This is a genomic window from Bradyrhizobium hipponense (assembly GCF_008123965.1).
GTDB classification, from domain to species: Bacteria; Pseudomonadota; Alphaproteobacteria; order Rhizobiales; family Xanthobacteraceae; genus Bradyrhizobium; species Bradyrhizobium hipponense.
Window position 1 is genome coordinate 1 of the sequence record NZ_VSTH01000129.1, and the last position, 54,389, is coordinate 54,389.

47 protein-coding genes are annotated in these 54,389 nt (G+C 65.2%); 22 read left to right on the forward strand and 25 right to left on the reverse strand.

The window, feature by feature from the left end; all coding sequences use genetic code 11:
- Nucleotides 1–373: 373 nt before the first annotated feature.
- The 3 genes from FXV83_RS31880 to FXV83_RS31890 all read left to right on the forward strand — a co-directional run bounded on the left by FXV83_RS31880 (nt 374) and on the right by FXV83_RS31890 (nt 2,748).
- Nucleotides 374–898, forward strand: coding sequence for a hypothetical protein (locus tag FXV83_RS31880; protein ID WP_148743548.1), 525 nt, complete (start codon nt 374–376; stop codon nt 896–898).
- Between the two features lie 97 nt (nt 899–995).
- Nucleotides 996–1,688 (forward strand): response regulator transcription factor, encoded by a 693-nt coding sequence (locus FXV83_RS31885; RefSeq protein WP_148743549.1) that lies wholly within the window; start codon nt 996–998, stop codon nt 1,686–1,688.
- Nucleotides 1,675–2,748, forward strand: coding sequence for a sensor histidine kinase (locus FXV83_RS31890; RefSeq protein ID WP_148743550.1), 1,074 nt, complete (start codon nt 1,675–1,677; stop codon nt 2,746–2,748). Before FXV83_RS31885 ends, FXV83_RS31890 begins: the two co-directional genes overlap by 14 nt.
- On the opposite strand, the gene FXV83_RS31895 is transcribed toward FXV83_RS31890, so the two are convergent.
- Both FXV83_RS31895 and FXV83_RS31900 read right to left on the reverse strand, forming a co-directional pair.
- Nucleotides 2,745–3,116, reverse strand: a complete 372-nt coding sequence (locus FXV83_RS31895) for a response regulator transcription factor (RefSeq protein WP_148743551.1) — start codon at nt 3,114–3,116, stop codon at nt 2,745–2,747. The genes FXV83_RS31890 and FXV83_RS31895 overlap by 4 nt on opposite strands.
- The gene (locus FXV83_RS31900) at nt 3,113–3,979 is read right to left on the reverse strand and encodes a S1C family serine protease (RefSeq protein ID WP_148743552.1); all 867 of its coding nucleotides are present in this window, start codon (nt 3,977–3,979) and stop codon (nt 3,113–3,115) included. Before FXV83_RS31900 ends, FXV83_RS31895 begins: the two co-directional genes overlap by 4 nt.
- A gap of 186 nt (nt 3,980–4,165) precedes the next feature.
- Here FXV83_RS31900 and FXV83_RS31905 point away from each other — a divergent pair, with 186 nt between their 5' ends.
- The 4 genes from FXV83_RS31905 to FXV83_RS31920 all read left to right on the forward strand — a co-directional run bounded on the left by FXV83_RS31905 (nt 4,166) and on the right by FXV83_RS31920 (nt 9,788).
- Complete coding sequence (locus tag FXV83_RS31905) at nt 4,166–5,131, forward strand: VOC family protein (RefSeq protein WP_148743553.1); 966 nt, start codon at nt 4,166–4,168, stop codon at nt 5,129–5,131.
- Between the two features lie 62 nt (nt 5,132–5,193).
- Nucleotides 5,194–6,069, forward strand: a complete 876-nt coding sequence (locus tag FXV83_RS31910) for a dihydrodipicolinate synthase family protein (RefSeq protein ID WP_148743554.1) — start codon at nt 5,194–5,196, stop codon at nt 6,067–6,069.
- Between the two features lie 180 nt (nt 6,070–6,249).
- A complete protein-coding gene (locus FXV83_RS31915; RefSeq protein WP_148743555.1) occupies nt 6,250–7,335 on the forward strand; it encodes a S1C family serine protease in 1,086 nt (361 codons plus the stop codon).
- Between the two features lie 125 nt (nt 7,336–7,460).
- A complete protein-coding gene (locus FXV83_RS31920; RefSeq protein WP_148743556.1) occupies nt 7,461–9,788 on the forward strand; it encodes a xanthine dehydrogenase family protein molybdopterin-binding subunit in 2,328 nt (775 codons plus the stop codon).
- 264 nt (nt 9,789–10,052) lie between these two features.
- Here the strand turns inward: FXV83_RS31920 and FXV83_RS31930 are convergent, their stop codons facing one another.
- Genes FXV83_RS31930 through FXV83_RS31940 form a run of 3 tightly spaced genes read right to left on the reverse strand, consistent with a single transcriptional unit; the run spans nt 10,053 to nt 13,269 of the window.
- Nucleotides 10,053–11,249: an acyl-CoA dehydrogenase family protein gene (locus tag FXV83_RS31930; RefSeq protein ID WP_148743557.1), complete on the reverse strand. Its 1,197-nt coding sequence runs from the start codon at nt 11,247–11,249 to the stop codon at nt 10,053–10,055.
- A gap of 11 nt (nt 11,250–11,260) precedes the next feature.
- Nucleotides 11,261–12,409: an acyl-CoA dehydrogenase family protein gene (locus FXV83_RS31935; RefSeq protein ID WP_148743558.1), complete on the reverse strand. Its 1,149-nt coding sequence runs from the start codon at nt 12,407–12,409 to the stop codon at nt 11,261–11,263.
- 5 nt (nt 12,410–12,414) lie between these two features.
- On the reverse strand, nt 12,415–13,269 hold the full coding sequence (locus FXV83_RS31940) for an enoyl-CoA hydratase (RefSeq protein ID WP_148743559.1): 855 nt from the start codon (nt 13,267–13,269) through the stop codon (nt 12,415–12,417).
- Nucleotides 13,270–13,446: 177 nt separating this feature from the next.
- Between FXV83_RS31940 and FXV83_RS31945 the strand changes: the two genes are divergently transcribed.
- The 3 genes from FXV83_RS31945 to FXV83_RS31960 all read left to right on the forward strand — a co-directional run bounded on the left by FXV83_RS31945 (nt 13,447) and on the right by FXV83_RS31960 (nt 15,611).
- On the forward strand, nt 13,447–14,055 hold the full coding sequence (locus FXV83_RS31945; RefSeq protein ID WP_148743560.1) for a LemA family protein: 609 nt from the start codon (nt 13,447–13,449) through the stop codon (nt 14,053–14,055).
- A 137-nt stretch (nt 14,056–14,192) separates the two neighbouring features.
- On the forward strand, nt 14,193–15,110 hold the full coding sequence (locus FXV83_RS31955) for a TPM domain-containing protein (protein ID WP_187436302.1): 918 nt from the start codon (nt 14,193–14,195) through the stop codon (nt 15,108–15,110).
- 3 nt (nt 15,111–15,113) lie between these two features.
- On the forward strand, nt 15,114–15,611 hold the full coding sequence (locus FXV83_RS31960; protein ID WP_148743562.1) for a TPM domain-containing protein: 498 nt from the start codon (nt 15,114–15,116) through the stop codon (nt 15,609–15,611).
- A 191-nt stretch (nt 15,612–15,802) separates the two neighbouring features.
- Here FXV83_RS31960 and FXV83_RS31965 read toward each other — a convergent pair whose 3' ends face one another.
- Together FXV83_RS31965 and FXV83_RS31970 are read right to left on the reverse strand one after the other, a co-directional pair.
- Nucleotides 15,803–16,615, reverse strand: coding sequence for an MBL fold metallo-hydrolase (locus FXV83_RS31965; RefSeq protein WP_148743563.1), 813 nt, complete (start codon nt 16,613–16,615; stop codon nt 15,803–15,805).
- Nucleotides 16,612–16,983 (reverse strand): Crp/Fnr family transcriptional regulator, encoded by a 372-nt coding sequence (locus tag FXV83_RS31970; RefSeq protein WP_148743564.1) that lies wholly within the window; start codon nt 16,981–16,983, stop codon nt 16,612–16,614. Before FXV83_RS31970 ends, FXV83_RS31965 begins: the two co-directional genes overlap by 4 nt.
- 280 nt (nt 16,984–17,263) lie before the next feature.
- Here FXV83_RS31970 and FXV83_RS31975 point away from each other — a divergent pair, with 280 nt between their 5' ends.
- Both FXV83_RS31975 and FXV83_RS31980 read left to right on the forward strand, forming a co-directional pair.
- A complete protein-coding gene (locus FXV83_RS31975) occupies nt 17,264–18,232 on the forward strand; it encodes a hypothetical protein (protein ID WP_187436306.1) in 969 nt (322 codons plus the stop codon).
- A gap of 93 nt (nt 18,233–18,325) precedes the next feature.
- Nucleotides 18,326–19,870 carry a hypothetical protein gene (locus tag FXV83_RS31980; protein WP_148743566.1) on the forward strand — a complete coding sequence of 515 codons (1,545 nt, stop codon included), beginning with the start codon at nt 18,326–18,328 and terminating at the stop codon, nt 19,868–19,870.
- 118 nt (nt 19,871–19,988) lie between these two features.
- Here the strand turns inward: FXV83_RS31980 and FXV83_RS31985 are convergent, their stop codons facing one another.
- Nucleotides 19,989–21,194 carry a CaiB/BaiF CoA transferase family protein gene (locus tag FXV83_RS31985; protein ID WP_148743567.1) on the reverse strand — a complete coding sequence of 402 codons (1,206 nt, stop codon included), beginning with the start codon at nt 21,192–21,194 and terminating at the stop codon, nt 19,989–19,991.
- Between the two features lie 110 nt (nt 21,195–21,304).
- Nucleotides 21,305–24,304, reverse strand: coding sequence for a bifunctional proline dehydrogenase/L-glutamate gamma-semialdehyde dehydrogenase PutA (gene putA / locus FXV83_RS31990; protein WP_148743568.1), 3,000 nt, complete (start codon nt 24,302–24,304; stop codon nt 21,305–21,307).
- Nucleotides 24,305–24,393: 89 nt separating this feature from the next.
- Here putA and FXV83_RS31995 point away from each other — a divergent pair, with 89 nt between their 5' ends.
- The gene (locus FXV83_RS31995) at nt 24,394–24,882 is read left to right on the forward strand and encodes an Lrp/AsnC ligand binding domain-containing protein (RefSeq protein WP_148743569.1); all 489 of its coding nucleotides are present in this window, start codon (nt 24,394–24,396) and stop codon (nt 24,880–24,882) included.
- A gap of 172 nt (nt 24,883–25,054) precedes the next feature.
- Here FXV83_RS31995 and FXV83_RS32000 read toward each other — a convergent pair whose 3' ends face one another.
- The 4 genes from FXV83_RS32000 to FXV83_RS32015 all read right to left on the reverse strand — a co-directional run bounded on the left by FXV83_RS32000 (nt 25,055) and on the right by FXV83_RS32015 (nt 29,057).
- On the reverse strand, nt 25,055–25,255 hold the full coding sequence (locus FXV83_RS32000) for a cold-shock protein (protein ID WP_148743570.1): 201 nt from the start codon (nt 25,253–25,255) through the stop codon (nt 25,055–25,057).
- Between the two features lie 208 nt (nt 25,256–25,463).
- Nucleotides 25,464–25,778: a SorB family sulfite dehydrogenase c-type cytochrome subunit gene (sorB, locus tag FXV83_RS32005; protein ID WP_187436303.1), complete on the reverse strand. Its 315-nt coding sequence runs from the start codon at nt 25,776–25,778 to the stop codon at nt 25,464–25,466.
- Nucleotides 25,779–25,789: 11 nt separating this feature from the next.
- Nucleotides 25,790–26,989 carry a SorA family sulfite dehydrogenase catalytic subunit gene (sorA, locus tag FXV83_RS32010; protein ID WP_148743572.1) on the reverse strand — a complete coding sequence of 400 codons (1,200 nt, stop codon included), beginning with the start codon at nt 26,987–26,989 and terminating at the stop codon, nt 25,790–25,792.
- A gap of 331 nt (nt 26,990–27,320) precedes the next feature.
- On the reverse strand, nt 27,321–29,057 hold the full coding sequence (locus tag FXV83_RS32015; protein ID WP_148743573.1) for an adenylate/guanylate cyclase domain-containing protein: 1,737 nt from the start codon (nt 29,055–29,057) through the stop codon (nt 27,321–27,323).
- Nucleotides 29,058–29,464: 407 nt separating this feature from the next.
- Between FXV83_RS32015 and FXV83_RS32020 the strand changes: the two genes are divergently transcribed.
- A complete protein-coding gene (locus FXV83_RS32020) occupies nt 29,465–30,994 on the forward strand; it encodes a glycosyltransferase family 39 protein (protein WP_148743595.1) in 1,530 nt (509 codons plus the stop codon).
- A gap of 50 nt (nt 30,995–31,044) precedes the next feature.
- Here FXV83_RS32020 and FXV83_RS32025 read toward each other — a convergent pair whose 3' ends face one another.
- On the reverse strand, nt 31,045–32,070 hold the full coding sequence (locus FXV83_RS32025) for a YcjF family protein (protein WP_148743574.1): 1,026 nt from the start codon (nt 32,068–32,070) through the stop codon (nt 31,045–31,047).
- Entirely contained in the window at nt 32,067–33,536 is a 1,470-nt protein-coding gene (locus FXV83_RS32030) for a YcjX family GTP-binding protein (RefSeq protein ID WP_148743575.1), read from the reverse strand. The genes FXV83_RS32025 and FXV83_RS32030 overlap by 4 nt, the downstream gene beginning before the upstream one ends.
- A 178-nt stretch (nt 33,537–33,714) precedes the next feature.
- Here FXV83_RS32030 and trhA point away from each other — a divergent pair, with 178 nt between their 5' ends.
- Together trhA and FXV83_RS32040 are read left to right on the forward strand one after the other, a co-directional pair.
- The gene (gene trhA / locus FXV83_RS32035) at nt 33,715–34,410 is read left to right on the forward strand and encodes a PAQR family membrane homeostasis protein TrhA (RefSeq protein WP_148743576.1); all 696 of its coding nucleotides are present in this window, start codon (nt 33,715–33,717) and stop codon (nt 34,408–34,410) included.
- 28 nt (nt 34,411–34,438) lie between these two features.
- Complete coding sequence (locus tag FXV83_RS32040; protein ID WP_148743577.1) at nt 34,439–35,233, forward strand: SDR family oxidoreductase; 795 nt, start codon at nt 34,439–34,441, stop codon at nt 35,231–35,233.
- A 160-nt stretch (nt 35,234–35,393) separates the two neighbouring features.
- Here FXV83_RS32040 and FXV83_RS32045 read toward each other — a convergent pair whose 3' ends face one another.
- On the reverse strand, nt 35,394–35,894 hold the full coding sequence (locus tag FXV83_RS32045; RefSeq protein ID WP_187436304.1) for a MarR family winged helix-turn-helix transcriptional regulator: 501 nt from the start codon (nt 35,892–35,894) through the stop codon (nt 35,394–35,396).
- Between the two features lie 75 nt (nt 35,895–35,969).
- On the opposite strand from FXV83_RS32045, the gene FXV83_RS32050 reads away from it, so the two are divergent.
- Nucleotides 35,970–36,746 carry an SDR family NAD(P)-dependent oxidoreductase gene (locus FXV83_RS32050; protein WP_148743579.1) on the forward strand — a complete coding sequence of 259 codons (777 nt, stop codon included), beginning with the start codon at nt 35,970–35,972 and terminating at the stop codon, nt 36,744–36,746.
- 170 nt (nt 36,747–36,916) lie between these two features.
- Here FXV83_RS32050 and mdlC read toward each other — a convergent pair whose 3' ends face one another.
- The 4 genes from mdlC to FXV83_RS32070 form a co-directional block, all read right to left on the reverse strand.
- Nucleotides 36,917–38,539, reverse strand: a complete 1,623-nt coding sequence (mdlC, locus tag FXV83_RS32055; RefSeq protein WP_148743580.1) for a benzoylformate decarboxylase — start codon at nt 38,537–38,539, stop codon at nt 36,917–36,919.
- A 198-nt stretch (nt 38,540–38,737) separates the two neighbouring features.
- Nucleotides 38,738–39,583: an HTD2 family dehydratase gene (locus FXV83_RS32060; RefSeq protein ID WP_148743581.1), complete on the reverse strand. Its 846-nt coding sequence runs from the start codon at nt 39,581–39,583 to the stop codon at nt 38,738–38,740.
- Nucleotides 39,584–39,611: 28 nt separating this feature from the next.
- Nucleotides 39,612–40,715 (reverse strand): CaiB/BaiF CoA transferase family protein, encoded by a 1,104-nt coding sequence (locus FXV83_RS32065; RefSeq protein ID WP_148743582.1) that lies wholly within the window; start codon nt 40,713–40,715, stop codon nt 39,612–39,614.
- 9 nt (nt 40,716–40,724) lie between these two features.
- Nucleotides 40,725–41,906, reverse strand: a complete 1,182-nt coding sequence (locus FXV83_RS32070; protein ID WP_148743583.1) for an acyl-CoA dehydrogenase family protein — start codon at nt 41,904–41,906, stop codon at nt 40,725–40,727.
- Nucleotides 41,907–42,031: 125 nt separating this feature from the next.
- On the opposite strand from FXV83_RS32070, the gene FXV83_RS32075 reads away from it, so the two are divergent.
- Nucleotides 42,032–42,952 (forward strand): LysR family transcriptional regulator, encoded by a 921-nt coding sequence (locus FXV83_RS32075; RefSeq protein WP_148743584.1) that lies wholly within the window; start codon nt 42,032–42,034, stop codon nt 42,950–42,952.
- Nucleotides 42,953–43,251: 299 nt separating this feature from the next.
- Here the strand turns inward: FXV83_RS32075 and FXV83_RS32085 are convergent, their stop codons facing one another.
- The gene (locus FXV83_RS32085) at nt 43,252–44,526 is read right to left on the reverse strand and encodes a cytochrome P450 (RefSeq protein ID WP_148743586.1); all 1,275 of its coding nucleotides are present in this window, start codon (nt 44,524–44,526) and stop codon (nt 43,252–43,254) included.
- 179 nt (nt 44,527–44,705) lie between these two features.
- Nucleotides 44,706–45,971 carry a cytochrome P450 gene (locus tag FXV83_RS32090; RefSeq protein WP_148743587.1) on the reverse strand — a complete coding sequence of 422 codons (1,266 nt, stop codon included), beginning with the start codon at nt 45,969–45,971 and terminating at the stop codon, nt 44,706–44,708.
- Nucleotides 45,972–46,326: 355 nt separating this feature from the next.
- Between FXV83_RS32090 and FXV83_RS32095 the strand changes: the two genes are divergently transcribed.
- Together FXV83_RS32095 and FXV83_RS32100 are read left to right on the forward strand one after the other, a co-directional pair.
- The gene (locus tag FXV83_RS32095) at nt 46,327–47,484 is read left to right on the forward strand and encodes a YjgN family protein (protein ID WP_148743588.1); all 1,158 of its coding nucleotides are present in this window, start codon (nt 46,327–46,329) and stop codon (nt 47,482–47,484) included.
- Nucleotides 47,485–47,487: 3 nt separating this feature from the next.
- The gene (locus FXV83_RS32100; protein ID WP_148743589.1) at nt 47,488–48,612 is read left to right on the forward strand and encodes a M48 family metallopeptidase; all 1,125 of its coding nucleotides are present in this window, start codon (nt 47,488–47,490) and stop codon (nt 48,610–48,612) included.
- Between the two features lie 14 nt (nt 48,613–48,626).
- On the opposite strand, the gene upp is transcribed toward FXV83_RS32100, so the two are convergent.
- The 3 genes from upp to FXV83_RS32115 all read right to left on the reverse strand — a co-directional run bounded on the left by upp (nt 48,627) and on the right by FXV83_RS32115 (nt 51,922).
- Nucleotides 48,627–49,256 carry a uracil phosphoribosyltransferase gene (upp, locus tag FXV83_RS32105; RefSeq protein ID WP_148743590.1) on the reverse strand — a complete coding sequence of 210 codons (630 nt, stop codon included), beginning with the start codon at nt 49,254–49,256 and terminating at the stop codon, nt 48,627–48,629.
- Between the two features lie 165 nt (nt 49,257–49,421).
- Nucleotides 49,422–50,660, reverse strand: coding sequence for a URC4/urg3 family protein (locus FXV83_RS32110; protein ID WP_148743591.1), 1,239 nt, complete (start codon nt 50,658–50,660; stop codon nt 49,422–49,424).
- 5 nt (nt 50,661–50,665) lie between these two features.
- A complete protein-coding gene (locus tag FXV83_RS32115) occupies nt 50,666–51,922 on the reverse strand; it encodes a GTP cyclohydrolase II (RefSeq protein WP_148743592.1) in 1,257 nt (418 codons plus the stop codon).
- A gap of 383 nt (nt 51,923–52,305) precedes the next feature.
- Here FXV83_RS32115 and FXV83_RS32120 point away from each other — a divergent pair, with 383 nt between their 5' ends.
- Together FXV83_RS32120 and FXV83_RS32125 are read left to right on the forward strand one after the other, a co-directional pair.
- Nucleotides 52,306–53,433, forward strand: coding sequence for a threonine synthase (locus FXV83_RS32120; RefSeq protein WP_148743593.1), 1,128 nt, complete (start codon nt 52,306–52,308; stop codon nt 53,431–53,433).
- Nucleotides 53,434–53,525: 92 nt separating this feature from the next.
- On the forward strand, nt 53,526–54,332 hold the full coding sequence (locus tag FXV83_RS32125; protein ID WP_187436305.1) for a class I SAM-dependent methyltransferase: 807 nt from the start codon (nt 53,526–53,528) through the stop codon (nt 54,330–54,332).
- Nucleotides 54,333–54,389 lie beyond the last annotated feature (57 nt).

Genomic DNA, 54,389 nt, shown 5'->3' on the forward strand with positions numbered 1-54,389 from the left:
GCCCGGCCGCAAAGCGCCCGCCATCGCAACACAAGAGCGCCTCGCACGAGGCCAAGCCCACACCGAAGCGCGTGGGCAAGCCGGTGGATCAGGGCAGTTTGTTTTAGAGGCGGTGGCATCGCGTGTGTGGGGCGCGCCTGCAGCCCCAATCTCGTCATTAGCGCAGCGAAGCAATCCAGAATCTTTCCGCGGAGGGATTCTGGATTGCTTCGTCGCAAGGGCTCCTCGCAATGACGAGGAGAGAGCGGGTCCGCGTCCCTAACTTCCACGTCAGAATCTGGCGCATTTGTAAGTTGAAGGCGGCTGTCCATTCTTCTCATCTGATCCTTCTCGCGCGGCAGAACTGTCGCTGCGCAGCACGGAGGAGGTTTCGATGAACAGCAGGTTTCTCAAAGGCCTCACCGCGGTGACGATCGCCGCGACGCTGGCTGTCGCTTCGCCCGTTGTCGCTCAACGTGGAGGCGGCGGCGGTGGTCATGGCGGCTTTGGTGGCGGCGGGCACTTCGGTGGCGGCATGCACGCGGGCGGCTTCGGTGGAGGAATGCGCGGAGGCGGTATGCATGTCGGTGGCATGGGCGGTGCCCATTTCGCCGGTGCCCGCTTTGGCGGACCGGCCTTCGGCGGCGCCCGTTTTGCCCATGCCGGCGGACCGGCCTTTGGCGGGCCACGTTTCGCGCATGCCGCGATCGGGCCACGCTTCGCCGGCGCCGGCCCCGGCTGGCATGGCAGGCCCTTCATCGGCCGCCACGCCTTCTTCTTCCGTCATCATCGCTTCCACCGCTTTGCCGTCTTCGGCGCGCCGTTTGTCTACGCCAGCTATTATGACGGCTGCTGGCGCAGGAGCTGGACGCCCTACGGGTGGCAATGGGTCAATGTGTGCGGGGACACCTGGTACTAGCATCGCCGTACCGCACCATTGTCGCGATCGCCACCGGGCGGTTCCGCTCAGCCCCGGAACGGGATAGTCTGGTGGCGATCGTCGCGTGGAGTTTGTCATGACCGGAGGTCACCGCCGCATCCTGGTCGTCGAGGACGATCCTGAGACCGCTGGACAACTCGTCGAGGAGCTGACCATCTCGGGCTACGACGTCGATCTCGCCGCGACCGGCCGGGAAGCCCTGAGCCACGGCGCGGCGCGCGATTATGCCGTGATCACCATCGACCGCATGCTGCCGGACATCGACGGTATTACCGTGATGCGGCAATTGCGTGACGACGGCATCGCCGCCCCCTTCCTGATCATCTCCGCGCTCGGCGAGGTTGACGACCGCGTCCGGGGCCTGCGCGCCGGCGGCGACGATTATCTCGTCAAGCCGTTCTCCTTCGTCGAGCTTCTCGCTCGCCTCGAAGCGTTAGGCCGCCGCAGCGAAACCATCGCCAAGGAGACGATCCTGCGGATCGGCGATCTCGCCGTCGATCTGATCGCGCGCAGCGCCAGCCGGCGCGGCCGGAAGATTCCGCTGCTGCCGCGCGAGTTTCAGCTGCTCGAATATCTCGTCCGCAATGAGGGCCGCGTCGTCTCTCGCGCGATGCTGCTCCAGCATGTCTGGGACCTGCACTTCGATCCCTCAACCAACATCATTGACGTCTATGTCGGACGCGTCCGCCGCAAGGTCGACGATGCCCAGGCCTATCCGCTGATCCACACCATCCGCGGCATCGGATATTGTCTCCGTGCTCCTGGTTAAGACCCTCCGGTCCTCGACGTTCAGGTTGGCGCTGATCGCGATCGCGGCGTTCGGACTGATCGTCGCGGCGATCATGGCTTACATCTATTTCGGCACGCTCGCCTATGTGCAGAGCCAGGTCGGCGATACCGGTGACCACGCCGGCTTCAAACACATGATCGGGCTCGCGATGGCCGCGGTCGCCGTGCTGCTCCTGGTGCTGGCAGGCCTTGCCGCCGTGCTGGTGACGCGGCGCACGGTCGGACGGATCGAACAGATCAATGCCACCAGCCGCGCCATCATGCTTTCTGGCCTGGACAAGCGTATTCCGCTGCGCGGCAGCCACGACGAATGGGACCGCGTTGCCGAAAACCTCAACCAGATGCTCGATCGCATCGAGACGCTGATGGGCGAGGTCAAGCAGGCCAGCGACAACGTCGCCCACGATCTGCGCACGCCGCTGACGCGGATGCGCGGCAGGCTGGAAAAGGCCTACCACAACCAGCGCAACGGCGAGGCGGATGCGGCGCTGATCGGCGACACCATCGCCGATCTCGACGCCGTGCTCGGCATGTTCGCCTCCATCACCCGCATCTCGGAGATCGAGAGCCGCGCCCGCAAAAGCGCCTTTCGCACGCTCAACCTCGCCGAGGTCGCCGGTGAGGTTGTCGAGCTCTATGATGCCGCCGCCGAGCAGGTTGCTACCCGGCTCAGTCTCGGCGATGACCACGAGGTACCCGTGACCGGCGACCGCGACCTGCTATTCGATGCCATCGCCAATCTCGTCGACAACGCGATCAAGCACGGCCGCGCGGGCGGACGGGTGAACGTGACCTGTCGCAGCAGCAATGAGGGGGCGGTGATCGCGGTCGCCGACGACGGCCCCGGCATTCCGGCGGATCAGCGCGATCACGTGTTCAAGCGGTTCTACCGGCTCGAACAGAGCCGCTACACCCCGGGCAACGGCCTGGGCTTGAGCCTCGTCGCGGCCGTTGCGCGCCTCCATGGCGCTGCGATCGCACTGCATGACAATGTGCCGGGCCTGACGGTCCAGCTCAGCTTCCCGTCGCACCTGCCCTAGAGATCGATCACGCCGCGGCGTGCCGCATGCGCCACCGCGTCGGTGCGGCCGGTGGCGTCGAGCTTGTCGAGCAGCGAGCCGACATGGAATTTCACGGTATGCACGGAGATGCCGAGCTGGCGCGCGATCATCTTGTTGGAGGCGCCCTCGGCCATCAGCGCCAGCACGTCGAGCTCGCGCTGGGTCAGCGCAATGTCGTCGGGCATGCTGCGCGGGTCGCGGGCAACGACCGTCGCCGCCGCTCGCTCGCCGGGCGCGGCGAGGCGAAGCCCCGCGACGCTGCCGAGCAGGGTGGCCAGGCGGTCGGCGAGGGCGGGATCGTCGATCTCCAGGGCGAGCACGATCTCCGGCGCGTTGTCCTCGCTCACGCCTCGGGCCTCTCGCCGATCGTGACCTTGAAACTGACCGGCTCGCCGCCGCGGCGCGCCGCGATGTCGACCTCCGTGCCGACGCTTGCGGGCCCAAGCGTCCGCGACAGCGCGCGCACGCCGGACAATTTTTGGTCGTTGACTGCCACGATCACGTCGCCCTGGCGGATGCCGGCGGCGGCCGAGGGGCCGGCCTTGTCGACGTTCATCACCATGGCGCCGACGCCGTCGTCGAGCCGGACCGGCTGGAGCCCGAGGCCGAGATATCCGCGCGCGATGCGGCCGCGTGTATCGAGCTGGGCGGCGACGCGCTCGATCGTCGCGGTCGGGATCACCAGCACGTGCCGCGGGCCGAGCACGGCCATGCCGAAGGCATCGCCCGCTGCATCGAGCGCGAGGCCGCCCTCCTGGCTGGGACGCAGGAGGACGTCGAGCTCGATCCGCGCATCGATGTCGCCGCCGCGCAGGCTGCGCCAGCCCTTGCCGGATAGTGATACCATTCCCAGCGCCGCACTCGGCGTATCGCGGTTGGTGGCGACCACGACCGACAGCGCGCCGAGGGCAGGGACCGTCGTCGTCAATTTGATCGGAGCGATGCCGGCATCGGCGCGCAACAAGGCGATGTCGGTCGTATGGTCGCGGCCGGCGATGGTTGCGGAAAACCGGCTGCCGTCCGAGAGGCCGATCTCGACCTCTCCCTCCTCGGCCAGCGCCTCGTCGGCGGTGACGATGAGGCCGGACTTCCAGACGAAGCCGGTTGCGCGAGAGCGGTGCGAATGCACCGAGACGATAGACGGCGCCGTGCGCGCCACAACGTCCGCAAGCGCGGACGATAGCGAGGACAGAGGGCTGAAATCGGTCATGGAAGGCTCCTGTAAGCTACCCTCAATCTGGGACGTCGCAGGTGGTTCGGGAACTGGCCGGATGGCCAGGACATTGCTCCGTAGCACCACGGCCGACGAATATGTGATTGGGAGCTACTCACGGGAACGTGTAGCAATCGCCAAATTCGGCCGCACGGCCTCAACGATTTTCAGCGAGCCTGATACATGTCCGCCGACCTCACCCGCCGCACTCTGCTTCATCTCGCCGGCGCCGCCTCGCTCGCGGCGGCCGCCGCGGCCGCGGCGCGCGCCGAGGGAGATCCCCAAGGCGGCGGGCCGACCTATGCCAGCCGCACGCCGATGCGGGTCGGCATGGTGACACTCCGGGTCAAGAAGCTCGATACGGTTGCCGACTACTACCGCGACGTGATCGGGCTCACCGTGATGGAGCGCTCAGGCACCGCCGCGAAGCTCGGCACCGCTGGAATCGCGCTGCTCGTGCTCGAGGCGCGTCCCGAAGCCGTGATAGAGCCGCGCAATGCAGCCGGTCTCTACCACACCGCCTTCCTGATGCCGACGCGCAAGGACCTCGCGCGCTGGCTGGTGCATGCGGCCTCGCATCGCGTGCAGCTGTCGGGCTTTGCCGATCATCTCGTCAGCGAATCCGTCTATCTCGACGATCCCGAAGGCAACGGCATCGAGGTCTATGCCGACCGCGATCCCTCGCAATGGCAGTGGAGCGAGGGCAGCGTGAAGATGGCGGCCGACGAGCTCAACATCCCCGACCTCTTGTCGCTGACGAATGCGCGCGTTGCCGACTATGCCAAGGCGCCGGACGGCCTGCGCATCGGCCACATGCATTTGCGCGTCGGCGATCTCGCGCATGCAGAAAGCTTTTATCACGGCACGGTCGGCCTGGACCCGACCCGCCGCCGCAACGGCGCCGCGTTCCTGTCGTCGGGCCGCTATCACCACCACCTCGGCATGAACGTCTGGCAGAGCCAGGGCGCCGGCCAACGCGACGGTGCCACCACGGGGCTCGCCTGGTTCTCGCTGGTAACGGAGAAGCAGGACCTGCTCGCCGCGCAGGAAGAGCGCCTGCGCAAGGGCGGCGCGAAAGTCACGGCGCTTGCGAATGGCGTCGAGGCCGTCGATCCCTGGGGCACGCGGGTGCGTCTGCTCAAGGTTTGATCGGGCGCGCGAGCACTGCTAATACCCGCGCAGCACAACCTGATCTTAAGGGATCCGCCGCCATGCGCGATTTCCACGGCGTCTTTCCCTATCTCGTCTCGCCCGTCGATGCCGACGGCACGGTGCGCACCGAAGTCCTCGGCAAGCTCTGCGACGATCTGATCGGCGCCGGCGTGCACGGGCTGACGCCGCTCGGCTCGACCGGCGAATTCGCCTATCTCGATGCCGCGCAGCGCGTAGCGATCGTGCAGACCACGATCGAGGCCACGAAAGGCCGGGTGCCCGTCGTGGCTGGCGTCGTGTCCACCTCGACGGCGGACGCGGTGGCGCAGGCGAAGACATACGAGAAGCTCGGCGCCGACGGCATTCTGGGGATTCTGGAGGCCTACTTCCCGCTCGCCGACGCCCAGATCGAATCCTATTTCCGCAGCATCGCGGATGCCGTGGACATCCCTGTCGTCATCTACACCAATCCGCAATTCCAGCGCTCCGATCTTACGCTCGACGTCATCGCCCGCCTCGCCGAGCATCCGCGCATCGGCTACATCAAGGACGCCTCGACCAATACCGGCCGGCTGCTCTCGATCATGAATCGCTGCGGCGATTCCTTGCGCGTGTTCTCGGCTTCAGCTCACATCCCCGCCGCGGTGATGCTGATCGGCGGCCACGGCTGGATGGCGGGGCCGGCCTGCATCATCCCGCGCCAGAGCGTCGCGCTCTACGAGCTCTGCAAGGCTGCCCGCTGGGACGAGGCCATGGCGCTCCAGCGCAGGCTGTGGCGGATCAACGAGGCCTTCGCCCGCTTCAACCTCGCGGCTTGCATCAAGGCGGGGCTTTCCATCCAGGGCTACGACGTCGGCGACCCTATCCCGCCGCAAGCCGCGCTCACGGCCGAGCAGCACAAGCTCGTCGAAGCGGCGCTGCGAGACCTGGCATAGCCATCTGCCAAGCGGCAATATGCCCACGGAACGCGCTTTCCGAAGGGCAAACCGCTCCAATTTGCCGGCGCACAGAAACTTCCGTTCGACTGCTGCGTTGCTGCGTGAGCCGACGTCAGGCCCGGCACCTGATGCATCTATGCTCGAGCAAAACTCTCTGCCAGCACGCGGTGATTGCCCATGGAACGTCGCTACGGAATTGCTGCGGCAGTCTTGGCTGCCCTGTTGCTTGTGGCAACAGCCACGAAAATGCATTTCGCGCCATGGACCGGTCCGGTTGCGCGAGCCGTTGAACAGCGTGGCCCGCTGTCTGAAGCCGAACGGGCGACGATCGACATCTTCGAACGCGTATCCCCGTCAGTCGTCCAGGTTGCGGCGAAATCAGCAGCCAATCCCCTCATGGGAGAGGAAGGGCAGGGCACCGCCTCCGGCACCGGATTCGTCTGGGACCGCGACGGTCACCTCGTCACCAACAATCATGTGGTGGCAAGCGGCGGCGAAATCGCTGTGCGCTTCGCGTCAGGCGAGGTGGCACAAGTCGATCTTGTCGGTACGGCTCCGAACTACGACCTTGCGGTCCTGCGGATCAGGAGCGTGCGCGAGCTTCCTCCGCCCGTGCCGCTTGGCAGTTCGAGCGACTTGAAAGTTGGGCAATCGGCGTTTGCAATTGGCAATCCCTTCGGATTGGACCAATCGATGACGAGTGGCATTATCAGCGCGCTCAAGCGCAGGCTGCCAACCCATGGAGGCCGGGAGATTGCCAACGTCATCCAGACCGACGCGGCCATCAATCCCGGCAATTCAGGCGGGCCGTTGCTCGACTCCGCCGGCCGGCTGATCGGCGTCACGACGGCGATCATATCGCCGTCCGGTTCGAATGCCGGGATCAGTTTCGCGATTCCCGCGGATATCGTCAACCGCGTGGTCCCCGAGCTCATTCGAAACGGCCGGGTGCCCACGCCGGGAATCGGCATTGTCGCGGCCAGCGAGGACGTTGCGACACGGCTCGGCGTCGAAGGAGTGATTGTGGTCCGGACGGCCGCCGGAAGTCCTGCCGAGCGGGCAGGGATTCGTGGTGTCAACATGTCGACGGGCGCGGTCGGAGACATCATCACGGCGGTCGAAGGCAAGCCGGTGCGGCGCCTCTCTGATGTTACCGATGCGCTGGAGCAGGCCGGCGCCGGTCGTACCGTTCGGCTCACCGTCAAGCGGGGTACGGAGACCCGTGATGTAAATGTAGCCATCATCGACGTCGATAGGTCCTAGCCTGCCGATCTGCGCCATCAAAGGGGCGTGGCGCGCATTGCAGATGTGTCGGGGCTCGGTTGTCTCGCCCGTAAAATCGGCTAAAACCGCCGCGATCGTTTTCCGGATTTCGAGGACTCAGCGGAATGAACATTCTTCCCGGCAATTTGCGTTTCGGAGCGGGGCAGCCCGTCAGGCGTTTGGAAGACCAGCGGCTGCTCACCGGGAAGGGGCAATTCATCGACGACAAGCCGGAGGACGGCGCGCTGTGGTTGCATGTGCTGCGCTCGCCGCATGCGCACGCGAAGATCGTCTCGATCGACACGAGCGCGTCGGCCGCGATGCCCGGCGTCACTGCGATCTATACCGGTGCCGATCTGATCAGGGACGACATCGGCACCATCCCGACGCTGAGCATCTTCAAGCGCCCCGACGGCAAGCCGATGACGGTGCCGCCGCGCCGGCTGCTCGCGCACGAAATCGTGCGTTACGCCGGCGAGGCCGTGGCGGCGGTGGTGGCCTCCTCGCGTGCCGATGCGCAGAGCGCCGCCGAAGCGATCGTGGTCGAATATGACGTGCAGCCCGCTGTGGTCGATCCGGTCGAGGCCGTGAAGCCGGGCGCGCCCGTGGTGTGGCCCGAGGCGCCCGACAACATTGTCGGTGCGATGAGCTATGGCGATGCCGCCAAGGTGGACGAGGCCTTCGTCAAGGCCGCACACACGGTCGAGCTCGATATCGTCAGCCAGCGCCTGGTGCCCTCCGCGATGGAGCCGCGCTCGACCATTGCCGAGATCGACAAGAAATCGGGCAGGCTCCTGCTGCATGTGCAATCGCAGACCCCGGCCTCGACCCGCGACGTGCTGGCGGAGGCCGTGCTGAAGCGTCCCAAGGACAGCGTGCGCGTGCTGGTCGGCGATATCGGCGGCGGGTTCGGCCAGAAGACCAACCTCTATCCCGAAGACGGCATCGTCGCCTATGCCGCGACCAAGCTGAACAGGAAGATCCGCTGGCGTGGCGACCGCACCGACGAGTTCGTCGGCGGCACGCACGGCCGCGATCTCACCTCGACGGCGTCCTTCGCGCTCGACGAAAAGGGCAAGGTGCTCGCTTATCGCGTCAAGTCGATCGGCTGCACGGGCGCTTATTCCTCGGGTGCGGCCAACATCATCCCGCTCGTGCTCGGGCCGTTCGTGCAGACCGGCGTCTATGACCTGCCGCTGGTGCATTTCGAGGTGAAGTCGGTGATGACGCACACCGCACCGGTGGGAGCCTATCGCGGTGCGGGCCGGCCGGAGGCGGTCTTCATTGTCGAGCGCCTGTTCGACGCTGCCGCGCGAAAAATCGGCATGGATCCGCGCGCAATCCGGAAATTGAACTACATCAAGCCGGCGCAGCTGCCCTACACCAACGCTGCCGGGCAGGTCTACGATTCCGGCGCCTTTGCGCACATGCTCGATCGCGCGGTAAAACTCGCGGACTGGGACGGCTTTGCCGCGCGCAAGAAGGCGGCAAAGAAGAAGGGCCTGCTCTACGGGCGCGGGCTCACCTCCTATATCGAATGGACCGGTGGCCGCGCGCATACCGAAAAGGTCAGCCTGCATGCGACCTCGCAGGGCCGCGTCATCCTGCATTCGGGCACGATGGCGATGGGGCAGGGCTTGCAGACCACCTACACCCAGATGATCTCCGACACGCTCGGCATCGCCATGGACAAGATCGATGTCGTGCAGGGCGACACCGATCTGGCGATGGGTTTTGGCAGCGTCGGCTCGCGCTCGCTGTTCGTCGGCGGCACAGCCGTCGCGGTCTCCTCCAACGATTTGATCCAGAAGGCGCGCGAAAAGGCGGCGAACGTGCTCGAAACGTCGGTCGAGGATATTGAGTACCAGGGCGGCATGCTCACCGTGGTCGGTACCGACCGCAGCATCAGCCTGTTCGAGCTCGCCGAGAAGGAAGGCAGAGCCAAGCTCAGCGTCGATTCCGAAGGCGAGGTCGATGGTCCAAGCTGGCCGAACGGCACCCATATCTGCGAGGTCGAGATCGACCCCGAGACCGGCGTGTCCAGGGTCGTGCGTTACACCACGGTCGACGACGTCGGCGTGGCCGTGAACCCGATGCTGGTCACGGGCCAGATCCACGGCGGCGTCGCGCAGGGCATTGGACAAGCGCTGTACGAAGGCGTGTCCTACGATGCCGAAGGCCAGCTCCTTACCGCGAGCTACCAGGACTATTGCATCCCGCGTGCCGACGACGTTCCGCCGATCGTGGTGACGCTGGACGATTCCGCGCCCTGCCGCACTAATCCGCTCGGCGCCAAGGGCTGCGGCGAATCCGGCGCCATCGGTGGTCCGCCCTGCGTCACCAACGGCGTGATGGACGCGCTCGCCGAGCTCGGCATCGCCCAGCTCAACACGCCGCTGACGCCGCAGAAGATCTGGAAGGCGATCAGGGACGCGAAGGCGGCTCAGGCATAGGCTGCGCCGTTGCAGCAATCTCAACTCGTCGTCCCGGACAAGCGCGCCTCAAGCGCGCGCCGATCCGGGACCCATAACAACAGGGAATGGTTGTCGCGCGAAGCTGGCAACTCCGAGTCCCCGTAACCACGCCCGCCTGTGATTATGGGTCGCGGATCAGCGCTCCGCTCTGGACAACGCTGCGCGCTGCCAGGAGCTGCGCTTGTCCGGGACGACAGCGAAGTGTGTGGCGCCAGTGTGGACAAATACCCGGCGCTACAAGCCTCAAATCCCGAGCATCATCTTCGCGATGATATCGCGCTGGATCTCGGAGGTACCGCCGAAGATCGTATAGGCCCGGCCGTTGAGATATTCTGGCACCACCGTCAGCATCTCCTCGGGCGTCGCCGGCTCGTGGTTGAGCCTGTAGAGCGGACGCATCGGCTCGACGGCAAGGGCGTCATGGCCGATCACGTCGGCGCCCAGCCGCGTTACCGCCTGGCGGATTTCACTGTTGCGCAGCTTCAGGATGGACGACACCGCGCCGGGATTCTGTCCGGTCTGGAGCGCCGAGAGCACGCGCAACTCCGTCATCTCGAGCGCGTCGATGTCGACCTCGACCTCTGAGATCCGCGTTGCAATGTCGGGACTGTCGATCGCACGTCCCGTGAGATCGGACTCCGCAAGCTCCGAGATCGCCTTCAATCCTTCGCGCAGCTTCGCCGATGCGATGCCGGAGCCACGCTCGAACTCGAGCAGATATTTGCCGTAGGTCCAGCCCTTGCCTTCCTCGCCGACGCGGTTCGCCACCGGCACCCGGACGTCGTCGAAGAACACTTGGTTGACCTCGTGGTCGCCGCCGATGGTGAGAATCGGGCGCGTGGTGATGCCAGGTGTCTTCATGTCGATCAGGATGAAGCTGATGCCGTCCTGCTGCCGCGGCCCATCGCCGGTGCGCACCAGCGCGAACATGCGGTTGGCATGATGCGCATGCGTGGTCCAGATTTTGGTGCCGTTGATGATGTAGTCGTCGCCGTCGCGCACGGCGCGTGTCTTCAGCGAGGAGAGGTCGGAGCCGGAACCCGGCTCGGAATAGCCCTGGCACCAATAATCCTCACCGGAGAGAATGCGCGGCAGATAGAAGTTCTTCTGTTCTGGGCTGCCGAAGCCGATGATGACGGGACCGACCATCTTCACGCCCATCACGTTGACGTTCGGCACGCCGGCGCGCGCGCTTTCGGTCTCGAAAATCCAGCGCTGCGCCGGCGTCCAGTCCGGGCCGCCGTATTCGACCGGCCAACCCGGCGCGCCCCAGCCCTGGGCGTTCAGCGCGCGCTGCCAGGCCATGCCGATGTCGGGGTCGGAGAACACCGACGGCGTCAACGCCGTGGCGCGCTTCATCTCGTCGGTGAGGTTTTTGGCGATGAAATCGCGCACCTCGTCCTGGAACGCACGCTCCTCGGCGTTGAACGACAGATCCATGATGCGCTCCTTCAGGCTGAAATGGCGGTGCGGCCGAGCTCGGCATAGCGGCGATAGTGATGCGCGCTGCCGCCGAACAGCGTGTCGAAGGCGACGAGGCGCTTGAAGTAGGCGCCCACCTCGAGCTCCTCGGTGACGCCCATGCCGCCGTGAAGCTGGATCGATTGCTCGCCGATGAAGCGCGCGCATTTTCCGATCTTCGCCTTCGCGCCGGAGGCAGCTCGCGCACGCTCGATCGGTTCGGCGTCGACCTTCAGCGCGGCGCGCAGCGCTATCGAGCGCGCCTCGTCGACCTGCATCGCCATGTCGGCAAGGCGATGGCGGATCACCTGATTGGCGGACAGCGGCCGGCCGAATTGTTTCCGGATCTTGGTGTACTCCAGCGTCGTATCGAGCAACGTCTGCATGATGCCGACGGCTTCGGCGCCGAGCGCCGCCATCGCCCGGTCGACCACCGCTTCGATCGCGGGCAGCGCGTCACGGCCGTCGCCGAGCAAAGCGTCCTCCGGCAGATGGACGTCCGACAGCTCGATATTGCAGGCCTGTCCGCCGCCAAGCCGTGGATAGTCGGAGATCGCGAGGCTTGGCGTCCGCGCCGGCATCAGAAACAGGCCAATCCGCCCCGATGGCCCCTGATGCTCATGGATATGCGCGGAGACGATGATCTCGTCGGCGGCATGGCCGTCGAGCACGGCGATCTTGCTGCCGGCGACGCGCCAGCCCTGCGCGGCCTTGTTGGCGATGGTCGCGACTTTGGACAGATCGAACCGTGCTGCGCGCTCGGAATGGGCAAAGGCAAGCTTCAACGATCCGTCCGCGACCCTGGGCAACCGCGCCTGCTTCTGCGCCGTGCTGCCGCATGCGCCGATCAGCGCAGCGGCGAGCACGACCGTTGCGACATAGGGCTCCGACACAAGGCCGCGGCCGAACGCCTCCATCAAAATGCCGGTCTCGACGGCGCCGCCGCCGAGCCCGCCGAATTCCTCCGCTATCGGCAGCGCCAGCCAGCCGAGCTCGGCGAACTGCTTCCAGACCGCCGGACTGTAGCCGAGCGGATCGTTCGCCATCTTGCGGCGATGATTGGCATCGTAGCTCTCGGCCACGAAGCGTTCCGCGCTCTCGCGCAGCAGCCTTTGCTCGTCACTGAGATTGAGATCCATTGCCTCTACTCCGCAGCTGCCGGCGGCTTGCGCACGGAGGGATGCAGGCCGGATGGATCGACGATCATGCCAAATTCCTGCAGATTGTGGGCGTGGCAGAGCTGATGCAGCGCAAAGGCCTGGTCGATCGCGGACGGCTGGCCCATTACGTCGACCGAGCGGTTGACCGCCTCCTTGGTCAGCTTCAGTGCGAACGACGGCTTTGCCGCAATCCGGCGCGCCAGCGCCAGCACGCTCTCAGACAGCTCCGCGCGCGGCACGACCTGGTTCACCATGCCGAGCTGGTGAGCTTCCTGCGCGCTCCAGCTATCAGCCGTGAACAGGAATTCTTTGGCCTTGCGCGGGCCAAGCTCCCATGGATGCACGAACCATTCGACGCCGCACACGCCCATGGTGACGACGGGATCGCAGAACTGCGCATCGTCACTGGCGACGATGAGGTCGCAGGCCCAGGCCAGCATCAGCCCGCCGGCGATGCACTTGCCGTGCACCTCCGCGATCGTGGGCTTGGCCAGGTTGCGCCAGCGTCGCGTGATCTGGAGATAGATTTCCTGTTCGCGCGCGAAGCGCCCATGGGCGTTCGCTTCCGCGAAGCCGCCCCAATTTCCGATCGGCGGAAAATCGACGCCCGCAGCATTCTTGTCGCCCGGCCGCAGGTCATGGCCGGATGAGAAATGCGGTCCGTTGCCGGCGAGGATGATCACCTTAACCGCATCGTCCTGCACAGCCGCATCGAACACGGCATTGAGATCGTAGGTCATTTGCAGGTTCTGCGCATTGCGCGCATCAGGCCGGTTCATCACGATCCGGGTGATCGCCGGCTCCGGCCTCTCCACCAGGATGGTCTCGAACGAGCTCATGGCGTTCCCCTGACGTTTCCATCTCGGTATTATTGTTTCCTTGAGTTGACTATGTCGGCCAGGGATAGGCAAGGGGCTTGCGTCAATCGGCTGCTTTTCGCGGCTCCGGCACAAGATGTCTGGCATGGCGCGCGCTCAATCTGGTAGTTTGCGCCAGATTCCACCGGGAGAAATTTAATGCGCAAATTCCTGACTGTGCTGGCGGCACTCGCCTCGCTCAGCCTGACCAATTGCGGCTACAACGCGATCCAGACCGAGGACCAGCAGATCAAGGCCAATTGGTCCGAGGTGGTGAACCAGTATCAGCGCCGCGCCGATCTCGTGCCCAATCTCGTCAACTCGGTGAAGGGCTTTGCGCAGCAGGAGAAGGACGTGCTGCTCGGCGTCACCAATGCGCGCGCCAAGGTCGGCAGCATCCAGGCGACGCCCGAGGTGCTCAACGATCCCGCCGCATTCCAGAAATTCCAGGCCGCGCAGGGAGAGCTCTCCAGCGCGCTGTCGCGGCTGCTCGTCGTCACTGAAAACTACCCGCAGCTCAAGTCGGACGCGTTGTTCAAGGACCTGATGTCCCAGCTCGAAGGCACCGAGAACCGGATCACGGTGGCGCGCAACCGCTACATCAAGGCGGTGCAGGACTATAACGTCACCGTCCGCTCGTTCCCGAGCAACCTCACCGCGATGATGTTCGGCTACAAGGAGAAGCCGAACTTCTCGGTCGAGAATGAGAAGGCGATCTCGACCGCGCCGAAGGTCGACTTCAATCCGGCGCCAGCGCCGTCGAAGTAGCGCGTTCGATTTTGCGAATGCGCTTGGTCCCACCCGTACCTGTCATTCTCCGCGAAAGCGGGGAATCCAGTACGCCGCGGCTTCTCCGTATCCCGTCGGCTCCTCTGGAATACTGGATCGCCCGGTCAAGCCGGGCGATGACCGCGAGGTTGTGGCGGGCTTGTTCGCTCTTCTCTTCGCGCATTGTCCTCGCCCTCGCGCTCGTCCTCCTCTTTGCCTTCCCCGCCGCCGCCGCCGACGTCGCAGTGCCGCAGCTCACCGGGCGCGTGGTCGACCAGACCGGCACGCTGTCGAGCGGCGATATCGCCGCGCTGTCGCAAAAGCTGCGTGACTTCGAGGCGCGGAAGGGCAGCCAGATCGCTGTCCTGATCGTACCGACGACGCAGCCGGAGACGATCGAGCAATTTTCGATCCGCGTCGCCGAAGCCTGGAAGATCGGGCGCAAGAAGATCGACGACGGCGCGATCCTGGTGGTGGCCAAGAACGACCGGCATTTGCGCATCGAGGTCGGCTACGGCCTCGAAGGCGCGCTGACTGACGTGACTTCGCGGCGGATCATCGACGAGGTCATCACGCCAAAGTTCAGAACGGGCGACTTCGCCGGCGGCATCGCCGATGGTGCCGATCGGATGATCCGCGTCATCGACGGCGAACCGTTGCCGGTTCCCTCGCCCAGCGTGAACTTCGGCAATCTGGACGACCTCGGACCGCTCTTCATCGTGACGCTGTTCGCCTCGCTGGGGGTGGGCGGGTTCTTTCGCGCCGCACTGGGCCGTTTGCTCGGATCGTTGGTGACCGGAGGCATCATCGCCGCGCTGAGCTGGCTTATTCTCGGCTCTTTGGGACTCGCCGTCGCCCTCGGAGCTATCGGCTTTGTCATCGGATTCATCGCCGATCTGTTTTCGGCGATGGCACCAGGCACGACGTCGTCGCGCCGCGGCTCTTGGTCGAGCGGCTCCTCGTCCGGCGGCTGGAGCAGCGGCTCGTCGTCGAGCGGCGGCTTCAGCGGCGGTGGCGGCAGTTTTGGCGGCGGTGGTGCCTCGGGGAGCTGGTAGGTCATGAGCATCAGGCGTATCGGCAGGCATCTGCTCCAGCACCACTGGCGGGCAAAGCGGGTGTTTCCGCAAAACGTTCTCGATCGTATCGGGCAGGCGATCAGCCGGAGCGAGGCCACGCATTCCGGCCAAGTCCGCTTCGTCGTCGAAGGCGCGCTTGACGGCCGCCCGCTGTTTCGCAACCAGCCGGCGCGCGAGCGCGCGCTCGACGTGTTCTCGCAATTGCGGATCTGGGACACCGAGCACAACAATGGCGTCCTGATCTATCTCCTGCTCGCCGACCGCGACGTCGAGATTATCGCCGACCGCGGCATTGATGCAAAGGTCGGGGCGGAGGGATGGGAAAGTATTTGCCGCGCCATGGAGGCCGAGTTCAGGTCGGGCCAGTTCGAGCGCGGCGTGGTCAGAGGTATCGAGGCGGTGTCGCGCGAGCTGGCAAAGCACTTTCCGCCGCAGGGCCCGCATCGCAATGAGCTGCCGGATGCACCGGTGGTGATGTAGCTCCAACGTCGTCCTGGCGAAAGCCAGGACCCATTACCCCAGGGGGAAAATTTTGGTGAAGACTCGTCGTCCGATACTAACATCACTCACGATCGAGAGACCTCGCGATATGGGTCCTGGCTTTCGCCAGGACGACATTGTGGATGCATCGAGCTTCGCCGCGCAAACGGATATCGTTGGCGCAATCCCAGCTAATCATCCAGCTTATTCAAATCCCGCACTGACTGCATGATCGGCTCGAAGTTCGAGCGCGCGTCGAGCGCGTCGAACAATTGGGCTGTGTCATCCAGCAGACCGTGCGATCTTGCAATCGCAATACGCACATCGTCTTGCGGTGTATCCGACAGGCGCCCGTGCCCGGACAGCAGGATTTTCGCGTCCAGCCCCTTCAGCCGTTCCAGCGACTGGATGTAATCGGCGATGCTGCCCGAGCCGAACACGCCGCCCATCACGCCGCCGGGCATCAGGGTGTCGGCGGCGAACAAAAGGCCCTTGTCCTGGTCGAACAGCGTGATGCAGGCCGAGGTGTGGCCCGGCGTGTGCATCACGTTGAGGCGGAAATTGCCGAGATCGATCAGATTGCCTTCCTCGAGCCAGATGTCGACGTTGATCGGCACGTTCGGCTCGTTGAACATCTTTCGCAGCATTGAAAAATCGTCGCGCAGCATGATCTTGTTGGCGGCAAGCCGATGGGCGGCGACGAAGGTGCGGCGCTCGTTGAAATGCCACGCCGCGCCGATGTGGTCGAGATGCTCATGGCTCAGGACGACCATGTCGATCTTCTCCGGCGGGCAGCCGGCGAAGCTGAGGCATTCTACCATCGCCGGATAATTCGAGGACAGCCCGACATCGATCAGGATGGTACGCGCGGAGCCGCGCACCAGATAGGCGTTGGCGGCGCGGTTGGAGAAACGGATCTGGTAGACGTCGTCTGCCGCCTGGATCAACGAGCAGGTGTCGTTCTTCATCAGGACCGGAAAGGCCGTCGGCTTGCGATCGTTCATGACTCCGCCGCCCTGTAGGTGACCGCGTTGGAGGCGCGCAGGCGCTTCGAGAGTGCATCCATCACCATCAGCGCAAACGCCGGCTGCTGGCTGACGAGATAGACGAAGCGGGCGTGATTGATCCGCATCACCTTGGTGTTCGGCGCCGCCGCGATCGCAGTTGCCGAGCGTGCCGAACCATCGATCACCGCCATCTCGCCGAAGAACTCGCCCTTGCCCAGCCTGACGATGGTGGTCCTGGTCGTGCCGCTGACCTTGGCGATCTCGACCTCGCCGTCCAGCACGACGAACAGTTCGCGGCCGGTCGAGCCCTCCTCGAAGATGACGTCATCGACACCAAACGCGTTGATGCACTTCTCGATCGTCATGGCACCCCCAAGGACCGTTCCGGCTGACGAGACGGGCATGTTAGCCGCGGAACAAGGCTCGGCAAACAGGCCGTTGGTCGGGGCCGGCGACCTGCCGCAGAGCAGCATCAACTGACAATTTGTTGCACGCTGCCACGCCGGTTCCACCTTCCGGGCCAAATTCGGCCCCGGATGATTTCCTAAAATTTTGGTAAGCGGGTCCAGAGGTAAGGAATTCGCAAGCAATGAAAGTTACCAAAAGGTCAATCTTGACTGGAGTATTTGAGCCGTGAGCGAACCAATGCCCGAGCAGGCCGCCCAGGACACCGCGGTCGAAGCCGCCGCGACCGCGCCGCAGGCTGTAGAGGCTGCCGCCAGCATCGAGGCGCCCTCGATCGCCCCCGACCACGAGGCGCCGCCCAAGCCGGACGTCCCCGAGGCGGCGGCCCCGCGGATAGACGTGCCGAACTTCAGCGCCGCGCCGGAGGCGGAGGCCAAGGTCGAGCCGAGGCCCGGCAAGCTGGTTGTGATGGCGCCCTCTGAGCGCTCCTGGGACCGCGAGGATTTTGCTCCGCACGTAAAGGCAGATGAGCCGCGCGAGACCGGCGGCAAGCGCCGCCTGTCGGCAATGGCTGCGGTCGTGGCGATCGCGGCCAGCGTCGGCGCAATCAGCGGCGCGCTCGCGACTGCCGGCATGATGCACTTCGCAAGCACCCCGGCGCCGGCTCAGGTCGCCGACACCAGCGCCTTGGACGCTTCGGTCGCCCGGATCGATGCCGATGTCGTCGCGCTCAAGGCCAATTTCGAGCACACCTCGAAGACCGGCCTCAGCCAATTCAATCGGGCCAACGACCGCCTCGACAAGCTCGAGAAGGCGCAGGCCGAGCCGATGGCCAGGATCGCCAAGCTCTCGGAGACCGTCGACAAGCTCCGCGCCGCGCCGCCTGCGGCGCCCGCACAGACCGCAGCCACAGCACCCGCGAGGGAAACCACCGGCTCGATCGCGCCTACTCAGGTTGCGACTGCCGCCCCAGCCGCGCCGGCTCCTGTGCCTGCCGCGCCCAAGGTTGAGGTCGGCCGTCTGCCAACGGTCGAAGGCTGGGTCTTGCGCAACGTTGCCAATGGCGGCGCGCTGATCGAGGGCCGGGGAGGTCTCTACGAGGTCTATGCCGGCGATCCCCTGCCGGGCGTCGGCCGCGTCGATGCGATCCGCCGCCAGGACGGCCGCTGGGTGGTCGTCACCAGCAAGGGCCTGATCGTCGCGCGCTGAGCCCCGACATCCGAACTTTCGAAGAGGCGCTTCACCGCGATGTGAAGCGCCTTTTTGCTTGAATAGGCAGTCCCGTGCGGTGTTAGTTGAGGCATGAGCCGCGCGTTGCGAATTCTCATTGCTGTCGTCGTATTGTTGGGCGGAGGCGTATCGTCAATGGCTGCAGAGAACGCGGCGCTCGCACGCGGCACCGCGATCACCGATCCCGATATTCTGCGCAAGCTCGAACAGCGCGACGTGCTCACGATCTCGCGCCTGCTGTGGCCGGAGCGGAACGCGGAGTTTCCACTCACGACCGACCTGCTGTTCGCCTGGCAGCCGCAGCTTGCGCCAATTCCGTCCGCGATCGATGCGGAGTTCGATCGCTACATCGCACGACACAAGGCGATATCGCCGACAGAGACCATCGGCGTCGGCGAGGGCTTTGATGTTCAGCTGTTTGATCGAGCCGTCCTGAAATCCCGCGACACGCGCTTCGTGCTGGCCGGCATCGTCAACCGCATGGATCGCGCCTACATCTCGGAACAATCCTGCGGCGAGATCCGGCTGATCTATCGCCTGATCCGCTTCGACGCCAAGCCGGACGGCAGCAAGGCGACGCGCCTGCCGATGACGCTCAATCTGGTGCTAAAGGCCCGGGATGCTCGCCAGATTGATCGGAGCGGCAAGCCTGTCACCTGCGCCGAGCTCGCGCGGCGCTGGCTCGACAACGACGACTGGCAGGGGCTGATCGGCAGTCACGTCGACCCTTCCGATGCCATGCTCGACCGCATCGAGACCAACATCCAGATCTCGATCGCACCGAAATCGGCGCTGCATGATTTCCGCTCCGATTATCTGTTGAAGGTGTTCGAGTACAACGCCGCCACCAAGCAGTTCGAGGAAGGGGCGCTGGAGAACCAGATCGATCGCGACCGCATTCTCGCCGACGACGATCTCCGGCGCGACTTCAAGGCCTGGCTGCTTGCGCCCGAAAACCTGCGCGATTTCGATCGCGGCACGGTGTTGATCCCGGAGAAGTATTTGGCCAAAGCCGCCATCGTGCCGGCGCCGGCCGGCTTCGATGCGTCCGACTTGCAGCCGGAATTCGGCCTGATGCAGGGCGAGGGCAAGGACAACAACGCCGATCCCGTCTTCACCGACAATGACGTCGTCGGCGCGCTGAAGCGCGCGGCTGCGGGCGGCATCGCCCTGCAGAACATCCGCTCGGTCGCTGGCTTCCAGCGCCGCCTCAACGACGTCACTTGCTCGGGCTGCCACCAAACCCGCGGCATTGGCGGCTTTCATTTCCCGGGCGTGGATTGGCTGGCGGACAAGCCGTCGAATTCCACCATCGTGCCGGCCTCGCCGCATTTCTTCGGCGACCAGCTCCGCCGCCGCGATATCCTGACCGCGTTTGCCGCGGGCAAACGTCCTGATTTCACACGCGGATTTGCCAGCCGCCCGCAGACTCGCGGCAGCGGTGAGCTGGCCGGTACCGAATATCAGGACGGCTGGGGCGCGCATTGTTATTTGCAACAGGCGGGATCGGGAGCGCCCGACAAGAGTTTTACGTCATGGAGCTGTGCTAAAGGTCTCACCTGTCAGTCTGCTTCGGCATCGAACCGCATCGGCATGTGCTTCATCAAGACGCGTTAAGCCGAGCCGTCATTGCGAGCGCAGCGAAGCAATCCAGAATCCCACCGCGGATGCATTGCTGGGTTGCTTCGCTGCGCTCGCAATGACGGCGGTGTATGCCGTACCAGCGCGCCGCCCCTTATCCCACCGCCCCCGACGACCGCAGCTGCTTGATCGCGGCTTCGTCGTATCCAGCCTTGCGCAAAATCTCGTCACTGTGCTCGCCGACGCCGGGCGGTTTGCGCGGCTGTACCTTCTTGGCACCGTCGACCCAGATCGGGCTAGAGATCGTCAGCATGGTGTCGTTCTCGAACGGCACCAGCACCTCATTGTCGAGCATCTGCTTGTCGTTCGGGATGTCGTCGAGAATGCCGACGACGCCGAACACCAGGCCGTTGCCGTCGAGGATCTTGCGCCACTCGGCGAGATCCCTGGTCGCAAAGGTTTCGTCCAAGACCTTGATCAGCTCGACCGAGCGGGCGTGGCGGTCCGGCTTGGTGGCAAAACGGGGATCATCGACCAGATCGGCGCGCCCGAGGCAGCGGGCGAGCGTCGGCCATTGCCGCTCCTCGTTGAGCAGCGACAGGATCAGCCAGCGGCCGTCTTTGCACTGATAGTGGTTGGCCACCGCGTTGAGCGCGCGCTCGCGCGGCCGCCGCTCGCCGAACTTGGCGCCGCACAGCTTGGCCTGTGCCAGCACGCTCGCCGCCCACACGCCGTTCGCCATCAAATTGGAAGCGACATGGGAGCCCTTGCCGGTCTTCTCGCGCTGATAGAGCGCGGTGACGATCGCGCTGTACAACGCCATGGCGCAGGGGTGGTCGCCCATCCCGGCGACCGAGCGGGCCGGGGTGGTATCGGTGTCGGCGCGGACGAGGTCCATCAGGCCTGAGCGCGCCCAATAGGCGTTGCTGTCGAAGCCGGGTTTGTTGGCCTCCTCACCCTTCTCGCCATAGCCGGTGAAGGAGGCGTAGATCAGCCGGTCGTTGAGATGGGCGAGGTGATCATAGGTGATGCCGAGCTTGATGCGCACCGGCGGCGGCATGTTGGTGATGAAGACGTCGGTCTCCTCCACGAGCTTGTAGAGTACCGCCTGCGCTTCCGGCTTGGAGAGATCGAGCGCAAGGCTCTTCTTGTTGCGGGCCTCCAGCAGCCAGGCGAAATTGTGCTCGCCGGTCGGATAGCCCGGCAGGTTCGGCAGATTGCGATAGGGATCGCCGGCGCCGGGCGGCTCGATCTTGATGACGTCGGCGCCGAAATCCGACAGCACGGTCGCGGCGGCCGGCGCTGCGATGAAGCTCGCGCAGTCCAGAACCTTGAGCCCTGCAAAAATGCCTTTTTCCATCGCGGCGTTGCTCCCTCGCTCTTGTCGTTTCCCGCGCGCTGGAATTAGCGCAGCTACATCATGAGAGCATTAGACCGATGTTGTGACGGGATGCAACGCTGCTCGCTGGCTCACTCCTCGCCCGCCAGCAACGCAGCGTTGCCGCCGGCCGCGGCGGTGTTGATCGTCACGGTCTGCTCGGTAGCGAAGCGCGCAAGGTAGTGCGGACCGCCGGCCTTCGGGCCCGTTCCGGACAGGCCGTTGCCACCGAACGGCTGCACGCCGACCACGGCGCCGATCATGTTGCGGTTGACATAGATGTTGCCGACCTGGACCCGGTCGACGATCGCCTCGACCGTGTCGTCGATGCGGGAGTGGACGCCGAGCGTGAGCCCATAGCCGGTGCGCTCGATTCCTTGCAGGACGCGCTCGAGCTTCTCGGCCGGATAGCGCACGACGTGCAGGACTGGGCCGAACACCTCCTCGGTGAGCTCACCGGCATCCTTCAGTTCAAAGATATGCGGCGCGACGAAGCAGCCCTTCGGCGCCGCGCCGGCAAAGTGCAGCCGCGCCTCTTTCTTCATGCGGACGATATGGGCGTCCAGCCGCTGCTTGGCTTCGTCATCGATGACCGGGCCGACATGGGTTGCGACATCGGTGGGATCGCCGATCTTCAATTCACGCGCCGCGCCCGCGATCATTTCGATCGTGCGGTCGGCGACGTCCTCCTGCACGAACAGTAGCCGCAATGCCGAGCAGCGCTGACCGGCGGAGCGGAACGCCGACGTCACGACGTCGTCGGCGACCTGCTCGGGCAGCGCGGTGGCGTCCGCGATCATGGCGTTGATGCCTCCGGTCTCGGCGATCAGCGGCACGATCGGTCCGTCCTTGGCGGCGAGCGTTCGGTTGATCGCGCGCGCGACCTCGGTCGAGCCGGTGAAGACGACGCCGGCAATGTCGGGATGCGCGGTCAGCACCGCACCGAGCCGGCCGTCGCCGGTGACCAGGTGCAGCGCGCTTTTGGGTATGCCGGCCTCGTGCAGCAGGGCTACGGCCTCGCGCGCGATGCGCGGGGTCTGCTCGGCGGGTTTGGCCACCACGCTGTTGCCGGCCATCAGCGCCGCCGTAACCTGGCCGAGAAAGATCGCCAGCGGAAAATTCCAGGGCGAGATCGCCACGAAGACGCCGCGGCCGCGCATGGCAAGCGTGTTGCTCTCGCCGGTCGGGCCCGGCATCGCCGCCTCGCTGCCGAACAGCCTTCGGCCCTGCGCGGCGTAGTAACGGCAGAAGTCGGTGGCCTCGCGCAGCTCCGACAGCGCATCGTCGAGCGTCTTGCCGCCCTCGCGCTGGAGCAGTGCGATGAAATGGGCGCCGCGGCTCTCCAACAGATGCGCGGCCTGCTCCAGCGCCGCGGCGCGAACCGCCGCCGGTGTCCGGCTCCAGGCCGCAAAGCCTGCGCGTGCTGCGCTCACAGCTGCGTTGGCCTGATCCGGCGTTGCATCGGCGAGCGGCTTGAGATCGGGCGCCTCAAGCTTGATATCGGCCAGCAGCCGGTCGAGCGCGGCACGCTCGCCGAATTCCACGCCACGTGAATTCCGCCGCTCCGGGGCGAAGAGATCGCCCGGCAGTGGAATTCGTGCGTGATGCGCCTGATCCGGCCGGGCGATGAGATCGGCCGGACGTTTCAGCAGCGCTTGGACCGGCACGCGGTAATCGGCGGCCTGCGCCACAAAGGAGGAGTTAGCGCCGTTCTCGAGCAGCCGCCGCACCAGATAGGCAAGCAGGTCGCGATGGCTGCCGACCGGCGCGTAGGTGCGGTAGGCGATGCCAGGGTGATCGTTGGCGAGCTGCTCGTAGAGCGCTTCGCCCATGCCGTGCAGGCGCTGGAATTCGAAGCCGCCGCTGTTCCCGGCAAGCTCCAGCGCGGTCGCAACCGTCAGCGCGTTGTGGGTGGCAAATTGCGGGAAGATGCGTGGCCGCAATGCCAGGAGTTTTTGCGCGCAGGCGACGTAGTTCAGATCCGTCATCGGCTTGCGCGTGAACACCGGATAGCCGTCGAGCCCGCGCTCCTGCGCGCGCTTGATCTCGGTGTCCCAATAGGCGCCCTTGACCAGCCGCACCATCAGCTTGCGGTCATGGGCGCGCGCCAACGCGTCGACATAGTCGATCACCGCGCTGGCGCGCTTCTGATAGGCCTGGATCGCCAGCCCAAATCCGTCCCAGCCCTTGAGCGAAGCATCGGCGAGCGTCGCCGCGATCACGTCGAGCGACAGCTCCAGCCGGTCGGCCTCCTCGGCATCGACGGTGAAGTTGAGATCATGGGCCTTGGCGCGCCGGGCCAGATCGAGCAGTTGCGGCACCAGCTCGGCCATCACACGGGCGTGGCTGATCGCCTCGAACCGCGGATGCAGCGCCGAGAGCTTGACGGAGATGCCGGGACGGTCGGGCAGGGGATGAGCTCCTGCCGCCCTGCCGATGGTTTCGATCGCGCTGGCATAGGCGTCATAGTAGCGCTTGGCGTCCGCGGCCGTGCGCGCGCCTTCGCCGAGCATGTCGAAGGAATAGCGCGGCTTCTGGCCGGAGCGCGGCCGGGCCCGCTCCAGCGCCTGTTCGATGGTCTCGCCGAGCACGAAATGATTGCCCATCAGACGCATCGCCTGACGCGTGGCGGTGCGCACCGCCGGTGCGCCCAGCCGCTTGACCAGCCGGCCGATGGTGCCGTCGGGCGTCTCGCCGGGCTGGATCACCCGCGCCGACAGGCCGAGCGCCCAGGCCGAGGCGTTGACCAGAAAGGCGGTGGACTTGGTTTCGTGGTGGATGAAGTCGCCTTCGCCGAGCTTGTCCTCGATGAACTGGTCGGCGGTGTGCGCGTCCGGCACGCGCAGCAACGCCTCAGCCAGCACCATCAGCGCCAGCCCTTCCTTGGTCGAGAGCGCGAACTCCCGCAGCATGTCCTCGACCCCGCCGAGGCGGTCGTCGCGTTTGCGGATGGCCTCGATCAGCCGCGTTGCGTTGCGATCGACCCGTGTGTCCTGCGGTGGGCTGAGATGTGCCGCTGGCAAGAGGCGTGCGGCGATCGCGGCATCATCGGGTGCGTAGGGGGCAGTGAAGGGGGGCGGGATGTTCGGCATGGCGTGTCCTGTGGCTCAGAATCCAAGGGTAATGCCCGTGTTGCCGTGGCTCGATAGACAAATTAGCTGCTTTGCCTTACAAAATGAAGATGGACACAAAGAATTCCGCAAAGAGTACGGAGCTTGATCGGATCGACCGGAGAATCCTCTCGATTTTGCAGGAGGATGGGCGAATCACCAATGTCGAGCTCGCCGAGCGCATCGGCCTGTCGCCGACCTCGATCGGCGAACGGCTGAAGCGCTTGCAGCGCGAGGGCTTCGTCGAGGGTTATGGCGCAAGGCTCAATCCGCACCGGCTCGGCCTTGGGCTTCTGGTGTTCGTCGAGGTGCTGCTCGACAAGACCACGCCGGACAATTTCGAACGCTTCGCGCGCGCGGTGAAACTCGCGCCCGAGGTGCTGGAGTGTCACATGGTTGCCGGCGGCTTCGACTATCTTGTGAAGGCACGGCTGGCCGACATGGCGGCGTATCGGCGGTTTCTCGGCGAGACCTTGCTGTCGATGCCGGGCGTGCGCGAGACGCGCACCTACGCCGTGATGGAGGAGATCAAGCGCGACGCACCGTTGCCGGTGGGCTAGCGAAGTGCCGTCGCGATTGTCATTGTTGAGGCGTCGAAGATGCGGTCTTCGCGGGCAAAATAGCTATCCGTGTGCAATCGCAACGCCTGTCGTCGAATGCACTGGCTGTCTTCTGAAATTTTCTCGGCCCTGCTCCCGGACATGATCCGGGAGGCAGCAAAGGCTGGCGGGCTTATATTTTGAGGTTTTCTGCCGACGTCTTGCCCCGGTTTGCGATCTCTTCATATTCCACCGTCTGTCCTTCGTTCAGGGACGACAGACCGGCTTTCTGCACTGCTGAGATATGCACGAACACATCCTTGCCTCCCGACGCAGGCTGGATAAATCCATAACCCTTCGTCGGGTTGAACCACTTGACCGTACCTTTGGGCATCACGTCTTCTCCGCGGGTCTTCCTCCGAGATCTCGAACCGCCAGTCCCCGCCAACCGGCCGGTTCGGTCCTAACAGGATACGCGGAATGTGGCAGGCTTGGTAGCTCAAACCATATCGGCGTTTCGCCGAAAATCGCTCAACTTCGCGGCGTTTTTACCGGTTTTGCCCGTTTCGCGGTCAATCGCTACGAACGCGCGCGGCGACCTGTCAATAAGTCGCGGCCAGATAGTCGACGATCTTGCCGACATCGGCATCGTCGATCGGGGCGCCATAGACCTTGATCATCTTGGTCACCTCGGCTTGCCAGAAACTTTTCTTGTCCTTCATCGGCGGCTGGGTGCTGACGTAGTCGGCCGAATGGCAGGCGCTGCAATTGCCCTGCACGACCGCGAGATTGGGGCCGGGCTTGAAGGCGGCGACCTCGTCCGGAAGCTGATAGTTCACGGGCGCCGCGGTCACGGAGCCGAAGCTGGCGGCGAGCGCCATGGAGAGAACGATGGCGAGTAGAGCGGTCCGTTGCATGATCATCCTCCTCAGGCCACCGTCACGCGGACGGTCTCGACGACATTGCGCAAATAACCCGCCGGGTTCCAGCGCGGCTGGTCGGGCTGCGTCTCGCCGCCATTGCTGGTGGCACGTACCTTGAGCTCATACGCACCGGTGGTGAGCTTCACCGGCAGCTGCCATTCGCGGAACGAATATTTGCCAAGATCCTTGCCGAGCTTTGCGTTGGTCCAGGTCTTGCCGCCGTCGATGGACACCGCAACCTCCTTGATGCCCTTGCCGCCGTCGAACGCGATGCCGCGCAGGGTGATGCCGCCCTTCTTCAATTTCGCGCCGTCCGGGACGCTGGTGATGAAGGAGCGGATGGTGAAGCGATTGATCGGGATGGTCGCCTTCGGCGAGGTGCCGGGCTCGACCGCATTGTTCGGCGTGTCCGGAATGCGATAGGCCGACTTCATCCAGAAGCCGTCATAGACGTTGTCGATGACGGTGATCTCGTTGAGGTGCTTGACCCAATAGGTGCCGTAATAGCCCGGCACGATCAGGCGCAGCGGAAAGCCGTTCAGGAACGGCAGGTCCTCGCCGTTCATGCCATAGGCCAGCATCACCTCGCCGTCGGTGGCGTGCTCGACGTCGAGCGCCTTGACGAAGTCGGGTGTCTTGTCGCTGACCGGGCCGTCCATGCCGTTGAACGTGACCTGCTTTGCGCCGGCCTGCACGCCCGCCATGTCGAGCACCGTCTTCAGCGGTACGCCGCGCCAGCGCGCATTGCCCATCGCCCCGTTGGCGAGCTGGCCGCCGGCGACGCGCGGCTCGAAGAAGCCGCGGCTGTTGCCGGAGCACTGGTTGACGGCGACGATCTCCGTCGCCTTCATCTTCCTGATGTCCTTCAGCGACAGCTTGAGCGGCTTGTCGACCTTGCCCTTGACCTCGAGCGTGAACTTGTCGGGATCGAGATTGTAGGGCAGGTCCGACAGGTGATAGCGCACGAAGAACGCGTTATTCGCTGTGATCGGTCCGTCATTGAACACCGCAAACGGCGTCTCGAGCTGCGGCGGCCGGCTGGTCAGGCCGATCATCGGCCGCTTCTGTGGATATTTCACCAGCGGCCGTTCGCCGTTGACGAAGGGCAAGGTGACGGTGTTCGTTGCCAACGCCTTGGTTGAGTTCAGTGTGGCCGCAATAGCAGCAAGCCCCGCTCCTTTGAGCAGGTCGCGTCTATCAAACATTTGGTCCCCTCCCGGAGCTTTTCGTTGGCCAGCGGTCATCACCGCAGACCCGCGCTCATCTGTTGCACTGAAAGCCGTGAAGTCAATTCGTGCTTTCGCAGCAGGCCCATGCCGCTGCGTCGCAGCAACGCGGTGTTACTCCGCGATGAGATGGAGTCGAGTTGTAGCGGCGGCGACGGTGCGCTCCACCTCTCCCGCCTGCGGGAAAGGTCGGCGCGCAGCGCCGGTGAGGGCTTTCTCCGCTTGTGGATTGTCCCGTTGCGGAGACACCCTCTCCCCAACCCTCTCCCGCGAGCGGGCGAGGGAGCTCACCGCGCGCGTGGCTCGCGCATCACGCCGCGACGCGCTCGCTGCTGCCGACGAGCGGGGACAGCTCCCTGGCATCCGCAACGACGCGGACGACCATCGGCTCGTCACGGCCGCGGATCGCGACCTCCTGCTGCGGCAAGACATCGTCATGAAGGCCGGCGGTACGCCGGACCTCGTCGGAGACGATCGCCTCGCAGCCGAGCGTCTTGGTCATGTCCTGGAGACGCGCGGCCACGTTGACGGCGTCGCCTAGCGCAGTGAAGACGATGTGATCGCGATAGCCGATGTCGCCGATGATCACCTCGCCGCCGTGGATCCCGATGCCGAACCGGATCGGTTGGCGCAAATCGTGACTGAGCAATTGATTGAGCTCGTCGATATGCAGGGCGATGCCGGCTGCGGCCTTCAGCGCCTGCCGGCAGGCGGTCTGCGGATCGGCGGAAAGGCCGAACAGCGCCAGCATGCCGTCGCCGACGAACTGGTTGGGCTGACCGCCATTCTCGATCACGGCCTGTGACACCGCGCCGAGGAAACGGTTGACGATGAAGACGGTGTCGAACGGCAACCGCTTCTCGGCGAGTTGCGTCGAGCCGCGCATGTCCACGAACAGGCTGACGAGATAGCGCTCCTGGCCGATTCGCGCCGGCGTCGAGGCGGGCGCGTTCGCCGATAGCGTCTGCGGCGTGAAGAGCTGGAAGAACGAGAGGTCGGAGGTCGGCCGCAACTGGCAGGCGAGCCTGATCGAGGGGTCGGTGGTGCCGACCCGGGTGAGCACGAAAGCCTCGCGCTGCGACGGCTCGGGCAGGGCGGCATGGTCGCCGATGATGCGGATGCGGCAGGTCGAGCAGCGGGCGCGGCCGCCGCAGACGCTGGCATGCGGCACGCTGTGGCGCAGGCTCGCTTCCAGCACGGAGAGCCCCTTGGGCACGCGCACTGTCTTGCCGTTGCCATAGGACAGCGCGATCATGCCGCCGCGCCGCTCGCGATAGGCCCTCACGCCGCGCGCCGCCAGCGCCAGTCCGAGCAGGCCGAGATAGCCGATGGTAAGGCCGCCGGTGATGCGCTCCAGCGTGTCGGCCTCCGCGACTGTGCCGACCTGGCGGCGCGTCAGATTGTGCGTGCGCCATTCGCCGTCGTCGCTCTCGGCCGCGACGCTGCGTCCGCCCTGATAGATGCCGAGCAGCGCCAGCGTCGGGATCAGCACGGCCGCCGCGAGCAGATACGGTGCGGCGCGCGTGAAGAACGGCTTCAGGCGAAGCCAGAAATAGATTCCGATGCAACCGTGAACCCAGGCGATGACGAGCAGGATCGTCATCTGCCAGAGCCGGCCGGGCGATGCGACGAAGAACAGGTAGAGCTCCTGCGGATAGAGCTTTTCGTGCGCAAACAGCGTGTGGCCGAGCCGCACGCCGATCACATGCGCCATCACCAGGGCGGGGATGCTCAGCCCAAGCACCAGCTGGAGCGGCTCGATCGTCTTCCAGCGGAACTGCCGGCGTTGATACAGCGCGTACACGCCGAGCCCCATATGGATGAGCGCTGCGCCGTAGAACACGATCGCGACCGGCAGGAACTGCCAGAACGCAGTGTGATAGTAGACCCCGACCTCCATGGCACCGACCGACACATTGCCGAGCGCGTGGTTGAGAAAATGGCTCACCACATAGGCGAACAGGACGACGCCGCAGACCAGCCGCACCTGGCGTGCGCTGGTGCCGCGAAAAAGTTCGGACAATCGTGAAGCAGCTGTGGCGGCCATGATTTGCTTGTACCAGTTCATGAAGCAGAACAGCCAGCGGAGAGTTAAATTCCCGCGGCGGACGGCCCGTCCGATCACATGCGCGGTAAGTGGAGGCATACACCACTGTCGTCCCGGCGCACACCACTGTCGTCCCGGACAAGCGCGCCCCCAAGCGCGCGCAGATCCGGGACCCATAGCCACAGGGAGCGGTTGTGATACAGGCTGATCACTCCGAGTCTTCGCCAAACTCCTCCCTGTGCTTATGGGGATCTGCGCGCCGCTCCGCGCGCCTGTCCGGGACGACTCGTGGAGAGAGAGCGCCCCCTACATTGACTCCCCCTTCCAAGTCGGGGAAAAGCGCGGCCGTGAAGACAGCTCCCGACATCTCAGTGCACCCCGACGGCGCCGCGCGCCGGCCCCTCGTCATGGCTGCGCTGATCATCGCCGCGATGACAGTGCTGCGCATCGTTTATGCGTCCGCGCTCGAGCTGCGCACCGACGAGGCCTATTACTGGACCTGGTCGAAGGAGACCGCGCTGAGCTTCCTCGATCATCCCCCGATGATCGCCTGGTTCATCCGCTTCGGCACGGCGATCTTCGGCGATACTGCGCTCGGCGTCCGCTTCGGCGGCATTCTTGCGATGCTGGTGACACAGCTCTTGCTCGCCGACATCGTCCGGCGCGTCACCCGTGACGCGCGTGTGGTCGTGCTCGCGGTGTTGATGCCGGAGGCCGCGCTCTATTACGGCCTGCTGATGGCCAAGGTCGCGCCCGACGTCGCCATGATCCCGTTCGCGGTCGCGATGATGTGGGCTCTGGTTAGGCTCGCGCAAAGCGGCGACGGCCGCTGGTGGCTCGCGGCCGGACTGTTCGCCGGCCTGTCGCTGCTGTCGAAATTCACCGCTATCATGTTCGCACCCGCCGTCGCCGTCTTCCTGCTGGTGCCGGACTGGCGATGGCGCTGGCTGCGCAGTCCCTATCCTTATCTCGCGGTAGTCGTCGCCATCGTCGTGTTCTCGCCGGTGCTGATCTGGAACGCACAGCACGATTGGGCTTCGTTCCGCTTCCAGGGCGTGCGCGCCACCGCCAATTACGGCGTCTCGCTCCGCACCATCGGCGATTATATCGGCCTGCAATTCGGGCTAGTCGGCTTTGTGATGTTGCCGGTGGTGCTGTCGGCGCTGGTCATGACGGCGTGGCGCGGCTATCGCACCCGCGAGCCGGTCGCGATCCTGCTGTCGACCGCGGTGCTGGTGCCGTTCCTTTATTTCTTTGCGAAATCGCTGACGCTCAGGGTCGGCGACACCTGGCCGATGTTCATGTGGCCGGTCGGCTTTGCTGCCGCCGCCATCAATCTTACAATGATGCCGCGAGAAAATTGGTCGACGCGGATGATCCGGTCCAGCGTCGTCTGGGCCAATACCGCGGTCGTCTCAGGGCTCGCTTTCGTCGTCATCGTGTTCCTCTATTACGTCGCCGCACCCTGGAATTTTCTCGGCAAGATCGATCCGGTCGGCGCCGAGGCCGGCTACGACAAGGTCGCGGCGCGCGCACAGGCTGCGCTCGACGAGGCCGGCGCAACCTGGATCGCGACCACGGACTATCGCACCTATGCCATGATGCGCTGGCTGTTCAGGGGCCGCGTGCCGGTGATCGAGATCAACGAGCGCGGCCGCTTCCAGGAGTTTGCCAATCCCGGCATGGACCGCATCAAGGGGCACGCCGGCATCTATGTCGGCCGCGAGCCCGATAATCGCGCACCGGTGTGGGACGCGATCCCCGCGAAGCGCGAGCAGTTTGGTCAAGTCGAACGCCGCTGGCGCGGCGTTCTAACGGATACCTACGTGTTGGAAAAGCTTACCGGCTGGAGCCCGCAACTGTCGCCGCCAAAGGACTCGCCGCTGTTCCAGTGGCGCGTGCTGGCGGGGGAATTCGAGAAGCGCGTATCCGCCTAGTGAGGCAAGCGCCGATCTTCTTCCTTCTCCCCTTGTGGGAGAAGGTGGCGCTACTCCTCGTCCTTCTTCCGCAACAGATCCGTCGCGAGATCCGACAGCTTCGGCGGCGGCAGGGCTGCGAACGGCAGCGGTCTTGTGACGTCGATTGCGGCCAGGCCCAGCCGCGCCGTCAACAATCCGTTGAGCATGCCTTCGCCGAGGCGCTGCGACAGCTTCGCCGCAATGCCGTGGCCGAGCATCTGCTGCACCAGGCTGTCGCTCGCGGCCATGCCGCCGGTGATGGCGAGATGGGCGATGACGTGGCGGAGCAGGCGGATCATGCCGAGCGCGCCGGGGCGGCCGCCATAGAGCCGGGCGAGCTGGCGGATCAGGCGCAGCGAGGCGACGAACACGAACAGCACGTCGATCAGCGCGCGGGGCGAAACCGCAGTCACGATGGAGACCCGCTGCGCCGCAACCGACACCAGCCGCCGCGCCTCAATATCCAGCGGCGCCATCAGTTCGCGCTCGGCGAGCCGGACCATGTCGGCACCGTCGATGATCTCGCCGGCGTGACTTTCCAGCGCCGCGCGGGCGCGCGCAAGCTGCGGGTTCTGGTGCGCGATCTTAAGCAGGTCCTGCACGATGGCGCGGCTCTCCTTGCGATCGTCGCTGGCGAGCACCGCGGCGGCGCGCCGATGCAGTTTTTCGATCGTCGCGAGCCGCGCGAGACCAAGCCCCTCGCGCCCGATCACCACCGCAAGCGCAAGCGCGGTGACGAATGCAAGAGAAAGTCCGACGAAGCCGAGGCTCTCGCTGCGCGCAAACAGGTCCTCGATCAGATGGACGACGCCGAGGCCGACTCCAAGGAGCGTCAGCCCGGCAACGCCGGACCAGAACAGCGCGCCCCAGGGAAAGCTGCGCCGCGCCGGAAGCGCAGCCTCGATCGGCACCGGCAGCGCCATTGGATCGGACTCCGGCGTGATCTGGATGGTGCCGCGGCCGAGCCGGGCGGTCTCATTGGCCTCGGTGACGACGACGCCGGGATCGTCCAGCCGGAACGTGGCCGGCCGCCGCGGCGGGGATCGGTCGTTCATGACAGCTTGTCTCCGATCAGGAACTGCAAGGCACGGTCGAGGCGGATGTGAGGCAGCGCCGGCTCGTCCGTGCCCTCGCGTTCGAGTTTTGGCGGACGAAAGCGCAGGAAGCGGAAATCGCTCTTCTCGGCGGCGGCGGTCGACAGCCCGCGAAATGCATCCGCACCATTGAACAGTGCCCCCGGATCGAGCGGCAAATCGCCCGGAAAGGTCGCCACCTCCGTATTGCCGTCAAAGAACTCGCCGCCGGCGCTTTCGCCCGCGGCCGGTGTCCCCAGGATCGACGGCAATTTATCGCGGCCATGCGCAACCTGCGCCTCGCGCGTCGCGCGCACGGCGGCGAGGGCCACCACGTCGATCTCCGCGCCGGTGTTTTCGGCGCGCGTCACGGCGCGGGCGACCGCGTGGTGCAGCACGGCCTCGAGACGGTCGTGGCTGGAATGGTGCAGATGGTCCGCCTTGGTCGCCGCGAACAGGATGCGGTCGATGCGCGGCCGGAACAGGTTGGAGAGGAAGGTGCTGCGGCCGATGCGGAAGCAGTCGAGAATGCCGGCGAGGGCTGCTTCGAGATCGTGCAGGGCCCCCGGACCCGAGTTGAATGCGGCGAGCGCATCCGCCAGCACGATCTGGCGATCGAGCCGCGCGAAATGATCGCGGAAGAACGGCCGTACCACGACGTCCTTGTAGGCCTCATAGCGGCGAACCATCATCGCCCACAGCGATCCCTCCGGCGCCTGGCCGTCCAGGGGCACGTCGAGCGGCGCGAAGGTCAGCGCCGGCGAGCCTGCGAGATTGCCGGGCATCAGGAAGCGGCCGGGCGGCAGCAGGCTCATGGCAAAGCGCTCGTCGCGGCAGGCGCGCAAGTAGCCGGTGAAGAGCTTTGCCGCCGTGAGCGTCGCCTGCTCGTCCTCGCGCGCCTCCGGCTTCAAGGCCGCAAGATGCGCATGCCAATCGGCGGCAAGGTGCACGCGCGGCGCCTCGCGCGACAGCGCGAGGCTTTCCGCCGACCACTGCTCATAACTCTTTTGCAGCAGCGGCAGGTCGAGCAGCCATTCGCCGGGATAGTCGACGATGTCGAGCGTCAGGGTGCGGTCCGCGCCGTTGTGGCGCTGGTAGTCGATGACGAGCCGCAGCTCGCTGATATCGACGGTCGAATTCGGCCAGCGCCGCTCCTCGATCAGCGCGCGCAGATGGTTCTCGTAGGCGAAGCGCGGCACCGCATCGTCGGGCTGCGGCGCCAGATGCGCCCGCGCGACCCGGCCCGAGGCGTAGGCCTCGAACACCGGAAACCGGCCGCCGCGCGTCAGCCCATGGATCAGCGCGGTGATGAACACGGTCTTGCCGGCCCGGGACAGGCCGGTGACGCCGAGCCGTACCGTCGGGTTGAACAGATGCTCGCCATAGTCGATCAGCGCCCGGGCCGACAGGCGCGCCTCCTCGACCATATCCTGGAAACTGAATGCCATATGAACGTGAGAGGTCTCGGGGCGGGCAAATAGCCAAAACGGACTAGTCACAAAAGTGGCAACTGCCTGACGAAAATCAAGCTTCATACTTCCACCGTCTTCCTGGGTGAAGCAGCCTTTGAACGCCGCGTTAACTGCCAAAGACCAATATCGGACACCTATTGCGCCCCGGATCGCCATGCCTGTCTTCACGCTGAAACAGCTCGCCTCGACCTCCGTCCATGCCGCCGCCGATGCGTTCCGCTGGAACTACGATCGCGCCGAGATGATCGCCGACGGCATCATCCATGGTATCGGCGTGTTGTCCGGTATTATCGCCGCGACCGTTCTGGTGGTGCTCGCAGCGGTCTATGCCGACGCAGTCAACATCGTCGGTGTCTCGATCTATGTCGCGGGCCTGCTCTCGATGCTGGTGCTGTCGGCGACCTATAATCTCTGGCCGGTCTCGCCAGCCAAATGGCTGCTGCGGCGCTTTGACCATTCCGCGATCTACCTCCTGATCGCTGCCACCTACACGCCGTTCATCCTGGAGCTGAAGGACAGTGTGTTCGCGCTGGCGCTGCTCATCTGTGTCTGGTGTGTCGCGATCCTGGGCATCGTGCTCAAGCTTCGCTATCCCGGCCGGCTCGACCGCGTCGCGGTCGGTATCTACCTCGCCATGGGCTGGAGCGGCATGATGCTCTACGATGCCGTAGTCAAGGCGCTGCCCGCGGTGGTGCTGGGCTTCGTGGTCGCGGGCGGCGTGCTCTACTCGTTTGGCGTGATCTTCCATGCCTGGCGGCGCCTGCGCTTTCAGAATGCGATCTGGCACGGCTTTGTCTTGGCCGGGGCGGCGTGCCATTATACCGCGGTGCTCGACCTCGTGTTGAGCTGAGAACACGCGGGCCAGGAGGAGACGTCGCATGCAGGTGACCGGCAAGGTCGTGGTTGTCACCGGCGGCGCCAATGGCATCGGCAAGGCGCTGTGCGAAGCCTTTCATGAAGCCGGCGCGGCCAAGATCGTGGTCGCGGACATGGAGGCCGCCGGCGCCAGGGCGGTCGCTGCCATGGTGGACGGTGCCGCGTTCAAATGCGACGTCGCGCAGGAAAAGGACATTTCTCACGTCATCGAGGAGACCGAGCGGCAGTTCGGACCGATCGACCTGTTCTGCTCCAATGCCGGCATCGGCGGCGGCTTCGATCCGATGTCGGAAAATGCCGGCGGCTCTTCGGATGAGCCGTGGCAGCGCAGCTGGGCGATCCACGTCATGGCCCATGTCTATGCAGCGCGGCATCTCATCCCGCGAATGAAAGCGCGCGGCGGCGGCTATTTCCTCAACACGATCTCGGCGGCGGGCCTGTTGTCGCAGGTCGGCAGCCCCGCTTATTCGACCACCAAGCACGCCGCGGTCGGCTTTGCCGAAAATCTGGCGATCTCACATAAGGCGCACAACATCCGCGTCTCGATCCTCTGCCCGCAAGGCGTCGACACCAACATGCTGCGCGCGATCCCCAAGGGCCCGCAATCCGGTGACGGCGACCTGGCGCCCGAGCAGGTGGCGAAAGACGTGCTCGCCGGCCTCGATCAAGAGACGTTCTTGATCCTGCCGCATCCGCAGGTGCTCGGCTACATGCGCAGGAAGGCCGAGAACTACGACCGCTGGATCGGCGGCATGGCTAAGATCCAGGCCAGGATGCGGGACGAGTTCGGGAAGTAGGGAAGGGGCTTGAGGCACAGTTGCGTAGCAAACACTCGCTGTCGTCCCGGCCTAGTGCGCAATTGCGCACGGGGGGCCGGGACCCATAACCACAGGGAGAAGTTTGGCGAAGACCGGTCGTGGTTTTTCGCGGTACTAACACCGCGGGTACACCGATAGATCACGCGGTATGGGTCCCGGCCTTCGCCGGGACGACGGCTTGCGCCGCTGACAGCGCCTCATCCTCCATCCGGCTCTGCCGCAGCGCCCGTGCATAAAGCATCATGCCCTCGCGCACCGTGCGCTGCTCCGTGACCGTTAATGCGGCCAGCGCGCCGCTCACCTGCTGCCGCCCGAACGCGTGCAGCGCCTCCAGCGTGCGCCGGCCCTTCGCCGTCAGCGAGAGCAGCTTGCTGCGCGCGTCGGCTTCGTCCGGTGTCTCCCGCAACTCGCCGCAGTCGATCAGCTTGCGCACCAGGCGGCTGACGCTCGACTTCTCCAGGCGCAGGAAGTCGCCCAGCTCGCCCGAGCTCATCGGGCCGCGGATGCCGATCTCCAGAATGGTGTGGACGGCTGAGGGTGGGTAGTCGGATGCCGCCACCGTCGCGTCCATGAAGCCGAGCTCCCGCACCATCAGGCGCGAGGCGGCGCGGATGTCGTCGATCAGCGAAAGCCCGGCCACCTTGACTCTCCGCATATAGTTGTATCATACAACTATATGCGCGCAACGGCGCGCGCAAGCGTTTTGGAGTGGCCCATGAGTGGAACTTTGCCGGCCAGGATGCGGATGACAGGCAAGGTCTGTCTGGTCACGGGCGGCGGCAGCGGCATCGGCCGCGCTACGGCCTTGCGGATGGCGTCAGAAGGCGCAGACGCGATCATCGTTGCGGGCCGGCGAGAGGCCGAGATCGAGGCTGCCGCCGCCGCGTGCCGGGAGCTCGGTGCGGACGCGATCTCGCTCAAGTCCGACATCACGCGAGAGGACGACGTCGCGCACCTGGTCCGCACGGCAGTCGAGCGCTGCGGCCGGCTCGACGTCGCCTTCAACAATGCCGGCTTTCAGGAACGCCGCGGGCCGCTGGAAGAGCAGGGCATGGACATCTACGACAGCGTATTCGACACCAATGTCCGCGCGCTGTTTTTGTGCCTGCGCCATCAACTGCCGGCGATGCTGGTGCAGGGGCGCGGCAGCATCGTCGTCAACGCCTCCGTCAGCGGCGTGCGCAATCCCAATCCCGGCTTCTCGCTCTACTCGGCCTCGAAGGCGGCCGCGATCTCGCTGACGCGTTCAGCGGCGATGGAAAACGCTCCGCGCGGCATCCGCATCAACGCCATCGCCCCCGGCCGCGTCGTCACCGACATGATGCTCCGCGCCGGCGTCGGCGACGTAGCGACCGTGGCTGCAGGCCTGCCGCTGCGACGGATGGGAACGCCCGAGGAAGTGGCCGAGGCCGTGGTGTGGCTGTCGTCCGATGCGTCGTCATACGTCGTCGGCCACGTGCTTGCGGCGGACGGTGGATTTCTGGCGTCGTAGTTCGGGCGGTCTTGCCAAAATCTCGTTGTCGTCCTGGCGAAAGCCAGGACCCATTACCCCAGGGAGCAGTTGTGTCGCGAGATCGGGTCAACCAATCTTCGCCAAACATCCTGCTGTGGAAATGGGTCCTGGCTTTCGCCAGGACGACATTGTGGATGCGTAGCGTGCCCCTAATGCTTCTGCCCGTACAACACCGGCACCGCCGAATCCACGACCACCTCGACCAGGCTCGTGCCTTCGAACGTCATCGCGCGCTGTAACGCGCCGTCCAGCTCCGCCGCCTTGCTCACCCGCACCGCATCGCACCCCATGCCCTCGGCGAGCCTGACGAAATCGATTCCCGGCAGCTCCAGCCCCGGTACGTTCCTGACCTGCATCACCTGACTGAACGATCTCATCGCGCCATAGCCGGAATTGTTGATGACGACGATCGTGAGCGGCAGCCTTCGCTGCGCGGCGGTCCACAGCGCCTGGATCGAATACATCGCCGAACCGTCGCCGATCAGGCACACCGTACGCTGCTTCGGCTTGCCGAGCGCCATGCCGACCGCCGCGGGCAGGGAGTAACCGAGGCCGCCGCTCGACATCGTGTAAAAGCTGTCTTGGCCGCGCATCGGCATGAACTTTTGCATCGCCGGCCGGTGCGAAGGTACTTCCTCGACCAGCGCGGCCTCGTTCGGCATCGCCTGCGACAGCGAATTCATCAGGAACTCGACCGGCAGCGGATCGCCGGCTTGCGGGGCCGGCGGCAGTGTGCGGCCCTTTGGCGCCGCGCGCTTGGTCTGCGGCAGGAGGTCGAGCAGCATGGTCAGCGCCGGCTTCATCGTCGCGATGATGCTGGTGCCGACTGGCGTCACGGCCGCGGCGTCGGGATCATCGGTGATCTGGAAGATCGTCGCGCTGCCGTCGAAGATAGCGGCATGCCCCTCGACATGGAACGTGAACACCGGCGCGCCGATGACGACGACGAGATCGTGCTCGCGCAGCGCGTCCGACAGTTGCGCCGGCGAGGCGTGCAGGAAGCCTGCGAACTGCGGATGCCGCTCGGGGAACGAGCAGCGCGCCGAGAACGGGCTCACCCAGACGCTCGCCTTCGCCCTCTCGGCGACCTGCACCATCAGGTCGACCGCGCCGGCACGGTCGACGCCGGGCCCGACCACGAGGGCAGGGTGTTTTGACGCGGCGAGCGCCGCGACCAGTGCCTTCATCGCCTCCGGCTCCGGCCCGATCTCGCGGCTGATCTTGCGGGCCTCGACCGGCGCGGTGGCATGCGCCCAATCGTCGATCGGGATCGAGACGAAGGTCGGCCCGCACGGCGGCTGCATCGCGGTGTAATAGGCGCGCGCGATCGCGGCCGGGACGTCCTCGGGCCGCGCCGGCTCGACGCTGTATTTGACGTAGGGCCGCGGGAATTCGGAGGCGCGCTCGGCGTAGAGAAACGCCTGCAACGGCAGGATTGAGCGCGCCTGCTGGCCCGCCGTGATCACCAGCGGCGTCTGGTTGCGATGCGCGGTGTAGATGTTGCCGAGTGCATTGCCGACGCCGGCCGCCGAATGCAGATTGACGAAGCCTGCATTGCGCGTCGCCTGCGCGTAACCGTCGGCCATGCCGACCGCAGAGGCTTCCTGGAGCGCCAGCACGTAGTCGATGTCATCAGGCCAGTCGCTCAGGAACGGCAGCTCAGTCGAGCCGGGATTGCCGAATACTTTTTTGATGTCGAAGGCGCGCAGCAGGTCGAGCGTGGCCTGCTTGACGGTGACGGATTTGCTGGCCGATTTGCCGTTTTTTGGCATTGTTTCCGTCCCTTCTGTTTGTCGATCCTGTCCGCCCCACCCGTCATTGCGAGCGCAGCGAAGCAATCCAGACTGTTAGTTCCTCATCCTGAGGAGCGCGTCTTCGCGCGTCTCGAAGGATGAAGGCCTGGCCGGTGGCCTCGCCCTTCGAGACGCGCGCGAAGAGGCGCGCTCCTCAGGGTGAGGTTCTACAATCTATCACCACACCGCCGTGCCCTTCATCGTCGGCTGGCCCTCGGCGTTTGCGGTCCACAGCTCCGTGCTCTCACCGCTCTCATTGGCGTTGATGGAAAACTCCGTGCCCTCGAACAGCGGTTGCAGGCCGCGATAGGTGAACTTCTTGGGCGCCTTGCCGGCGCGCAGCTTTGCCGCCATCTCGATGATCAGCGCCGCTTGGAGCGGTCCATGGAAGATCAGACCCGGATAACCCTCGACTTTGGTGACGTAGTCGCGGTCATAGTGGATGCGATGACCGTTGAAGGTCAGGGCCGAATAGCGGAACAGCAGTACGGGATCGGAAACGTACGTCTCGCGATGCTGCGCCTGCGGCACTGCGGCCTTAGCTGGAGCTGCCTGCGTGGTTGTCATCTCGCGATAGACGATATCCTGCCGCTCGCGGATGGCAACGCCGCGCGGCGAGGAGATGCTGTGCTCGACCGAGACGAAGCACAGCGTGCCGGTCGAGCCGCTCTTCACCTGCACATCGGCAATGCGCGAGGTCCGCGTCGATTCGTCGCCGACGCGGAGCGGCTGCAAAAACTCGATCTCGCCGCCGGCCCACATCCGGCGCGGCAGCGGCACCGGCGGCAGGAAACCGCCGCGGGTCGGGTGGCCGTCGGGGCCGAGCATCGACATCGGAAATACCGGTTGCGCCAGGCACCAATGCACGGTGAGCGGCGCGGCATCGCCGTGCCTGGGCTCGCCGATTTCCTGAAACAGCGTCGCGCGCAAACCCCTGACGAGCTGCGCGGTGACGATGTCGGTGGCTTCCTGGGAGCGGCCGATCCATTGCCGCAAATGATCGATGTCGAGCTTCTCGGTCATGACGCCTCGCTCTTGTTACGTCTTTGACTTACTTCTTCGAGTTGGGCCGCTCGCCGATACCGGGCACGGCGCCATAGACGCGGGATTCGCCGACGATGATCGGCGCGGGCGCTGGATAGCTGACGCGCCCCTGCGGCGTGTCGACTTCGATGCGCCTCAAATGTGGATGCGTCGCCAGGTCGGCCATGGTGTTGACCTCGGCGAAGGCAATGTCGGCGTCCGAGAGACGCTTGAGCAGCTCGTCGCGCGTCATTTTCGCAAAACTGTCGGCGACCGTCTTGTCGGTGAAGTCGCGGTTGCGCACGCGCTCGACCATGTTGGCGACGCGCGGGTCGCTCGGCAGGTCCGGCTGGTCCAGCACTTCGGCGCAAAGCGTCTTCCATTCGCGCTCGCTCTGGATCGAGATCAGAATATCCTTGCCGTCGCTGGAGGTGAACGCGCCATAGGGTGCGATCGAGGGATGGCGCAGGCCCATGCGCTTCGGCGGATTGCCGGCCTCGGAATTGAGCAGCGGCACGGTCAGCCAGTCCGCCATCACGTCGAACATGGAGATGCGGATATCCGCGCCCTTGCCGGTGCGTCCACGCGCGATCAGCGCCTCCAGGATCGCTGCATGCGCGGTCGCCCCGGTCGCGACGTCGACGATGGACATGCCGACGCGCGAGGCGCCGTCGGGATTGCCGGTGATCGAGGCCAGCCCGCTCTCGGCCTGGATCAAGAGATCGTAAGCCTTGCGGTGTGCGTACGGGCCCTCGTCGCCATAGCCGGTGATGGTGCAGGAGATCAGCTTCGGATAGTCGCCTAGCAGTCGCTCGCGCGAAAAGCCGAGCTTGTCCATCGAGCCCGGCTTGAGATTCTGCACCAGCACGTCGGCGCCCGCGATCAGTCTCTCCAGCTCGGCGCGGCCTTCCCTAGTGGCGAGATCGACCACCGCCGACTGCTTGCCGCGGTTGAGCCAGACGAAATAGCTGCTCTGCCCCTTGGCCGCCGCGTCATAGCCGCGGGCGAAATCGCCTTCCGGCCTCTCGATCTTGATGACTTCCGCGCCGGCATCCGCTAGCCGCGACGAGCAGAACGGTGCGGCGACCGCCTGCTCGACTGCAATCACCCTGATTCCGTCAAGTGCTCCCATCGCGCGACCTCAGTAGGAGCGGGGCATGCCGAGCACGTGCTCGGCGATGAAAGACAGCACGAGGTTGGTCGAGATCGGCGCCACCTGGTAGAGCCGCGTCTCGCGGAATTTGCGCTCGACGTCATATTCCTCGGCGAAGCCGAAGCCGCCATGGGTCTGGACGCAGGCGTTCGCCGCCTCCCAAGATGCATCCGCCGCCAGCATTTTCGCCATGTTGGCTTCCGCACCGCAGTCGAGGCCAGCCTCGTATTTGCGCGTCGCCTCCTTCACCATCAATTCAGCCGCACGCATTGCGGCATAGGCCTTGGCAATCGGGAACTGGATGCCCTGGTTCTGGCCGATCGGCCGGCCGAACACCGCGCGCTCCTTGGCGTAGTTCGTGGCCTTGGCGATGAACCATTTGGCGTCGCCGACGCATTCCGCCGCGATCAGGATTCGCTCGGCATTCATGCCGGAGAGGATGTAGCGAAAACCCTTGCCCTCTTCGCCGATCAGGTTTTCGGCGGGCACCTTCATGTCGGTGAAGAACACTTCGGTGGTGGCATGATTCATCATGGTGCGGATCGGACGGATCTCCAGGCCCTTGTCCTTGGCCTCGCGCATGTCGACGATGAACACGGAGAGCCCGTCGGTGCGTTTCTTGACCTCGTCCTTCGGCGTGGTTCGCGCCAGCAGGAGCATAAGATCGGAATGCTCGGCACGGCTGGTCCAGATCTTCTGGCCGTTGACGATATAGCCGGCGTTGCCGTCCTTGCGCGCAAATGTCTTCAGCGAGGTGGTGTCGGTGCCGCTGGTCGGCTCGGTGACGCCGAACGCCTGCAGCCGCAACTCGCCGCTCGCGACCTTTGGCAGATACTTCGCCTTCTGCTCGTCGCTGCCGTGCCGCAGCACCGTGCCCATCGTGTACATCTGGGCATGACAGCCGCCGCCATTGCATCCCGCACGCTGGATCTCCTCGAGGATCGCAGCCGCCGCCGAGAGTTTCAGGCCTGCGCCGCCATATTCCTCGGGGATCAACACCGAGAGATAGCCAGCCTGTGTCAGCGCATCGACGAAGGCCTTCGGGTAAGCCATCTCGCGATCGAGCTTGCGCCAGTATTCGCCGGGAAACTGCGCGCAGAGCTTTGCGACGGCTTCGCGGATCTCGGCGTGATCTTCGGTGTGGTGCTGTTCGCTCTTTTCTTGGCTCATGGCGTTTCCCGTTGGGTGCGGCGGTTAAGATAACGCCGGCCGATCCCCCGGCGTTGTGAAAACAACGCCAGCCCCCTATGCTCATTTGCTATAGCGTATGGAGTAGCCTTCCAGGATTGGCAAGCATGGATTTCCGGCAGCTCAGGACCTTCAGTTGCGTGGCCGAGCTCGGCAGCCTCTCCAAGGCGTCCGACAAATTGCGCGTCGCGCAGCCGGCGCTCAGCCGCCAGATCAAGCTGTTGGAACACGAGTTGCGCGTCGAACTGTTCACGCGCAACGGACGCGGCATGGTGCTGACCGACGCAGGCCGTCTGTTGCTGGCGCGGACCTCCGGCATCGTGCGCCAGGTCGACCAGATCCGCGACGACATCCAGTCGGCCAAGGGGCCGCCGTCGGGCCAGGTTGTGCTCGGCCTGGTTCCGACCGTGAGCTGCGTGCTGTCGGCCCGCTTCGCGCGGCGCTGCGTCGAAAACTTTCCCGGCATCTCGCTGCGCATCGTCGAGAGCTACAGCGGCCATCTCGTCGAATGGCTGCATCGTGGCGAGATGGATCTCGCTATCCTCTACGGCCGCTCGGCGGATCTGCATCTCAACGTGCAGAGTCTTGGCCGCGACAACATCGTCGCGGTCGGCCCGCGCGGCTGCGGGCTGGTGCGCAAGAAGAGCGTCGAGATCGGCTGGCTGCTGCGGCAGCGGCTGGTGCTGCCCAGTCATTCTCACGGCCTCCGCGCGCTGATCGAGCATGCGGCGGCCCAGCGCAAGATCAAGCTCAACGTCCAGCTCGAAGCGGACTCCTTCCGTGTGCTCACCGGTCTGGTCGAGGAGGGTCTCGGCTTCGCGCTGCTGCCGCCGTCGTCCGTGCACGGCGAGGTCGCGGAGGGGCGGCTGGAAACCGCCGTCGTCTCGAAGCCAATGACGCGCGAGCTCATTTTCGCTTCTCCGATCGACCGCCCGGCCTCGACGGCCTCGCTCGCCATCACCGCCCTCCTGCGCGACGAGGTCGCCGCCTGCCGCAAGGAAGGCCTGTGGGAGATCAGGCTTGCGTGAGCGTCGGTTCCTTCTTCGCCTCCCCCGCTAGCGGGGCGAGGGAGCGCACCGATATCTCGACTGCGGTTTAAGACACAAGGCCGCGGGCGGCCCTTCGCATCTGGTGCGAGCTGTCATGCCGAGATTTTATAGCCGGAGATCGGCCGGCCCGTGATCGGGCCGGAACCTCGCTTGCGCTTGGTGCACCGAAGTTTCCGCGTCGTCATGGCCGGGCTTGACCCGGCCATCCACGCCTTCAGCGCGGCACAAAGAACGTGGATGCCCGGGACAAGCCCGGGCATGACGTCGTCCCGCAACGATTACCCCGGAATCCTTACCGGCAGCGACTCATATCCCTTGATGAAGCTGGAATAGATCCGCTTCGGCTCGCCCACCACCTCGATGCGGTCGAAGCGCTTGAGCATCTCCTCCCAGATGATCTTGAGCTGCAGCTCGGCGAGGCGCATGCCGACGCAGCGGTGGATGCCGAAGCCAAAGGAAAGATGCGTGCGCGGCCGCGGCCGGTCGATGATGAACTCCTCGGGACGCTCGATGACCTCTTCGTCGCGGTTGCCCGAGACGTACCACATCACCACGCGGTCGCCCTTCTTGATGGCCTTGCCGCCGATCTCGGTGTCCTGGAGCGCGGTGCGGCGCATGTGGGCAAGCGGGGTCTGCCAGCGGATCACCTCCGGCACCATGGTGTCGATCAGCGCCGGGTTGGCACGAAGCTTGTCGTACTGGTCCGGGTTCTCGTTCAGCGCCAGCACCGAGCCGGTCATGGTGTTGCGGGTGGTGTCGTTGCCGCCGACGATGAGCAGGATGATGTTGCCCATGAGATTATCGGGATCCATGAACCGCGTCGCATCGTTATGGGCCATCAGCGACAATAGATCGTTGCGCGGCTCGGAATTGACGCGCTCGTTCCACAGCTTGGACATATAGGCGTAGCACTCGTCCATCTCGCGGCGTCGCTCTTCGGCGGAGGCAACGATGCCGCTCTTGGGCAGCGCGGTGGAGACATCCGACCAGCGTGTCAGCTTGCGCCGCTCCTCCCAGGGGAAATCGAACAGGGTGGCCAGCATCTGCGTCGTCAGCTCGATCGAGACCCGCTCGACGAAGTTGAAGGTCTCGTTGCGCGGCAGATTGTCGAGCACGGTCTGTGAACGCTGGCGGATGAGCTTGGCGAGTTCGTCCAGATGCGTCGGCGTGAACATCGGCGACACCGTCTTGCGCTGCGCCGAATGCCGCGGCTGGTCCATGGCGATGAAGCTCGGCCAATCATAACCTTCCGGCACGTCGCGGATCGAGATGCCGCCGAGCGTCGAGTCCGAGGAGAACAGGCCGTGATTGGTGTCGACATGCATGATGTCGTTGTATTTCACCACCGACCAGTACGGTTCGATCGGCGCGTTGGTGCAGTAATGCACCGGCTCTTCCTTGCGCAGCCGCTCGAACCACGGCCACAGCGTGTCGTCCTGGAACAGCCTGGGCGCGCCGGGGTGGAACTGCGCCAGCGGCGTTGCATAAGCCTCCTCGCGCGCCCTGCGCATGCGTTCAGCCTTGTCGGTCTTAACCGGCGCTTGGATGTTCATGGTGCTGGGCTCCAGTTTGTCCTCCAACCTCTCCCGCTTGCGGGAGAGGTCGGCGCGTAGCGCCGGGTGAGGGCTCTTTCCTCTCGGGGGTTCTCGCCCGCGGAGATACCCTCTCCCCAGCCCTCTCCCGCAAGCGGGAGAGGGGGCGCAGCTTCCTTGTGGGCGTCGTTGAACTCAATCTAAGCCGCAATCTGCACCGGCAGCGTCTCCAGACCCTTCACGAAGCTCGAATAGACCCGCTGGGGTTCGCCGACCACATCAATATGGTCGAAACGCTTGAGAATCTCTTCCCAAATAATCTTGAGCTGGAGTTCAGCAAGCCGCAAGCCGACGCAGCGGTGGATGCCGAAGCCGAAGGAGAGATGCGTGCGTGGGCGGGCGCGGTCGATGATGAAATCGTAGGGCTTTTCGATCGCCGCTTCGTCGCGGTTGCCCGAGACGTACCACATCACAACCTTGTCACCTTTCTTGATCTGCTTGCCCCGGAACTCGAAATCGGCGAGCGCGGTGCGGCGCATATGCGCCAGCGGGGTCTGCCAGCGGATCACCTCCGGCACGAAACTGTCGAGCAAGGCAGGATTTGCGCGCAGCTTGCGATACTGCTCCGGATGCTGGCTCAGCGCGTAGATCGAGCCGGACATGGTGTTGCGGGTGGTGTCGTTGCCGCCGACGATCAGCAGGATGAGATTGCCGAGGAAGTTCTTGGCATCCATGTGACGCGTTGCGTCGCTGTGCGCCATCATCGAGAGCAGGTCGCTCTTCGGCGGCTGCTCGATGCGCTCCTTCCACAGCCGCGCGAAATAACCGGCGCATTCCGCAAGCTCGGCCATCCGCTCGTCCTCGGTGGCGACAAGGCCGTCGGGGCCGGGAATGGTGGTGGCGATATCCGACCAGCGCGTCAGCTTGCGGCGGTCTTCCCAGGGGAAGTCGAACAGCACCGCGAGCATCTGCGTGGTGAGCTCGATCGAGACCCGGTCGACCCAGTCGAACACCTCGCCGCGCGGCAGATTGTCGAGGCACTCGGCCGAGCGCTCGCGGATGCTGAGCGCGAGATTGTCCAGATGCGTCGGCGTGAACATCGGCGCCACGGTCTTGCGCTGCGCCGCGTGGCGCGGCGGGTCCATCGAGATGAAGCTTTCGCGGCGCAGGTCGGGATCGATGTCGCGGATGGTGATGCCGCCGAGCGCGGAGGCCGAGGAGAACACCGAATGATTGGTCTCGATCTCCATGATGTCGTTGTAGCGCGTCACCGACCAGTACGGCCCGAACATCGACTCCTTGCAATAGTGCACGGGATCTTCGCGGCGCAGGCGATCGAAATAGGGCCAGAACGTATCGGTCCTGAACAATTCGGGGTCGCCGGGATCGAACTGTTCAAGGGGTAGCGACGTGGCGCGCGCACGCAATGCGTCGAGCTTTGCCGTGCTCTCGATGGTCCCGTGCATGACCGTTCTCCCTGATGTGAACCGCGCGTTCTCGTTGAATTCTGCGCTGCGGTATTTAGGTTGCAATTACAGCCGGTTGTCTGCGTCGGAGCAAGGGAGAGTTTTGCCGCATGGCTCGGCCGGATGGAGCGTAAGCGTAATCCGGGAATCGTAACGTTGAGGTGGTCCCGGATTGCGCTCCGCTCCTTGCCGGCTGCGGGACATTCGCGAAAGTGGCCTTCCGCACGACGAAACGTCTGTAATCGTGCGAAAAATCCGTCGAAACCGAGGTCAAATCGAACCCGGCCATCTTGGGGATCGACCAACCTCTGATCTATAGTTTGAGCGGACCGGGTCTCCGCATCCCGAGGTTGCCGTGAACGATTTGCAATGGGCCCCGATCGGCCCGCCCCAACCGATCCCTCCGCCGCTGCCGCCCACCCGGGTCGACTTCACCGGCGATCGTTCCGGGTTTAGCAAATTGGTCACCAAGGGTGCGATGCTGGAGCTCGTCACCTTCGGCTTCTACCGCTTCTGGCTGGTGACCGACATCCGCCGTCATCTCTGGTCGAACACATTGGTCGACGGCGACGCCGCCGAATACACCGGTCGCGGCAAGGAGCTCCTGATCGGCTTCCTCATCGCGCTCGCGATCCTGGTGCCGATCTATCTCGCCTATTTCCTGATTGGCATCGAGTTCGAGCGTTGGCAGGGCTTTGCCTCGACACCGCTGTTCATCAGCTTCTACGCCTTCGGCCAGTTCGCGATTTTTCGCGCGCGGCGCTATCGGCTGACGCGCACGATCTGGCGCGGCGTTCGGTTCTGGATGGACGGCTCGGGCTGGGCCTATTCGCTCCGCGCCATGCTGTGGGGCTTGCTCGTGTTCCTGACGCTCGGCCTGGCACTGCCATGGCGCGAGGCGTCGCTGGAGCGCTACAAGATGCGGCACACCCATTTCGGCGATCTGCGAGGCGATTTCGAGGGCGACGGCTGGCAGTTCTTCAAGCGCGGCTGGTGGCTATGGCTGCTCAGCCCGGTCGCGCTGGTGATCTTCCCGCTTGCCCCGTTCTTCTATGCCCAGTTCAAGGCGCGCGAGTGGCGCTGGTGGCTTGATGGGATACGCATTGGCGGCGTGAGCCTATCCTCGAATTTGCCGACCAACGCGTTCTATGGCCTGTACTGGAAGGTGATCGGCTGGTGGCTGCTGCTCTCGACCATTTTTGCTGCCTATCTCGGTGGCGCGACCATGCTTACCGTCCAACTGAGTGGCCTTTCGGCCGAGCAGGTGTTGGGGCCCGACAATGCCTCCAAGAGCATTCCGATGCTGGTGATGATGGTCATCGGCTATTTTGCCGTCGCTCTTGCGATCAACATCATTATGCGCATCTATCTCCAGCGCGATCTCTGGGTGAAGGTGCTGGAAACTATCGAGGTGCACAATATCGCGGCCACAGCCGACGTGCGCGGCAGCGGCGAGCTCGCCAGCGCGCTCGGCGAAGGTTTTGCTGACGGGCTTGATGTCGCGGGATTTTGAATTGTGAGTGAAATGTCCGCCGAAGCTGTCGCGCAGTCGGCAAAGCCGACGATCTTCTTCGACGGCGTATCCAGTCGCAGGCGACAGGTCACGCTGACACATGGTGACGCGCTCGAAATCGCCGAGCCGGGCGAGGCCGAGGGGCCGCGGACGATCGCGCGCTGGCCCTATGCCGACATCCGTCGCGCCGACAGTCCGGCCGGCATCCTGCGCCTTGCCGCGACCTCCGCGCCGCCGCTGGCACGGCTCGAAATCCGTGATGCCTCGCTCGCAGCGGACCTGGTCGCGCGTTGTATCCGGCTCGACGAGCACCAGACCACGCGCCGCGGTGTTGCGAAGATCGTCGGCTGGTCGATGGCCGCCGCCGTTTCCATCGTCTGCGTCGTGCTGTTCGGCGTGCCGCTCGCAGCCGACCGTCTTGCCCCGCTGGTGCCCAAACCGGTCGAACGGCGGATCGGCGATGCCGCCGAGGTCCAGGTGAAGACCATTTTCGGGCGCAGCGTGTGCGAGGATGCGGCGGGCAAGGCCGCCTTCACGAAACTCGTCAACCGGTTGCGCGATGCCGCCGGCCTCGACGACGATTCCATGACGGCGGGCGTGCTGCCGACCTCGGTGCCGAATGCGTTTGCGCTGCCGGGCGGCAAGGTCTTCGTGATGCAGGGCCTGCTCGATAAGGCGCACAGCCCCGACGAGCTCGCCGGCATCCTCGCCCACGAGCTCGGCCATCTCAAGCATCACGACAACATGCGCGGGCTGATCTACAACGGCGGCACCTCGTTCTTGATCGGCCTGTTGTTCGGCGACGTCACCGGCTCGTCGGCGGTGATCTTCGCCTCGCGCAGCGTGGTTGAGGCCTCCTATTCGCGCGAGGCCGAGACGGGGGCCGATACGTTCGCGATCGAGATCATGCACGCGCTCGGCCGCTCACCAAAGCCGGCCGCCGAATTGATGTTCCGCATCACCGGCAAGGAAGGCGGTAGCGGTTTCACGATCCTGGCGAGCCATCCCCTGACTGAGGACCGTCTCGCCCGCATGACCAAGGAAGACCGCCCCGCCAGCGGCCCGCCGCTGCTGACGGACAAGGAGTGGCAGTCGCTGAAGGGAATTTGCGGCAGCGGGAAGATTTAGTTGTCGCGCCGCTCTCATCGCGTCCCGTAGGCCCGGTCGCCGGCATCGCCGAGACCCGGTACGATGAAGCCGTCCTCGTCGAGCCCTTCATCTACAGCGGCCGTCCAGATCGGGACGTCCGGATGCAGCCCACGCAGCCGCTCGAGTCCTTCCGGAGCTGCGATCAGGCAGGCCAGCCGAATATCCTTTGCGCCGCGCTCCTTCAGTCGATCGATCGCGGCAACGGCCGTGTTGGCGGTCGCGACCACCGGCGTCACCACAATCGCAAGGCGCTCGCTAAGATCGGACGGCGATTTGAAAAAGTACTCGACCGCGGCAAAACTGTGCGGCTCGCGGTAGAGCCCGATATGCGCGACGCGCGCGGTCGGCACCAGATCCATCATGCCGTCGACGAAGGTGGTGCCGGCGCGGAGCATCGGCACGAACACCAGCTTCTTGCCGGCGATCTTGGCCGAGTGCATGCGCGCCAGCGGCGTGTCGACGACGACGTCGGTGAGCGGCAGGTCGCGCGTCACCTCGTAGCACAAGAGCATCCCGATCTCCTTGATCAGCTCGCGGAACGATTTTGTCGAGATGGATTTGTCCCGCACCAGGGTCAGCTTGTGCTGAACCAGCGGATGATCGACGACGGTGACGCCTTCCATATTGAATGCTCTTGCTTTTTCCCTTCTCCCCTCGTGGGAGAAGGTGGCGCGAAGCGCCGGATGAGGGGTATCTATCCGCGAGTTCAAATGGATGAGGAGCACTCGCGGAGAGAACCCCTCACCCGCCTCGCTTCGCGAGGCACCCTCTCCCACAAGGGGAGAGGGTCAGAAGACAGTGCCGTCACTAATGACCTTGAGCGGCGGCGCGCCGTCACTTCGGCGCGCAAAGGCGATGGCCCGGCCGGCTGCCCAGGTGCCGCCTTCCAGAATGCTGGCGAGCGGCAGCGACTCCGGCGTGCGGCCGAGTTTCGCGCGCACGAGGTCTGCGAGCCGGTCCAGCAGCGCGACGGTGAGGGCGCGCCACTCCACGACAAGCAGCGAGTCGATCGCATGCGCGCGCTCGGCATCAGCGGGATCGCGCAGGCGAAGCACCTCGTGATCGACGAACAGCCCGCCATTGCGGTATTCGGCGAGCCCGGTCAGGCCGTCGATGTCAGTGACCTCAAATCCGGCGCGCTGGAGCGGCTCGATCAGCGAATAGCTCAGCCATTGCGACAGCTTGTGCAGCGGCACGAGGCCCGCGGTCGCATCATCGGCCTTGATCGCCGGATGGCGCCAGCAATCGCCGAGCGGAACGCCGGCAAGTTCAAGCCGCGACGGCCAGATCGGTCCGAGCTGGTTCAGCACCGCGGACAGGATGGCGGGCGCGGGAAGCAAGCCGTCCGTCGCCTGCGCCGCGATGTGATCGAACAAGCCGCCCGGCCGCGGCGTATCGTGCAAGCCGAAAACATCCGCACGCTCCGCCACTAGCCGTCCCAGTCGCCGCAGCAGATCCGTGCGTCCTTCGAGACCGAGCAACGGATTGGCATCGCTCACCTGGAAGGCAGACGTGAGCGCGGCGAGCGGCAGTTTTGCGAGCACATCCGCATCGACTCTGAACGGCGCGCGCGCGTCGCCCGAGAAGAGGCCGCTCGCGAACATGTCGAGGCTTGCGATCGCGAGCCCCTCGGATCGGCCGATCCCTTCTCCCGTGAGCGCACCGCGGTATCGCCAAGCGGGTCCGGCGCCAGCATCGAGCAGCACGCTGACAATCGCGAGGTCGAATTCCGCGCGTGCCTGCGCCGCGCGATCCGGCCACGACGTGGCATCCGCAAGGCGCGCCCAGCGATCGACGCCGCCAAGCACGAAATGCCGCCAGCGCGCATGAAAGGGAATGTCGAGCGTCGGATAGGCCCGGCGCGTGACCGCGACCACGGCGTCCGCGACACTGTCCATCCGATCGAGATCGACTGTGAAATGGCTTAAGCCGTCGCGCAGGCCGAGTTCAAGCATCTGCTCCGCACGCGCGCGCACCGCCTCTGCGCTGAGGAGTGAGCGGGCCGGTTGTTCTGGGGCGTCCGCCATGACGTTCAGTATTTTTCCAGCGAACGCCCGACTATGTCGTTCACGTCCTTTTCAGTCACATCGTCGCCGGAGTAATAGCCGGCGGCCTTCTTCGCGGCGATCTCGACATAGGCATCGGCAGGAATCAGCTCCGGCGGGATCGGCACGCGCTCGACGATGTCGATGCCCTGCGAGGTCAGCGCGTCGTGTTTCATATCGCTCATCGACAGGAAGCGGTCGATGCGCTTTAACCCCAGCCAGTGGATCGTATCCGGCATCAGCTGCTGGAAGCGCGCATCCTGGACCCCGGCGACGCATTCGGTGCGCTCGAAATAGGCGGCGGCCGCGTCGCCATCCTCCTGGCGCTTGCGCGCGTTATAGACCAGGAATTTGGTGACCTCGCCGAGTGCGCGTCCTTCCTTGCGGTTGTAGACGACGAGCCCGAGCCCGCCCTCCTGCGCGCCCCGCGCCGATTCCTCGATGCCGTGGATGAGGTAGGGTCGGCAGGTGCAGATGTCGGAGCCGAACACGTCGGAGCCGTTGCACTCGTCGTGCACGCGGCAGGTGATCCTGGTGCGATGGTCCGGCAGCTTGGTCACGTCGCCGAACATGTAGACGGTGGTGCCGCCGATCGGCGGCAGGAACACCTTCATGTCCGGCCGGGTTACCAGTTCGGGGAACATGCCGGCGGTCTGCTCGAACAGCGTGCGCCGCAGCTCGGTCTCGCCCGTGCCGAAGCGCTCCGCAAGGCCGGGCAGATACCAGACCGGATCGATCGCGATCTTCACCACCGAGACGCTGCCATTGGCGTGCACGACCTCGCCGTCGGCGCGCAGGCGCTTGGCAGCCAGTGCCTCGCGGATCTCCGGCAGGTCGAGCCGCGCGCGCGTCACCGCGATGCTCGGCCTTATGTCGCAGCCCTCCGCAATCTCCTTGCGGAAACTCTCGGCGACGAGGTGGCCCCAGGGATCGAGCGCGACGATCTTGGCCGGATCGCTCCACTGCGGAAACGGCCCGATGGTCGCGGCCGGAAAGGTGTTGGTGAGGTCGGGACGGCGGATCGGATCGAGCGCACCCGCGGAGACGGCGAGCGCCCGATACATCGCATAGGATCCGCCATGGCTGCCGATCACGTTGCGATCCTGCGCGCGCGACACCGTGCCGATGATCGGACCCCTAGCCCGCGCATCCGCGGCACCCCAGTGGATCGGAAAGGCGGCCTTCCTGCCCGGCTCCGGATGGGAGGTGAGGCGGATGTGGTCGGTACGGTTCGCGCGGCTCATGACCAAACTCCCAAAAAGCCAACGGCCCGCCGCTCGGACGGGCCTGGCTCGGTCGCGCTGCCGGTGCTGAACACGGGTCACGCGAGCTCAATCCAACATATTGTAGCGGGCAGTCGCGACAGACAAGTTAATCGTACTGTGCTGCTGGGCCGTTTGCGGCCAAAATCCCGTCATCGACCAGCCGGCAGGGCTCGCCTAAACGCCGCGCCCTGGCGCTGGCCGACCTTGCCGCTCCGCCTGCGCGATTGGCCTAAAGAATTGAAGTATTTATATTTTTTCATATTTTCAAGGGGCTGTGCATGGTTTGCCCGGCCGGCGCCCTATCCTGGACAAAACGTGTCATCAGACCAATCGCACAGATCGCCTTCGCCTTGGAGACCGCCATGCCTTCCGCCAGCTACATCGACCCCCGCAATGGAAAGCTCTATCCGCTCGACCAGCCGCGCTGGTGCTCGGACGAGCGCACGCCGCTGCTGGTGACGCCGGGGGCAGGGATATCGCGGGACGAGATCGAGAGCCGCACGCGATCGCTCTGGCGCTACCGGGCGGCGCTGCCGGTCGAGATCAAAAGCCCGATCACGCTCGGCGAAGGCTGCACGCCGCTGGTCCAGCAGGACTGGGGCGACTTGCGGCCATTCTTCAAGCTCGAATGGTTCAACCCGACCGGCAGCTTCAAGGACAGGGGCTCGTCGGTGATGCTGTCCCTCCTGCGGCAGATCGGCGTCGACGCCATTCTGGAGGATTCTTCCGGCAATGGCGGCTCGTCGATGGCGGGACTCGGTGCCGCCGGCGGCATGCGCGTGAAGATCCTGGCGCCTGCGTCGACTTCGCCGGCCAAGATCGCCCAGGTACGCGCCTATGGCGCCGCGGTGCAGCTCGTCGAGGGCCCGCGCGAGGAGTCGGAGGCCGAGGCGATCCGCCAGTCGAGCCAGACCTTCTATGCCAGCCATAACTGGCAGCCGCTCTTCCTCGAAGGCACCAAGTCGCTCGCCTATGAAGTCTGGGAGGATCTCGGCTACCGCGCGCCCGACAACGTCATCGTCCCCGTCGGCGCCGGCAGCAGCCTGCTCGGTTGCGCCTTCGGCTTCCGCGAGCTCAAGAAAGCCGGCCAGATCGCAAAGTTGCCGCGGCTGTTCGCGGCGCAACCGCAAAATTGCTCACCGATCGATGCGAGTTTTCGGGCCGGCGTCGATACGCCGGTGCCGCGCGAGGTGCACAAGACCATCGCCGAAGGCACCGCCATCAAGCATCCCCTGCGGCTGCGCGAGATCATCGGCGCCTTGCGCGAGAGCGGCGGCGGCACCGTTGCGCTCAGCGAGGACGAGATCGTCGCCGCCCTGCGACGGCTGGCGCGGCAGGGCCTGTTCGCCGAGCCGACCAGCGCGGGCGCGGCCGCGGCACTGGAAAAACTGTCCGGCGCCGGCGCCATCAAGGCGAACGAGACCACGGTGGCGGTGCTCACCGGCACCGGCCTCAAGGCCGCAACCACTGTCGCCGATCTCGTGCAATAGGGCTGGCGCGGAACGGCCCTTGCATCTGCGTTGAACCTTCGGCGCCCGTTGGCAGCCTCATGAAGATCGCATTCGAACGAAAGGAGAGTTTTATGGCCGCACCGGACCCGTTTGCAGGTTTCAAGGCCGTCCAGAAGGAAGCCTGGTCGCTGTTCGCGCCGATCGAGGTGTTCACGACGCCGTCGGCAGCCAGGCTCGTGAACTTTGCCGGCGTTGTCGCCGGTCAGCGCCTGCTCGACGTCGGCTGCGGCACCGGCGTCGTCGCGATCACGGCGGCGCGCCGCGGAGCCAAGGTCACGGGCCTCGACCTGTCGCCGGTCCTGATCGAGCGCGCCCGCGAGCACGCGCAACTGGTGAATCTCGACATCGACTTCACGGACGGCGATGCCGAGAGCCTGCCCTATGGCGACAACGAGTTCGATGCGGTCCTCAGCCAGTTCGGCCACATGTTCGCGCCGCGCCCTGACGTTGCCACCGCCGAGATGCTACGCGTGCTCAAGCCCGGCGGCACCATCGCCTTCTCCACCTGGCCGCCGCATCTCTTTGTCGGACGGATGTTCGCGCTGATTGGGGCCCGCCTGCCGCCGCCCGAGGGTGTGGCGTCGCCGGTCTTGTGGGGCGACCCAAAGGTTATCACCGAGCGCCTCGCGGGTCGGGTGAGCGATCTCTCGTTCGAGATGGACATGATGACGCCGTCCGCGCTCAGCCCGCAACATTTCCGCCGCACCATGGAAGCGACCATCGGGCCTCTGATCAAGCTCGTCGCCGAATACAAGGACGAACCGGAGAAGCTCAAGAGCTTGCGCACCGAGTTCGAAGCGCTGATCTCCGGTTACTTCGACCCCGGCAACAACGTGATGCGCCAGCAGTTTCTGATGACGAAGGCGAGGATGGTGTGAGGCGCTGGGGGGCGAATGTCTTGAGAGAGAGGACCCTTGCTTACCCTCCCCTGGAGG

What these genes read in the sequence shown, in the direction of transcription:
- FXV83_RS31880 (WP_148743548.1), top strand. Translation starts at nt 374, where the DNA reads ATGAACAGCAGGTTTCTCAAAGGCCTCACCGCGGTGACGATCGCCGCG.
- FXV83_RS31885 (WP_148743549.1), top strand. Translation starts at nt 996, where the DNA reads ATGACCGGAGGTCACCGCCGCATCCTGGTCGTCGAGGACGATCCTGAG.
- FXV83_RS31900 (WP_148743552.1), bottom strand. Translation starts at nt 3,979, where the DNA reads ATGACCGATTTCAGCCCTCTGTCCTCGCTATCGTCCGCGCTTGCGGAC.
- FXV83_RS31905 (WP_148743553.1), top strand. Translation starts at nt 4,166, where the DNA reads ATGTCCGCCGACCTCACCCGCCGCACTCTGCTTCATCTCGCCGGCGCC.
- FXV83_RS31910 (WP_148743554.1), top strand. Translation starts at nt 5,194, where the DNA reads ATGCGCGATTTCCACGGCGTCTTTCCCTATCTCGTCTCGCCCGTCGAT.
- FXV83_RS31915 (WP_148743555.1), top strand. Translation starts at nt 6,250, where the DNA reads ATGGAACGTCGCTACGGAATTGCTGCGGCAGTCTTGGCTGCCCTGTTG.
- FXV83_RS31920 (WP_148743556.1), top strand. Translation starts at nt 7,461, where the DNA reads ATGAACATTCTTCCCGGCAATTTGCGTTTCGGAGCGGGGCAGCCCGTC.
- FXV83_RS31930 (WP_148743557.1), bottom strand. Translation starts at nt 11,249, where the DNA reads ATGGATCTGTCGTTCAACGCCGAGGAGCGTGCGTTCCAGGACGAGGTG.
- FXV83_RS31935 (WP_148743558.1), bottom strand. Translation starts at nt 12,409, where the DNA reads ATGGATCTCAATCTCAGTGACGAGCAAAGGCTGCTGCGCGAGAGCGCG.
- FXV83_RS31940 (WP_148743559.1), bottom strand. Translation starts at nt 13,269, where the DNA reads ATGAGCTCGTTCGAGACCATCCTGGTGGAGAGGCCGGAGCCGGCGATC.
- FXV83_RS31945 (WP_148743560.1), top strand. Translation starts at nt 13,447, where the DNA reads ATGCGCAAATTCCTGACTGTGCTGGCGGCACTCGCCTCGCTCAGCCTG.
- FXV83_RS31955 (WP_187436302.1), top strand. Translation starts at nt 14,193, where the DNA reads ATGACCGCGAGGTTGTGGCGGGCTTGTTCGCTCTTCTCTTCGCGCATT.
- FXV83_RS31960 (WP_148743562.1), top strand. Translation starts at nt 15,114, where the DNA reads ATGAGCATCAGGCGTATCGGCAGGCATCTGCTCCAGCACCACTGGCGG.
- FXV83_RS31965 (WP_148743563.1), bottom strand. Translation starts at nt 16,615, where the DNA reads ATGAACGATCGCAAGCCGACGGCCTTTCCGGTCCTGATGAAGAACGAC.
- FXV83_RS31970 (WP_148743564.1), bottom strand. Translation starts at nt 16,983, where the DNA reads ATGACGATCGAGAAGTGCATCAACGCGTTTGGTGTCGATGACGTCATC.
- FXV83_RS31975 (WP_187436306.1), top strand. Translation starts at nt 17,264, where the DNA reads ATGCCCGAGCAGGCCGCCCAGGACACCGCGGTCGAAGCCGCCGCGACC.
- FXV83_RS31980 (WP_148743566.1), top strand. Translation starts at nt 18,326, where the DNA reads ATGAGCCGCGCGTTGCGAATTCTCATTGCTGTCGTCGTATTGTTGGGC.
- FXV83_RS31985 (WP_148743567.1), bottom strand. Translation starts at nt 21,194, where the DNA reads ATGGAAAAAGGCATTTTTGCAGGGCTCAAGGTTCTGGACTGCGCGAGC.
- putA (WP_148743568.1), bottom strand. Translation starts at nt 24,304, where the DNA reads ATGCCGAACATCCCGCCCCCCTTCACTGCCCCCTACGCACCCGATGAT.
- FXV83_RS31995 (WP_148743569.1), top strand. Translation starts at nt 24,394, where the DNA reads ATGGACACAAAGAATTCCGCAAAGAGTACGGAGCTTGATCGGATCGAC.
- FXV83_RS32000 (WP_148743570.1), bottom strand. Translation starts at nt 25,255, where the DNA reads ATGCCCAAAGGTACGGTCAAGTGGTTCAACCCGACGAAGGGTTATGGA.
- sorB (WP_187436303.1), bottom strand. Translation starts at nt 25,778, where the DNA reads ATGCAACGGACCGCTCTACTCGCCATCGTTCTCTCCATGGCGCTCGCC.
- sorA (WP_148743572.1), bottom strand. Translation starts at nt 26,989, where the DNA reads ATGTTTGATAGACGCGACCTGCTCAAAGGAGCGGGGCTTGCTGCTATT.
- FXV83_RS32015 (WP_148743573.1), bottom strand. Translation starts at nt 29,057, where the DNA reads ATGGCCGCCACAGCTGCTTCACGATTGTCCGAACTTTTTCGCGGCACC.
- FXV83_RS32020 (WP_148743595.1), top strand. Translation starts at nt 29,465, where the DNA reads ATGGCTGCGCTGATCATCGCCGCGATGACAGTGCTGCGCATCGTTTAT.
- FXV83_RS32025 (WP_148743574.1), bottom strand. Translation starts at nt 32,070, where the DNA reads ATGAACGACCGATCCCCGCCGCGGCGGCCGGCCACGTTCCGGCTGGAC.
- FXV83_RS32030 (WP_148743575.1), bottom strand. Translation starts at nt 33,536, where the DNA reads ATGGCATTCAGTTTCCAGGATATGGTCGAGGAGGCGCGCCTGTCGGCC.
- trhA (WP_148743576.1), top strand. Translation starts at nt 33,715, where the DNA reads ATGCCTGTCTTCACGCTGAAACAGCTCGCCTCGACCTCCGTCCATGCC.
- FXV83_RS32040 (WP_148743577.1), top strand. Translation starts at nt 34,439, where the DNA reads ATGCAGGTGACCGGCAAGGTCGTGGTTGTCACCGGCGGCGCCAATGGC.
- FXV83_RS32050 (WP_148743579.1), top strand. Translation starts at nt 35,970, where the DNA reads ATGAGTGGAACTTTGCCGGCCAGGATGCGGATGACAGGCAAGGTCTGT.
- mdlC (WP_148743580.1), bottom strand. Translation starts at nt 38,539, where the DNA reads ATGCCAAAAAACGGCAAATCGGCCAGCAAATCCGTCACCGTCAAGCAG.
- FXV83_RS32060 (WP_148743581.1), bottom strand. Translation starts at nt 39,583, where the DNA reads ATGACCGAGAAGCTCGACATCGATCATTTGCGGCAATGGATCGGCCGC.
- FXV83_RS32065 (WP_148743582.1), bottom strand. Translation starts at nt 40,715, where the DNA reads ATGGGAGCACTTGACGGAATCAGGGTGATTGCAGTCGAGCAGGCGGTC.
- FXV83_RS32070 (WP_148743583.1), bottom strand. Translation starts at nt 41,906, where the DNA reads ATGAGCCAAGAAAAGAGCGAACAGCACCACACCGAAGATCACGCCGAG.
- FXV83_RS32075 (WP_148743584.1), top strand. Translation starts at nt 42,032, where the DNA reads ATGGATTTCCGGCAGCTCAGGACCTTCAGTTGCGTGGCCGAGCTCGGC.
- FXV83_RS32085 (WP_148743586.1), bottom strand. Translation starts at nt 44,526, where the DNA reads ATGAACATCCAAGCGCCGGTTAAGACCGACAAGGCTGAACGCATGCGC.
- FXV83_RS32090 (WP_148743587.1), bottom strand. Translation starts at nt 45,971, where the DNA reads ATGCACGGGACCATCGAGAGCACGGCAAAGCTCGACGCATTGCGTGCG.
- upp (WP_148743590.1), bottom strand. Translation starts at nt 49,256, where the DNA reads ATGGAAGGCGTCACCGTCGTCGATCATCCGCTGGTTCAGCACAAGCTG.
- FXV83_RS32110 (WP_148743591.1), bottom strand. Translation starts at nt 50,660, where the DNA reads ATGGCGGACGCCCCAGAACAACCGGCCCGCTCACTCCTCAGCGCAGAG.
- FXV83_RS32115 (WP_148743592.1), bottom strand. Translation starts at nt 51,922, where the DNA reads ATGAGCCGCGCGAACCGTACCGACCACATCCGCCTCACCTCCCATCCG.
- FXV83_RS32120 (WP_148743593.1), top strand. Translation starts at nt 52,306, where the DNA reads ATGCCTTCCGCCAGCTACATCGACCCCCGCAATGGAAAGCTCTATCCG.
- FXV83_RS32125 (WP_187436305.1), top strand. Translation starts at nt 53,526, where the DNA reads ATGGCCGCACCGGACCCGTTTGCAGGTTTCAAGGCCGTCCAGAAGGAA.